The following is a 55324-nucleotide window of genomic DNA, read 5'->3' as shown; positions in this document are numbered from 1 at the left end:
CAGGCGCTGGGCAAGGCTGCGTGCGTTGCGCAGCCGGCGCCCTATGCTGACCGCGAAGACCGAGATGACGACGGCCGGCACGGTCACGCCGATGCCGGCCGCAATGGTCTCGGGCTCCAGATTGCCAAAGACCAGCATGCCGGCCAGAACGCCGAGCGAGAGGAGCGCGCCGGCGACGATGTAACCGGCATTGTGGTGGTAATAGCGGTTGCGATGTTCCTTCTCGATCGCCGAGCGAAAGGACAGGCCGGCCGCCTGCACCCTTTTTCCGTTTGCCTTGTTGACCGTCAGTTCGTCGCCCTCACGCGGCAGATGGCCCAGAATCGCGGCCTCGCCGACAGACACGTCCGCCGGTGCGCTTGTCTCCTTGCGGCGGATGGTCAGGTCTCCGTCCAGATCGTCCAGTTCCACCTGCCCCTTCACGGCGAGATTGATCATCGCGGCCGAGAACGCGTCCCAGCCCTGGCCGCGAAATCCGCGCCGGTCGATGTAGTTGACCAGGGCCGGCGAAACGCCGTCCGGCGGCGTCCAGCGCGGCACGACGACGCCGGCCGGCGGATCGCGGCCGACGCGGTTCCAGGCCCAGAAATAATAGGCCAGCACGAGGGCGAGACCGAAGGCACCGATGATGCGGCCGAGATTCTCCTGCAGCCAGAACATGCGTTTCTCGGCCTCGCTCGGCGGTGCGACGACGCCCTTTGGAAAGGCGACCGCAACGGTGAGCCCTTCTCGCCGGCCCAGGCGCCGGTCCGCCTCGACCACCACCCGGTTGCCGCCGTCGAGACGCCGTGCGCTTGCGGCGCGCTCCGTCGAACCGTAGGGACCGGTAAAATAGGTGACATCGGTCGCCTCAGCACCATCCGGCAAGCGGATTTCGGCCGTGGCGGCGAGGATTGGAAAGTCCCAGGCGTTGCCGGTCACGTTCCAGTAGAGTTCGTCATGATCGTCGAAAAAGCGGACCTGCCGCGTCGTGTCGTAGGTGATGACGTATCTGTGCGCGCCATGCGGCAGGAAGACGTCGGCGTCGCCGATCCTGATCCGCACAATACCGGAGCCGTGCTCCACAGTGTAAGGTTCGTCCCTGCCGTCGCGCGTCACCGAAACCACGTCGAGACCGACCTGGCGCATGCGTCCGTCGGCGTCGTCGTAGCGCAGCGGAATGTCGCGAAAGATGCCGCGCGAGATGCGGTTGCCCTCGACATTGACGGTGATTTCCTCGCTGACGCGCAGCGTGCCGTTCGCCTCGACATCGATGTCGGCGTGGAAGGACCGGATCTCTTCGGCGGCATTGACCCCGCCGGCCATACCGCAGGCCAGCAGACAAAGCAGCAGCACTCGTGCCAACAATCGCATCGAGAGCGCGCCGATCAGGAGAAGGAAACCTTGGGGACGGCGCGATCGGCCGCGTCTTCGATCTCGAAATAGTCCGCCTTGGTGAAGTTGAAGCTGTTGGCGACGAGGTTCGACGGAAAGCTCTCGACCCTGATGTTCAGGTCGCGCGCCGCGCCGTTGTAGTAGCGGCGCGACATCTGGATTTCGCCTTCCAGCGTCTCCAGCGTCGTCTGCATCTGCAGAAAGTTCTCGTTGGCCTTGAGATCCGGATAGGCCTCGGCGACGGCAAAAAGCCGCCCGAGCGCCTGGCCGAGCATGCCTTCCACCTGGGCGCGGCCAGCGACGTCGTCGCGCGGCAGGCTTTGCGCGCGGGTGCGAAGCTCGGTGACCTCCTCGAGCGTCTTGCGCTCGTGGCCGGCGTAGCCCTTCACGGTCTCGATCAGGTTCGGAATGAGGTCGGCGCGTCGCTTGAGCTGCACGTCGATGCCGGACCAGGCTTCGCTCACCATCTGCCGGGCACGCACGAGCGCGTTGTAGATAAAGATGGCATAGGCGGCGAGCGCCACGACAACGACGATGAGAATCGTTCCGATACCGAAATCCATACCGATTTCCCCCTATGGCGTTGCCCGGAACTCTATGCCGCGGGGTCCCTGAAGGAAAGTCTGATAATCAGACGCGCTGCTCATGGCCGAAGCCGCCGGCATCTGTCTTGAGGAAGGCCTCCCCGCAGGCCTTGGCGAGGTTGCGCACGCGCAGAATGTAGCTTTGGCGCTCCGTCACCGAGATGACGCCGCGCGCGTCGAGCAGATTGAAGACGTGGCTCGCCTTGATGCACTGGTCGTAGGCGGGAAACACCATGCGCTGCATCCCGCCGTCCTCTGCCGGGGCGCCGGCGGCAAGCAGCGCCTTGCATTCGGCTTCCGCGTCCTCGAAATGCCGAAAGAGCGCATCCGTGTTGGCGAACTCGAAATTGTAGCGCGAATATTCCTGTTCGGCCTGCAGGAAGACATCGCCATAGGTGACCTTCTCGTCACCCTCGCGCCCGTTGAAGTTCAAATCGTAGACATTGTCGACGTTCTGCACATACATGGCCAGGCGCTCCAGCCCGTAAGTGAGCTCGCCGGCCACCGGCGCGCATTCGATGCCGCAGACCTGCTGGAAATAGGTGAACTGCGACACCTCCATGCCGTCGCACCAGCATTCCCAGCCGAGCCCCCAGGCGCCGAGCGTCGGGCTTTCCCAGTCGTCCTCGACAAAGCGGATATCATGCAACAGGGGGTCGATGCCGATCGCCTTCAGAGAACCCAGATAGAGCTCCTGAAGATCGGGTGGATTGGGTTTCAGCATCACCTGATACTGGTAATAGTGCTGCAGCCGATTGGGATTTTCGCCGTAGCGGCCGTCCTTCGGCCGCCGCGAGGGCTGGACATAGGCCGCATTCCAGGCGCGCGGCCCGAGCGCCCGCAAGGTCGTGGCGGGATGGAACGTGCCCGCGCCGACCTCCATGTCATAGGGCTGGAGAACGACGCAGCCCTTGTCCGCCCAATAGTCGTGCAGCGTCAGGATCAACCCTTGAAAGGACCGGGTCGGGTGCATGTGCGGCGGCAGGCTTTGGGTCACGGTCGGCCTCGAGAGCGGAAGGATAATGGCGATGGTCCTAGCGCGCGTTCGCTTCAAACGGAACCCTTTGAAGCAAAGATATGCGCGCCAGATCAATATGCTGGAGCATGTACCTTTCGCTCAAACGTCACCGTTTGGGCGGGACATGCTCGGGCCAATCAATTCGTCGAGAGGCGGTTCTGACGGGTAGCCGCGCGCGATGCATTCGAGCTAATAAAGGGGCGGACCGATAAGCGCGGCGGGCAAATATCGTCCACGGCAAGGAAGAAGGAGGCGTCATGTCGATCAGATCCAGCGTTCGTGGGACGATCGGGCCGGTGCTTGCGGCAGCGGCACTCCTGGCGCTTGCCGGCACCGCGCAGGCCGACGTCCGGGTTGCGGACGGCCGCGGCGGCGGCCCCGATCCGCAGACCGGCCTGGTCTGCGTCACCAGCCTGTGCGACTGGGTGCGCCTGCCGCGCACACGCTGCATCTGCCAGAAGCTCAACCCGATGGAACTCAATCCCAGCAAGCTGCGGCTCAAATGCGTGACCAAGGAACAGGGACAGTGGATCGCCTGTCCCTACGACCGGGCGCCTCCACGACGATTTTGGTGGCAGTGACCGGATCGGGCCAGCCCCGGTTGCGAACGAAAAACGGTATCAGTCGCTCGGCGCGGGCAGCGTGATTGTCTGGCCCGGAGCGATGTTCTCGGGATTGCCGCGCAGCTTCGGATTGAGGTTGAGGATCTCGATATAGCGGTTGCCGTCGCCCAGAAGCTCGGCCGCGATCGACCACAGCGACTGGCCGGGCAGCACCGTGTGCCGCAGTGTCCCGGCCGCGGGCGCCTGTTGCGGCGATTGCGGCTTGTCGCTCCTTTGCGACACCGAGGCGGCGGGATCGATCGGCTGCACCAGTTCGGCTCTTTGCTCTTCCTCCGGCGGCAGGCCCCTGGACAGCTTCTTTTCGACCGAAGCCAGGAGATCGGGCTCCGGCTCCATGTCGCGCGCATGGGCCCACTGGAAGGTCGCCTCGCGCCTGCGTCCGACACGCCAATAGGCGTCGCCCAGATGGTCGTTTAGGATCGGATCGTCCGGCCTCAGCGAGACGGCACGCTCAAGTTCGCGCGCCGCTTCCTCGAAGCGCCCGAGCCGGTAATAGGCCCAGCCGAGCGAATCGACGATATAGCCGTCATTGGGCCGCAGATTGACCGCCTTGCGGATCAGTTCCAGCCCCTCGTCGAGGTTCATGTTCATGTCGACCCAGGAATAGCCGAGATAGTTCATGACCTGCGGCTGGTCGGGGTAGAGTTCAAGCGCCTTGCGGAAATTCGGCTCGGCCTTGGGCCATTCCTTGAGCCGTTCATAGGCAATGCCGCGCTGGTAGAAGATGTTCCAATCACCGCGCTCGGGCTGTGAAATCCGTTCTACCGCGTCGTCGTAGAGCGCAGCCGCCTCGCCATACTCTTCCTGCGAGGCGTAGACGCCGCCCAGCGCCAGATAGGCGCGCATGTCGTCCGGATCGTCGCTAAGCAGCTTCTTCAAATGCGTCTTGGCTTCCTCGTGGCGGTCGAGATCGGCCAGGTTCAACCCCATCTGAAGATCGGCAATGCGCTTCAGTGGCGAGGAGGACGGCACCCGCTCGTAATAGGAGATGGCCTCTTGCGAGTCCCGCTGTTGCTCGGCGACCTGGGCAAGGTTGACGAGTACGGCATCGGAATCGGGCCGCAGCGCCAGGGCGAGTTGCAGATAGATGCGAACGAAATCCTCGCCGCCGCCGCGGTTGAGCGCGCTGCCGATGTCGAGCAGCACTTCCGACGCGCCCGACTTGACATCGGCGACCAGCGGCGTGATCTGCGCGCCCGTCTCGATGTCCCGGCGCAGGGCGACGATCTCGGGCCGGCCGGCGGAAAAGGAGTCCGCCTCGTCGAGAACCTCGAGCGCCTTGTCCGTGTTTCCACTGCGGGCAAGCAATCCCGCATAGGCCCGCGCCGCCCGCATGTAGGTCTCTGGCGCGGCAGCACCTGCAGCCGCGTTGGCCAGCGTTTCCTCGTAGTATGACAGCGCTTCGCTGTCGCGCCCCGCGAGGTCGGCGATCAGCGCCTGGTGATAGGTCCTGAAGATGTCGAACCATTGCGGACCGTCGAGGTCGCGCATGTGGGCGAGCGCGTTTTGCGGATAGCCCGCGCCCAATTTCGCCCAGCCCGTCATCAGCCCGGTGATCAGCCTGTCGAGGTCGGACTCCATCGTCAGCTTGAGCAGGATTTCCGCATCCTGATTCTCGCCCTTGCGGAAGGCGTCTACCGCCAGTGCCAAGCGCGAGAAACGCTCGATCTCGGGCGTCTCCTTGAGCTTTTCGGCAAACGGCAGCGCATCGTCGAACGAGCCCTTGGTGACCAGGGCCAGCATGACGCTCTGCTGCAGGGCCGGATTGTCAGGATCGAATGCCAGAGCGCGCTTGTAATAGGCGATCGCACTGTCGAGGTCGTCATCCACCTCCGCCACCCGGGCGGCAAGGAACGCGCCCGAAAGCGAACCGATGCTGACCTTGTCCGCCGCAACCGGCTGCTCGTGGTTCTTCGCCGCAGCAGCAGGTGTTGCCGCCGCCAACGCCAACCCAAGCAGCGCAGCCGCCTTGAGGAGTTCAACACTCATTCGCCGCATTTCGTCCCTTCCTGCGAAAAGCGATAATCGATGCCATCAATGGTCCTTGAGAATGGCCTTTTTGCGGTCAATCATCAATGCACGAGGCACTCACGATAACGTGGCGCCCCTTCGACCGCCCGAAATTGTCAGGAAACCCGGCTGATGCAGAACTCGACCACCTCGAGCAGCGCCGCCTTTTGCGGCGTCTCCTTGAGCGGCGCCAGCGCATCCGTGGCGATCTCGCCGAACTGCCTGGCCCGGCCGATCGTGTCGGCAATCGCCCCATAGCGTGCCATCAGGCCAACGGCCCTCTCGAGCGCAGCATCGTCGCTCCGGTTTTCTTCGATCGCTTGCTTCCAGAACCGCCGCTCATCGGGCGTGCCGCGGCGATAGCTCAAAATGACCGGCAAGGTCACCTTTCCCTCGCGGAAGTCGTCGCCGACATTCTTGCCCAGATCCTTGGCGTCGCCACCATAGTCGAGTGCATCGTCGATGAGCTGGAAGGCAAGTCCGAGATTGGCGCCGTAGGAGCGCAGGGCCGCCTGTTCAGCCCGCGACGTATTCGCGATCACCGGCCCGACCTCGGCGGCGGCGGAGAACAAGGCGGCCGTCTTGGCCTTGATGACGGCCAGATACTCGTCCTCGGTGGTCTCCAGATTCTTCGCCGCGGAAAGCTGCATGACCTCACCTTCGGCAATGACCGAAGCGGCCGTCGAGAGAATGTCGAGCGCCTTGAGCGATCCGACGTCCACCATCATGCGGAAGGCCTGTCCCAGGAGATAGTCGCCGACCAGCACGCTTGCCTGGTTGCCCCAGATCATGCGGGCCGTCGCCTTGCCGCGGCGCAAACCGCTCTCGTCGACCACATCGTCATGCAGGAGCGTCGCCGTATGCATGAACTCAACGCTGGTGGCCAGCTTGACATGGCCGTCGCCATCATAGCCGAACATCTGTGCCGCCGCGAGTGTGATCATCGGCCTGAGCCGCTTGCCGCCCGAAGAAATAAGATGGTTGGCGATCTCCGGGATCAGTTCGACGTTGGATCCGGCCTTGGAAAGGATGAGCTCATTGACCCGCGACATGTCGTGCCGCGTCAGATCGACAAGCGGCATGATCGACGCCCTTTCCTTCTTCCCCTCCTCAAGCGATACGACTACGCCCACGCCAATCTCCGATCAAAAAACCCGATATCCGAATGTGCGGCGACTCTAGGGCGGGTGGGCAGGAAACGGCAAGGGGCGAATTGGCGCGCTCTCGACATCGTTTACATCGCGCACGCAAATTGCGAACCTGCGTCCATGATCGAGATCATGCGAACCAACGACGCGGTCGTCATTTCATTTGCCGAGGCGCTGATGCGCGACGCCGGCATTGCCGTCATGGTGGCCGACCAGAATATGAGCATCATGGAAGGTTCGCTCGGCGTCCTACCGCGACGCGTGCTTGTCGAACCCGACGACGAGGCACGGGCGCGCAAGCTGTTGCGCGACGCGGGCATCTCGGACGAACTCACCTAGGGTGCCCATGCAGGCCGAAACGCATCCGGGCGACGTCACCATCGACGCCTTTCACCGCGGCGACTTCTGGCTCGTCCAGCCGGCGCGCGGCGGCCACCGCGCCGGCATGGATGCCATGATGCTTGCCGCGGCAGTGCCGGACGGGTTTTCGGGGCGGCTCGCCGATCTCGGCGCCGGCGCCGGCGCGGCCGGCCTGGCCGTCGCCTCGCGCTGCCGCCAGGCGCATGTCGTGCTTGTCGAGCGCGAGGCCGCAATGGCCGATTGCGCCGCACAGGCCCTGGCCCTGGCGCAAAACAGCGCGATCGCGGCGCGGGCCGAGATTGTTCGCGCCGATGTCGGCCTGACAGGACGCAAGAGGGCGGCGGCGGGGCTGTCCGACAACAGCGTCGATTTCGTGATCATGAACCCGCCCTTCAATTCGGGCCGCGACCGGGCGACGCCGCAACCGCTGAAGCATTCCGCGCATGTGATGCAGGAGGGGCTTTTCGAGAGCTGGACGCGCACGGCGGCCGCCATCGTGCGGGCCCAGGGCGGGCTTGCGGTGATCGCGCGGCCGGAATCGCTGGCCGAGATCCTTGCCGCCATCCAGGGACGCTTCGGCGGGGCCGAGATCAAGGCGATCCATCCACGCAGCGACGCATCCGCGATCCGCGTCGTCGTGCGCGCGCGGCGCGGATCACGCAAGCGGCCCGTCATGGCCGCGCCGCTGTTCCTGCATGAGCGCGACAGCAACCGGTTGAGCGATGAAGCCGACGCCATCAGCAACGGCCGGGCCTCGCTGTTCGGCGATTAGACCACGGAACACCATTGCGCCGGCCGGCGAAATGCCTACATCGCTCACAACAAAAGTTGGAGAACGAACGTCCGTGAGACAGATCATTCAGCGTTTCCTGCCCAAGTCGATGCGCAGCGATGCCGTCACTATCCCCGTCATTCGCCTGCATGGCACCATCATGGCCAATGCCGGCCAGTTCCGCCCGACGCTGTCGCTGGCGGCGACCGCCGGGCTGATCGAAAAGGCGTTCTCCTGGAAGGACGCGCCGGCCGTTGCGATCTCGATCAACTCGCCGGGCGGTTCGCCCGTGCAGTCGCGTCTGATCTACAAGCGCATCCGCGACCTGGCGCAGGAAAAGCAAAAGAAGGTCTATGTCTTCGTCGAGGACGTCGCCGCCTCCGGCGGCTACATGATCGCGCTCGCCGGCGACGAGATCGTCGCCGACCCCTCCTCCATCGTCGGCTCGATCGGGGTCGTCTCTGCCTCCTTCGGCTTTCCCGATCTGCTGAAGAAGATCGGGGTCGAGCGGCGCATCTATACGGCCGGCGAGAACAAGGCCACGCTCGACCCGTTTTCGCCCGCAAGGAAGGAGGATATCGAGCGCTTGAAAGTGCTGCAGCTCGATGTGCATCAGACATTCATCGACATGGTCAAGGAACGCCGCGCCGACAAGCTTGCCGATGACGGGGACCTGTTTACCGGCCTGTTCTGGAGCGCCAAGCGCGGCCTGGCGTTGGGCCTGGTCGATCATCTGGGCGACATGCGCGAGTTCCTGAGGGCACGCTATGGCGAGAAGACCCGGCTGAAGCTCATCACGGCACCGCGCGGATTCCTGGGCCGCCGCATCGGCCTGCTCGGTTCCAGGCTGGGCGACAACACCTCGCAGATCACCGCCGCCGCGGCACAGGGGTTGGTCGAAGCGGCCGAGGAGCGCGCGCTGTGGAACCGCTATGGCCTTTGAGACAAGAGACAAAGGCTGTAATATTGGCGCGATCATCGCAACCCGACGCATTGCCCGGCCGGAACGAGAAGGAAGGATGACATGCCGCAACTGATCTTCTTCGTTGTCGCCGGCATCATTGCGTGGCTCGGCTACCGCGCTTTCCTGCGTGAGGCCAAACGGGTTTCCGAACGGGTGCGACGGACCGAGCGAGAGACGACGAACCGTTCTTCCGGCACGCTGGTCAAGGATCCCAAGACCGGCGAATACAGGCTGGCGAAGGACTGATCGCCCTCAATGCAGCCTGGACCGCGCCTGCGCCTACGGGCGCCCGCCAAGATCAATCTGGCGCTTCATGTGACCGGCCGGCGCGCCGACGGCTACCATCTGCTCGACACGCTCGTCGTGTTCGCCGACGCCTGCGACACAATCGAGGTCGAGGCCAGCGACCACGATTCCTTCGAGATATCCGGAGCCTATGCGGATGGCGTCCCGACGGGAGAGGACAATCTCGTCCTGCGGGCACGCGATCTTCTGCGGCATAATTTTCCGGCAGAAAGCGGAGCGGTGACGATCCGGCTCGAGAAGAACCTGCCACCGGCATCGGGCATTGGCGGCGGGTCGAGCGACGCGGCGGCGGCGCTGAAGGCGCTCACGCGGCTTTGGCGGCTCGACCCGGCGGCCGGCGAACTCGCGCGCCTCGCCGCGCCTTTGGGCGCCGATCTGCCCATGTGCGTGCACGCCTGTCCGCTCGTGGCGCGCGGCACGGGCGATGAGATCGCGCCAATGAAGGAATGGCCGGCGCTCCATCTCGTACTCGCCAATCCCGGCATGGCCGTGGCCACGGCCGGGATCTTTCGCCGGCTGACATCGAAGGCGAATCCCCCATTGCCGCCCTTGCCGGTGCGGCACGATACCTCCGCCATCGCGGCATGGCTGGGGCAATGCCGCAATGACCTCGAAGCCCCGGCCATCGAAATCGCGCCGCCGATCGCCGAGGCGCTGGACTTGCTGAACCAATCCGGCGCAATCTTGTCGCGCATGTCGGGTTCGGGCGCGACGTGCTTCGGGCTGTTCGACACGGCACAAGAAGCAGGGCAATCCGCCGGCAAACTGCGGCGCGCCCGGCCCGGCTGGTTCATCGAGGCGGCGCGCAGCGCCGGCACGGGAGAGCATCCATGGGACGGATAGACGAAACGCGGCCCTTCGTTGCGGTCGGCATCGCCGTGTTGACCGTTTCCGACACGCGCAGCCTGGCCGAGGACCGCTCGGGCAAGGCGCTTGCCGAACGGATCGCCGAGGCCGGCCACCGGCTGGCGGCGCGCGAGATCGTGACCGACGATGTCGAGGCGATCCGAGCGACGGTCGGCGGCTGGACGAAGGATCCCGCCATCGACGCCGTCATCACCACCGGCGGCACGGGCTTCACCGGGCGCGATGTGACGCCGGAGGCGCTGGAACCGCTATTCGAAAAGCGCATGGACGGCTTTTCGCAGGTCTTCCACCGCATCTCCTACGACAAGATCGGCACCTCGACGATCCAGTCGCGCGCCACCGCCGGACTGATCGGCCAGACCTTCGTCTTCGTCCTGCCGGGCTCGCCGGGCGCCTGCCGCGACGCATGGGACATGATCCTCAAGGATCAGTTCGACTATCGGCACATGCCCTGCAACTTCGTCGAGATCATGCCGCGGCTCGACGAGCACCTGAAGCGCGGCGCCGGAAAGGCGGTATAGTCAACCACGCCATTCGCCGCCAACCGCGGTGATCGCCGCCGGCAACCGTCGGACCGAAAGGCCGCTGACCAGGCCGGCAAGATCGCCGGCGTTCGGGCAGCGTGCGACAGCCTCGCTCTTGCGCATCAGGAACCCGTCGGCAAGCGGATCGGACCTGGAAAACAGGCGTGACAGGCGGCTAAGCCCGGAGCGGCCGGACCGGCTGAAACGCGCCGGACCGTCCTGGCTGTTGACGTGGAACACCACCGCCTCGATCCAGTTCGGCTCGAGGCGCGCGCCTGGCCGCAGCATCAAAAGCCACTCGCCCCTGGCGCGGCGGATCGCAGCCGCCAGTTCGCCGTCATCAACGAATGTGCATCCCGCATGGTCGGCGACCATCTGCGTCTGGTCCGTCGATCCGCGATCGTGAACGACAACATCGCGCACCACCCCCTCGACGGCGCCGGAAACCAGGGTGGCGAGCGTGCGGGCCAGCGCGTCCTCGTCGTTGCGGGTCTCGATCAGGACCGAAAGCATGGGTCTCGATAGCTCAAACGCCGTCACAATTCCAGTGTTGCACCGCACAGGCAAAAGTTCTTGCTTTGTTCTCTTTTCTGGAATAGGAATTATTTCATCGGCAGGACGCCGATTCTGACTGGCCCGACGATGGAGCGTGGAGATGGACCAGATCATCAATGCCGACATCGCCGCCTTCACCCAAGGCGGCGCCGACATCGCCAACGCCATGGTCGATGAAAGCGGCATTCGCATCGCGAACGACAGGCGGCGCGGGCGTGCGGCCGGCATCAACCCGTCGGGGCGCTACGAGGCCCTGCAACGCGACGTTTTCGACGATGGCTGGAGCACGATCGAGGAATTGCCGCCCTTTGCGACGCACGTGCAGGTGGAGCGGCCGCGCACCATCATCACGCGTAATGCATCCCCCGACATCTCCTTCGACCGCTCGGTCAATCCCTATCGCGGCTGCGAGCATGGCTGCGTCTACTGCTTCGCCCGCCCCACCCACAGCTATATGGGTCTGTCGGCCGGACTCGATTTCGAATCGAAGCTGTTTGCCAAGCCCGATGCCGCGAGGCTTCTGGAGCGCGAGATTGCCAAGGAGGGCTATCAACCGCGCACCATCGCCATCGGCACCAACACCGACCCCTACCAGCCGATCGAGAAGAAGTGGCGCATCATGCGCGACATTCTCGAAGTGCTGGAAGCGGCCAATCATCCCGTCGGCATCGTCACCAAGTCGGCGCTGGTCACCCGCGACATCGACATCTTGTCGCGCATGGCCGAGAAGGGACTGGCCAAGGTCGCCCTGTCGGTGACGACGCTCGATAGGAAGCTGGCGCGCACGATGGAACCGCGCGCGGCCACGCCGTCCCTGCGCCTGGAAACCATGCAGAAGCTCGCGCAAGCCGGCATTCCGGTTTCAGTCATGGCGGCGCCCGTTGTTCCCGGGCTGACCGACCACGAGATCGAGCGCATTCTGGATTCAGGCCATGCGATGGGCGCGTGCGAAGCCGGCTACATCATCCTGCGGCTGCCGCTCGAGGTGAGCCCGGTCTTCAAGGAATGGCTTCTGCGGCACTATCCCGACCGCTATCGCCACGTCCTGTCGCTGATCCGCTCGATGCGCGACGGCAAGGATTACGATTCGACATGGGGCAGCCGGATGAAGGGCGTCGGTCCCTATGCCTGGCAGATCGGGCGGCGTTTCGAGATCGCCGCCAAGCGTCTCGGGCTCAACCGAAACAAGCACGTGCTGAGAACGGATCTGTTCAAGCCGCCAACCCCGCACGGAGAGCAATTGCAGCTCCTTTAACGCGCGTTCGCTTCAAACGGAAACGTTTGAAGCAAAGATATGCGCGCCAGATCAATATGTTGGAGCATGTACAAGTGCAAGGTTGCGGGCCGCTCTGCCGGCCCGCCAACGGGTCCGTCCGGCTTTCTCCCCGCATGAGCCGACGGCCTCTTCCCGGCCTGCCGCCCTACAGGCCGGGAAGCTCTTGCGGAGAATCGGAGCCGGTGCGAGCATCGCCGCATCATGACTCGCCCGGCTTCCGATTCTCCGCCCCTGTTCGATCTCGACACCAAGCCCGATTTCTCCATCGAGCGCAAACGGCTCGCCGCCGGCGAAGGGCCGATCTGCGGCCTCGACGAGGCCGGGCGCGGGCCGCTTGCCGGTCCGGTCGTCGCGGCGGCCGTCATCCTCGACGAAGGATCGATCCCCGAGGGCCTGGACGATTCCAAGAAACTGACGGCGAAACGCCGAGAGGCACTCTACGATGTCATCATGAAACAGGCGCACGCGATCGCGATCGCCTCCGTGGCGGCCGCGGGCATCGATGACCACAACATTCTGCGTGCCAGCCTGGAGGCGATGCGACGCGCCGCATCGCTGCTCTCGGTCACGCCGGGCCACGCCCTTGTCGATGGGCGCGACGTGCCGCCCGGTCTCGCCTGCCCGGCAACGGCTTTGGTCAAGGGCGACAGCCGCTCGGTGTCGATCGCCGCGGCCTCCATCGTCGCCAAGGTAACGCGCGACCGCATGATGAGCCGGTGTTGCACGGTGCATCCGAACTACGGCTTCGGCGCACATATGGGCTATGGGACGCGACGCCACCTCGAGGCCATCGAAAGCGGCGGCGCGGTGGCGCGCATTCACCGCATGTCTTTTGCGCCATTGAAGGCCTGATCCGCTCCACCCGCTCGGCACAACCCGGCATCGCCACCGAATACCGCCCAACGAAAAATGCCGCCCTGAGGCGGCATCTTCGAATACGCCATCGAAGTGACGATCAGTTCAGCTTCGACTTCACGTCCTGCAGCGACGTCTTGAACAAGGTGCCGGCCGTGCCCGAATCGACCTTGGAGGCCAGCAGGCTGCGGGCGGCCTCGACGGCGATGTCGACGGCGCTGCCGCGCACCTCGTTAACGGCCTCGCGTTCGGCCTGGGCGATCTTCTGCTCGGCCAGCGCCGTGCGGCGGGCGACATATTCCTCGGTCTTCTCCTTGGCTTCCGACTTGAGAAGCTCGGCCTCGCGCTTGGCAGCGGCGACGATCTCCTGCGCCTCCTGCTCGGCTTCCTTGCGCTTGCGCTGATATTCGGCAAGCACCTGCTGGGCTTCCTCGCGCAGCTTGCGCGCCTCTTCCAGCTCGTTGCGGATACGATCGGCCCGCGCGTCCAGCGACTTGGCGATCATGCCCGGCACCTTGAGGTAGACGATCAGGCCCAGGAACAGGAACAGGGAGACCGTCGCCCAGAGCGTGGCGAGTGATGTTGCGTCCATTACCGCCTCCTCACTGCGACACGGATTTGACCGCGGCGGCGATGTCCGCCTTGGTCGCCTTGCCGACGAGTTGTTCAACGATGGCCGCTGCCGTGTCCTCGGCGATCGTGCCGACGTCCTTCATGGCCTCGGCCTTGATGGCACCGATCCTGGCCTCGGACTTGGCGAGCTGCTCATCGAGCTTGCCCTCCACCTCGGCACGTTCGGCGTCGGCTTCGGCCTTGGCGGCATCGCGCGCCTCCTGTCCGATGCCGCCGGCCTTGTTGCGGGCCTGCGCCAATTCCTGCTCGTAGGCTGCAATGGCCTCGTCCGCCTCTTCCTTCATGCGCGCGGCCTGGTCCAGATCCTGGGCCACGCGGTCACGCCGGATTTCCAGCGTTCCGCTGATCCGCGGCAGCGCCACCCGCTTCATGAAGAGATAGAAGAGCCCAAAGGTGACCGCCAGCCAGAGGATCTGGGAGGGATAGGTCGCGGGATCAAAGGGCGGGAAGGTGGCTTCATGGCCGCCCTCATGCGGCACACCGGTCTCGGTGTGCGTCACGCCTTCCGCCGCCGACTCGCCGTCGGCATGATTGCTTTCCTGCGCGAAAGCATATGTCACGAACATTGGCTAACCCCGATATTGCAGCCGGCCGCCTGGAAGCGGCCGGCGACTGCCTCGTTCTGCCGGATCAGCCGAACAGGGCGAGCAGGGCGATGAGCAGCGAGAAGATGCCCAGAGCCTCGGTCACCGCGAAGCCGAAGATCAGGCGGCCGAACTGGCCGTCAGCGGCAGACGGATTGCGCAGCGCGCCGGAAAGATAGTTGCCGAAGATGGTGCCCAGGCCGATGCCCGCGCCACCCATGCCGAGGCACGCGATACCGGCGCCGATGTACTTTGCTGCTTCCGCTTCCATATTGATGCTCCTTCTTGGATCTGAATTTGATGCGGTCGGGTTACTGGCGGGAATCCGCCGGCGACAATTTTCCTAGTGGCCCGGATGGATCGCGTCGTTGAGGTACATGCAGGTCAGCACCGCAAAGACGTATGCCTGGAGGAAAGCCACGAGGAATTCGAGAGCCGTGATCGCCACGGCCATGAGCAGCGGCAGGACGGCGCCGGCAACGCCGGTCAGCCCCAGGGCGCTCAGGGAAACGACGAAGCCGGCAAACACCTTCAGGGTGATGTGGCCGGCGAGCATGTTGGCGAACAGTCGCACCGACAGGCTGACCGGGCGCGAGAGAAACGAGATGACCTCGATCGCAACCACCAAGGGCATCAGCACGACGGGCACGCCAGAGGGCACGAAGAGCTTAAGGAAGCCCAGACCGTGCTTCATGAAGCCATAGATGACGACCGTGCCGATGACGAGCATCGCCAGCGCGAAGGTGACGATGATGTGCGAGGTAACGGTGAAGAAATAGGGGAACATGCCGAGCAGATTGGCCACCAGCACGAACATGAAGATCGAGAAGACGAACGGGAAGAAGCGCATGCCTTGCGTGCCGGCCGCGTCGCGCAGCATCGAGGCCACGAACTCGTAGGACATCTCCGAGACCGACTGCAGGCGCGAGGGAATCAGGCCGCGGCTCGACGTGGTCAGAACCAGGAAGGCGGAGGCGACGATCACCGTGGCCACCATGAACAGGGCGGAATTGGTGAACGACAAGTCAAAGCCGCCGATCTCGATCGGAATCAGCTTGTTGATATGAAACTGGTGGATCGGATCGACCTTGTCAGCAGCCACTGCCTAACCCCGTTCTTGCCGGGCGAACCGGCGATCTGTTGTTGCGCTGCGCCGAGAGCCCGGCGCCTATTCTTCTTCATCATCACGCCTGGCGGCGCCTACATCATCACGCCTGGGGGCGCCCTGCCCGAACTCGGCCACCTGGCCTGTCGAACGCAATATATTGAGCACGCCGGCGCCGAAACCGAGCAGCAGCAGCACGATCAGCCCCCAGGGCGACGTGCCGGCCAAACGATCAACGACCCATCCCAAGCCCGCTCCGACCACTACACCCGCGATGAACTCGCTCGAGAGCTTCAGTGCCTGGCCGTAGCCGGACTTGTCGCCTTTGCCGTTACCTGCTTCCCTCTCCGCGTCGCATTCGCGCCTGGCCGCCAAGGCGGCATCAAGCTTGTGCAAGCGATCTTCGAGACCGTGCCGGGCATCGCGCTGCCGCGTGCCGCCCGGGTCTTTCGGTCCGCTCTCGCCCTGATCCTTCGCCATGGCTCACGCGTACTCCTGCCCGGACGGTCGGAAACGCTCCGCCCGCCTCAAAGTCGCGCGCACCATAGTGAGGCCGCCCCCCCCAGTCAAGCCAGAGAATGCGCCCTCGAATGCCAGCATTTATGATTGAAATTCAACACCTTATCGCGGTGCGACACTACGTCCGCAAAGCCGCTTCGCCGCGCAGCGGCGAATCCCCGCCGCCGCGGCGCTGCAATGCGGTCAACTCCAGCCCCCACCATAGGTGCGATAGAAGACATGCAATCCGATCTTCTTCATCTTCTCCATCGTGCGAGCCCAGCGCGGCCGCACGTAGACGGCGTGGTAATGGGTGGAGGAGCCGACATCATCGATGAAGATCTTGCCGGCCGTGACGGCCATGGCGATCTCCTGGGCGACCTTCCAGTGGCGCGGGCTGGCTATGCGGTCGCGGATGCCGTCGCAGGCGAAGGAGAACTGGCAGCGATTGCGCCAGTCGTCGTTCTGGTAGACCACCTTGCAGATCGTGTTGGGATAGGCGGGATTGCGCACGCGGTTCAGCACCACCTGGGCAACCGCGGCCTGGCCCTTCAGATGCTCGCTGCGGGCCTCGAAATAGACCGCCGCGGCGAGGCATTTCTGCTCCGGCTTGGAAAACACCACCGGCGGCAGGGGCTGCGCCATCCAGTCGTGATCGCCCTTACCGACCGGAGGCACGAAGCGGCCGGCATTGGCGTCCTCCTCGCCCTTCAAAAGGGAGGCGAAAGGCGAAGCCTTGGCGTAATCCGGCTTGGCCGGCGCATAGGCGGTGGCCAGAATGTCGGCCTTGTCATTGGTCACCAGGCTGGCCAGCATCGTCGGCACGCCCGGATCCTTGCGGTCCTCGCGCATATGAAAGGCGGAGGCGATCTGCACCTCCTTGCCCTCGATCGCCGGCTTGTCGAAGGCCATCACGATCCCGTCTTCATTGTCGAGGAGCGGATGGCGCAGCAGGCTGCTGCGCTGGAAAACCGAGCCGGCATTGAAGGATTTGGGCGGCGCGGCCGGCGCGACATTGACGACGCGGCCGCGCTTTTCCTCGCGGTTGATGCGCTCCTCGTCCGGCACGTCTGGAACGACGGCCTTGTTGCCCTCGAAGGCGACCGCGCCGAGCCCGCCGGCTCGCACGCCGGAGCCGGAAATGGAGCCCGTCGCGGTGGAATCGAGGAACTTCATCTCGGCCTTGTGGACCGATCCGGCGACGGATTTCTCGACGACGGCATTCCAGCGCGCCGGACCGTTCGCCTCCATGCCCGAAACGAAGCTGACCATATCCTGATAGGCAGAAACCGTCGGGAAGCCGATCCAGAGCCCCAATCCGATCACCAGGGGCGGCAAGGATTCGCGCTTGCAAACCGAGGCGGCCAGCCGCCGCAGCACTAAGCTGAAATGCACCGGGAACTCTCCAGAACGCCACTCAAGACAACTGGAAAGTGACAGTGGTGCATTAACCTTGCTGGAGCGTTAACGATACGGAAATCGGGCCCGGCCGGCACCGATGGCCGCCTACTTCTTCTTGCGTGCGCGGCCGGCATAGGGATTGTCGGGCGCGCGCAGCATGATGCGGATCGGCACGCCGGGCATGTCGAAGCTCTCGCGCAGGCCGTTGATCAGGTAGCGCACATAGGATTGCGGCATGGCATCGGGGCGCGAGCAGGAAACGACGAAACCGGGCGGGCGCGCCTTGACCTGGGTGAGATATTTGATCTTCAGCCGCCGCCCCGCCACCGCCGGCGGCGGATGATGCGCCAGCACGCCTTCGAGCCAGCGATTGAGACGGCCGGTCGAGACGCGCCGGTTCCAGACTTCATGGATGGCGACCACCTCTTCCATCAGCTTGTCGAGGCCACGGCCGGTCTCGGCCGACACCGGCACGGCACGCAGGCCGCGCACCTGCGGCAGGAGCCGCTGGGTCTTTTCGTGCAATTCGGCGAGCTGCTCCTGCGGATTGTCGACCAAATCCCACTTGTTGAAGGCGATGACCGGCGCCCTGCCCTCGCGGATGATCAGGTCGGCGATCTGCAGGTCCTGCTTTTCGAACGGGATCGTCGCATCGAGCACGATGATCACGACCTCGGCGAAGCGGATGGCCCGCAACCCATCGGCCACCGACAGCTTTTCCAGCTTCTCCTGCACCCTGGCCTTGCGGCGCATGCCGGCGGTGTCGAACAGCTTGAACTGGCGCTCACGCCATGTCCAGTCGACCGAGATCGAATCGCGAGTGATGCCGGCTTCGGGACCCGTCAAAAGGCGCTCCTCGCCGACAAGCGTGTTGATCAATGTCGACTTGCCGGCATTCGGACGCCCGACGACGGCGATGCGCAGCGGCTTGGTGGGGTCGTAGGCCGGCGCTTCGGCATCCGGATCGGCAACGTCCTCGCCGACCAGCGCCGTGCTTGCGGCGTCTTCGGCCGCCTCCTCATCAGCGAGCACGCGCTCCTCGCCGAGCGCCGCGATGATTGCCTCGCGCAGGTCCGGCAAGCCCTGGCCGTGCTCGGCGGAGATCGGGATCGGCTCGCCCAGCCCGAGTTCCCAGGCTTCCAGCATGCCGCTCTCGGCGCCACGCGCCTCGGCCTTGTTGGCAACCACGACGACAGGCTTGCCGGTGCGCCGCACGATGTCGGCGAAAGCGCGGTCGTTCGGCGTCAGGCCGCTCTTGGCATCGACAAGAAACAGGACCAGATCGGCTTCGTCGATCGCCTGCTCGGTCTGGATCCGCATGCGGCCCTGAAGCGTCGCCGCGGCGGCGTCCTCGAAGCCGGCCGTGTCGATGATGTCGAAACGCAGATCGTAGAGCCTGGCGTCATGCCTGCGGCGGTCGCGCGTCACGCCCGGCGTGTCGTCGATCAGCGCCAGGCGGCGTCCGGCCAGCCGGTTGAAAAGGGTCGACTTGCCGACATTGGGGCGGCCGACGATGGCAACGGTGAAGCTCATCGCGGTCCATCACGACGCATCGCCCGAACCGCGAATCAGTTCGGACATGAGAGTGGCGCGCTGGCGCAGATTGGCCGGCGACTGCGGATCGTCTGCGATTTCCTGGAAAAGCTCGAGAGCCTCGGCGGACCGGCTCTCCTTCCAGGCCGACAGGCCAAGCGCCTCGCGCGCCGAATGGCGCAGCGGATTGGTGTCGGCGGCCAGCGTCTCCACGCGCGCCGACACCTCGTCATAGCTGCCGTGGTCGACAAGCAGGAGACCGGCGCGCAGACGCGCCATGTCGCGGATCGCCTGCGCCACGGATGTGTCGGCGGCGACCTCGTCGAACGCGGTGATGGCGGCATCGGCCTCGCCCTTTGCGGCCTGAAGCGTGGCCGCGCGCATGCGGGCCAGAACCGGATAGGCGCCATAGCCCCCGGCCTCCAACTCTTCCAGGGCGGCCAGCGCCTCGTCGTTCTTGCCTTGGCCGGCCAGCGTCAAGGCCTGCGAATAGGCGTCTCCGGCCTTGTTGGCGCGGCTGCGGTCCCAGTAGTCCCAGCCCACATAGCCGGCGGTCGCGAGAACCACCGCAACGGCGATGACGATGGCGATCGGGCCATAGCGGCGCCACAGCGCCTTGGCCTGGTCCTGGCGCAGCTCTTCATTGACCTCGCGGATAAAACTATCGTCCGACATCACCCAACCCGTATTGGCGCCGGAGGCATGACCGGCATTTTGGGAGCCTTTTATCGGAATTTGCGGCTGATGGAAGGGGACCGCGCGAAAATGCCCCTATCCGGCGCCTGCCCGCGTCAGGCCACCGGCAGCGGCACCGCGCCGAAAAGCCACAAATGCAGGCGCCAGACGAACAGCCCGTAAAGCACGAGTGCGGCGGCAACGGCGATGAGGTCGTTGCGCACCGGGCCTGCTGCCGCGATCGCCGCACCGCGCCGCTTGACCGAAATGCGGTCGAGCACCGCCCAGACCAGAAAGCTGCCGAACAGCAGGATCGAAGCGAGATCGCCATTGGCAAGCAGGTGGGCCACCGCCCAGATCTTCACCGCCACCAGCATCGGATGCTTGAGCATCGGCTTCAGACGGCCAGCCGGAACGGTATAGACCATGATGGCGATGAAGGCGAACAGCATCAGCAATGCCGTCAGGTGCTTCATCCATACGGGCGGCTCGTAGATCACCGGTGCGACCGGCCAGGCGAGCGAGTAACCCCAGATGATCAGCACCAGGCCGATGGCCGAGACAAGCGAATATGTGCCCTTCCAGGGCCCCTCGCCCATGGATTTTTCACGCGCGCCGGCCCATTCGGGCGCGAAGATGCGCACCGAATGAATGCCGAGAAACAGGATCAGTCCGAGGATGAGAACGAGCATGATTTGCCTTCCGGTCAGGTGGGTGGCGCGAGCTTATCTTTAAGCGCTGATGTTGGGAACAGGCAGTCCGCCATCAATCTTGAGCAGGACCTAATCAAAGAGCTGCCATAATCGGCGGGCAGTCAGATGCGCTTTGCGAGAGGGACCCTTCTTTCATGCCGATATGCTTGCGCGGCCTGCTGCTGCCACTCTGCCTCTTCGCCCTTGCGGGCCACGCCAATGCCCAAACCGAAGCGCAAAGGCCGCAATATGTGGTCATCTCTTTCGACGGCGCGCACGACATCGCGCAGTGGCGCCGCAGCCGCGCACTGGCGCAGGAAACCGGCGCCCATTTCACCTATTTCCTCTCCTGCGTCTTTTTGCTGACGCGCGATAACAGGGACCTCTACCACCCGCCGCGCAAGTCGGCCGGCCGGTCCAATGTCGGCTTCGCCTCTTCCCGCGAGGAAATCGCCGCACGGCTCGAGCAAATCCTGGGTGCTCATGGAGAAGGCCACGAGATCGCCAGCCATGGCTGCGGCCATTTCGACGGCAAGGACTGGTCGGCGAAGGACTGGGAGCAGGAGTTCGACCAGTTCAGCGCGATCGTCGCCGGCGCCTATGCCAACAACGGCATCGAAGCGGAACCGGAAGGCTGGCAATCGCTCGCAGCCGGCATGTCGAAGGGCTTTCGCGCGCCCTATCTGTCGACCAGCCCGCAACTCTACGAGGCGCTTGCCGCAAGGGGCTTTGCCTATGACGCCAGCACCGTTTCGCGTGGGCCTGACACGCCGCGCCGCAAGGCGGGCGTATGGCATTTTGCCTTGCCACTCATTGCAGAGGGCCCGGCCCGGCGGCGCATCATCGCCATGGACTACAATCTGTTCGTACGTCATTCGGGCGGTGTCGAACGCAGCGATAGCGATGGTGCGTTCGAGGAGCGCGCCTACCGGGCCTTCCGCGCCGCGTTCGAAAAGCAGTATTCGGGCAAGCGCCGGCCGCTGCAGGTCGGCTTCCATTTCACGCTGATGAATGGCGGCGCCTATTGGCGCGCACTGGAGCGCTTTGCCACGGACGTCTGCACGAAGGCGGACGTCGAATGCGTTTCCTATAGCGGACTGGTCGAAGCACTCGAAGCCGAACCCGCCGCCCACGTCGGCGGGTAACCCGTCAGGCCGGCTGGTCGCCGGGCCGCGCGTCAACCTCCGGATTGGCGAGATATTCCGTGTCGATATCGGGCAGCTTGCCGCCATGGAGCGTCGCTTCGAACGCCTGCAGGCGCTTGTAGATCGACAGCAGTTCCACGATCGTCGGCCAGGCATTGACCAGATATTGAAACGACGAGCTGACCTGGGTGAAGGCCGTCAGGATCTGCTGCAGGATGCCGAAGGTGATGCGACCGGCCGCGACTGTCGGTATCAGGATGAAATAGGCGAAGATATTGTCGGCCTGAATGTAGAAAGACCGGGCGACGTTGAAATACATGTAGTGAAAATACAGGCGGAAATAGTTTCTCCGCACATTGCCGAAGAGTTCCCTGACCGTCAGCGGCCGGGCGCGATCCGCGTGATCCTCACCATAAACGAGTTCCTTGCGGAACGCCGCCTCCACCCTCTGGTTTCTGAATTCCAGACCCGGCAGACGAACGCCGACGATGGCCAGCAGGACCGTGCCGAAGAGCGACCAGAAGATGGCCGCGCTCATCAGCGGCGCGGGCACCTCGCCGATGATCGGCAGATGCGTCACATGCGTCGACAGCGCATAGAGGATGGGCAGGAAGGCAATCAGCGTCATGACGGAATCGACCATGCTGACGCCGAGGCCCTCGACGGTCGAGGCAAAACGCATGGTGTCTTCCTGGATACGCTGGGATGCACCCTCCACCTGACGCAGCCGCTGCCAGTGCGACAGATAGTAGTCGTTCATCGCCGTTCGCCAACGGAAGATGTAGTGGCTGACGAAGAAGCGTGTCGCGACGTAGACGAGAATCCATAGAAAGGCGATCTGGGCGAACACCAGAAGCAGAGCATACAGATCGGATGCGGCGACCTTGTCCGGTTCGGTCAGGGCATTCTGCACCAGATCGAAGAAAGGGCGGCGCCAGTTGTTGATGGCGACGCTGACCTGCACCGAGAAATAGGTGGAGAACAGGATCGCCGCCGATCCGAGGATGGACCACATGGCCCAGGGATGGGGCAAGGCCACGAACCAGAACCCGGCGAAGATGGCGGTCACGACAGCGAAATAGATGTAGAACCACAGAAATTGGGGGGTCCAGAAGTAATGCACGCCGACAATCGGCAAAGCCTCGGGATCGGCGGGCGGCATTGCGAACCAGGCGCCCATGTCGCGGCCCAGTAGATACCAGAAGGCAACCGCAAAGGCCGACCAGGCGACAAATGACAGGAAGAACAGCTTCGGTCTCGGGAAGAAGGATACGAACACGGGGGGTGATTCCCTGAAATGGCAGGCAGGAGAGCAAGGGCGCGCCCCGCCCGTTACACGGTATGATCGGGGCAAATCGTATGGAGCAATGGCGGCGGCAACAAGCCGCGCGAGCATGAAATTTCGGTAAGGCTGTTCACCTTGTCGGCGTTGAAAATCAACACCCTGCGAGCCACAACGTGCGCTACGATTGTCGCAGCGCCGAGCGCGCCGACCAGCCGATCAGGCCCGAGGCGACGAGGGCGAGCGCGGCGCCGATCGAGGGAACGAAGAAGCTGCCCGTCCAGTCGGCCGCATAGCCGGCCGCGATCGGCCCGAGGATCTGGCCGATGCCGAAGGCCGCCGTCATCAGCGCCAGGGCGCGGCGCGGGGCAGACGGCGCGAGCAGCCGGCCGGCCTGCAGGCCGAGCGCGGTGACGGCGATGAACGTGCCGCCAAGCAGCACCCCGCCGACGATCGGACCGGCCGGCGCCGGCATGGCCACGCTGGCCACGACGCCGAGCGCCTCGACGAGGCAGCCGACGGCGAAGGCCGCCGCCAGGCCGCTGCGTCGTGCCAGCTTGCCCCACAGCCAGACCGAGGGCGCGCCGGCAATGCCGGTGACGAGCCATACGCCGGATTCGAACAGGCGCCCGCCGTCGCCCTGGCGCACGATCGCGACGAGAAAGGTGGCGGTGACGATATAGCCGGCGCCGAAAATGCCGTAGGCGAGGATGATCCTGAAGAGCGCCGGACTGCGCGGCAGTGCCGGCTCCGGCCGGTGGCCGGCCTCGGCATGCAGCGGCCCGCCTGGCGCGAGACGCCAAACCAGCAGGAACACGAGCGCGCCGACAGCACCCGAAAGGAGCCAGGAGGTGCGCCAGTCCGCACCGGCGAGCGCGACGCCGCCGGTGATCAGGGCTGAAACGCACATGCCCACGCCGACGCCGCCGAAATGCAACGCCTGCAGACCAGGCCGCCCGGCGGCAAAAAGCCGCGACGAGACGATCGACGTCAGGAAGATCATCAGAAAGGCACTCGCCACGCCGGCCAGGAACCGGATTGCCAGAAAGCTGTCGAGCGCATCCGCTACCCCCATCCAGGCAAGCAGCAGCGCATTGGCCCCGAGGCCGGTCAGCGTGACGGCACGCTCGCGCCCATGCGCCCATGCACCAGCCGCCATGATCGCGCCGACGAGATAGCCCAGATAGTTGGCGGAGGCGACGAGGCCGGCCTGCGAGGCCGACAGGCCGAGCCCGTCCATCATGCCGGGCAGTATCGGGGTATAGACGAAACGCCCGATGCCCATGGCCGCCGCCATGGCGGCCATGCCGGCAAATGCGTAGCGAAACGGGTGGAGAGCGGCGGGCTGCATTGCCCCCGATTAGACGCAGTCGGCCGATGCTGCAATGCACAGTGCCGGATAAGGACAGGGCCACGACGGCGTCGCGGCCCTGTCGGAAAGTCTCACACGGTCCAGCCCGCGGCCGGGCGGCCTACGCCGCCTGCGCCACGGCGCGCTCCGATCGCAGGCCCTTCCAGGTGGCGTACATCATCACCATCAACAGAAGCGCGAAGGGGAAACCCGTCGCCACGGCGCCCGCTTGAAGAGCCGCCAACCCGCCGCCGAGCAGCAGAACGATCGCCACCAGGCCCTCGAAGATGGCCCAGAAAACCCGCTGTGCGACCGGGGCATCGATCTTGCCGCCGGCGGTGATCGTGTCGATGACGAGCGAGCCGGAATCCGAAGAAGTGACGAAGAAGACGATCACCAGAACGATGCCGATGAGCGAGGTGAGACCGGCCAGCGGCAGCGGCTCCAGCATGCGGAAGAGCGACAGCTCGGGCACATAGTCGACGACCGTCTGCTGCACGCCGGTGTAGCCCTCGGCGAGGAACTGGTTGAGCGCCGTGCCGCCGAAGGTGGTCATCCACAGAATGGAGACGACGGTCGGAATGATCAGAACGCAGGTGATGAATTCGCGCACTGTGCGGCCACGCGAAACACGCGCGATGAACATGCCGACGAAGGGCGACCAGGATATCCACCACGCCCAGTAGAACGTTGTCCAGCCATGCATGAATGCGTCGTCCTCGCGGCCGACCCAGTTGGCAAGCGTGGGCAGGTCCTTCACATAATACCAGCAGTTCATGAAGAAGCCGGTGATGATGCCGAGCGTCGGTCCGACGGCGATGACGAAGAGCAGCAGAACGACCGCCAGAAGCATGTTGAGCTCGGACAGCCGCTTCACCCCCGCATCGAGCCCCGCGACGACCGAACCAAGGGCGGCGCAGGTGATGAGGGCGATAAGGACGACCTTCATCGTGTCTGTGTTGGGAACGTCGTAGAGGTAGTTGAGGCCGGCCAGCGCCTGCGAAGCGCCGAAGCCCAACGACGTGGCGAGGCCGAACAGCGTCGCAAATACCGCCATGATATCGATGACGTGGCCGATCCAACCGCGCACCCGCTCGCCGAATATCGGATAGAAGACGGAGCGCATGGAAAGCGGCAGTCCCTTGTTGTACGCGGCAAGCGACAGCGACAGCGCCACGATGGCATAGATCGCCCAGGGGTGCAGGCCCCAATGGAAGATCGTCGCCGCCATGCCCATTTCGCGCGCCGTCGCAACGGCCACGGGATCGTCGATGAGTTGGCCGTCGACCACCGGTGGCGCAACGCCGAGCGGCGGATTGTTGAAATGGTACATCGGCTCGAGCACGCCGAAAAACATCAGCCCGATGCCCATGCCGGCCGCAAACAGCATGGCGAACCAGCCGGAATAGGAATAGTCGGGCGTGGCGTCCTCACCGCCCAGGCGCACCTTGCCGAGCGGCGAGGCGATCAGCACGAGGCAGAACAGCACGAACAGATTGGCCGCCAACATGAACACCCAGTCGAAGGTCGAGGTCAGCCAGACCCGCAGGCCGCCAAGCGCCGCGCCCGCCGTCTCCCTGAACAGCAGGGAGAAGACGACGAAGGCGATGATGACGATCGCCGAGACGAAGAAAACGGGATTGTGGAGGTCAAGGCCAAGCACTGTGACATTGTCCTGACCGGGCTCGAGTCCGTGGTCCTCGACCCTATCCGCTTGGGTATTCGCCATGAATGCCTCCCTCTCTCCTTATTCGCCGGGAGCGCTACACGCCGCGGCGCTTTGTTGCCCCGTTTGCCGGAGAGCAGAGAGACACGATCAAGAACAGGCGATCCGTCCGAACACAATCCGGGCCAGGATTCGTCACACTTTAGGCCAAAAAAGGGTCCGATTTCAAAGCCGGAGGCGACTTCCTATTGTCCGGTCACGACAGCCGGCCCGCCCTCGCAGGCTCACGGGGCGACGATCGGCGTTGCTTCGAGGTCCGGCTCGCAAACTCCGACTCCCGCGAATTCGCTGCCTTCCTCGAACCACGAGCGCGGCGCCGGGGCGCCCCACAAGGTCTGGCGCTGCGGGTCTTTCAGGTCCCAGCGGATCGGCTCGTGATCGGGATCCACCGTAAGATAATCCGAACAGTAGATCTCGACGCGATGGCCGTCTGGATCGCGCACATAGAGAAAGAAGGCGTTGGAAATGCCGTGACGGCCGGGGCCCCGCTCGATGTTGGAGACATAGCCGGTCGTCGCCATGAGATCGAGCAGATCGATGATGTTGAGCGGGGTCGGCACCCAGAATGCGACGTGATGCAGGCGCGGCCCGCGACCGTTGGTGAAGGCCATGTCATGGACGCCGCCCTTGCGGTGCATCCAGGCCGCCCACAGCCGGCCGCTCGCCTCGTCCTCCGTATATTCGGTGACCCGGAATCCGATCTCGTTGTAGAAGGCGACGGACTCGTCGACATTGGTCGAAAAGCAATTGAAATGGTCGATGCGCAGCGGTTTCACGCCGCGATACAGCGCATATTTCTGGTGGATCGGCGGCAGGCGATCCATGCGCACGAAGAACTCGAGCGGAATGCCGTGCGGGTCGCGGGTGCGCATGGTGCGCGACTGATTGGGCCGTTCGACCCACTCGACCGGCAGTCCCTTGCCGCGAAAGTAATGTTCCGCGCGCTCCAGATCGCCGTCGTCGTAAAGCCGGAAGCCCAGATGATGCGCTACCGGCTCGTCGCCGCGCTTGAGGATGATGCAATGATGACAGCGCTCCTCCATGGCGCGCAGGGTGATCATCTCGCTGTCTTCATAGGTCACCTGCAGACCGAGCGTATCGACATAGAAGGCCCGGCTGGCGGCAAGGTCGCGCACGATCAGTTCGACATGGCTGAGACGCACGACGTTGAACGGCGGATAGAGATTGGGGGCCGGGACCGGCATAGCTTCTTCCTCCCTTGTGGAGCGCTCAGCCGCCGAGCTTGGCGATCGGGTGTGCGGCAGTGGCAAAGGCGATGTTCTTTGTTTCCATGTAGAAGTCGAAGGACCAGTCGCCACCGTCACGCCCGATGCCGGAGTTCTTCACGCCGCCGAACGGCGTCGGCAGGTGGCGCACATTCTCCGAGTTCACCCAGATCATTCCGGCCTCGAGGTGTTCGGTGAAGCGGAAGGCGCGGGTGACGTCGGATGTCCAGAGATAGGCGGTCAACCCGTAGGCAACGTCGTTGGCGAGCGCCAACGCCTCCGCCTCGTCCTTGAACGGGATGGCGGTCAGGACCGGACCGAAGATTTCCTCCCGGGCGATGCGCATGTCGTTGCGCGCACCGGTGAAGAATGTCGGCTTTACGAAACAGCCACCGCGCAATTCGCCATCGGCGCCCTCGGCCTTCTCGCCGCCCACGGCGATGGTCGCACCCTCCTGCCGGGCAAGCTCGAAATAGGACAGGACCTTCTTTTCGTGCTCGGGATGGATGAGCGGGCCGACGACCGTCTCGGGATCGAGCGGGTGGCCGACCTTGATGCGCGCCGCCTTTTCGGCAACGCGGGCGACGAATTCGTCGTGAATGCTTTCCTCGACCAGAAGACGCGAGGAGGAGGTGCAGCGCTCGCCGTTGAGCGAGTAGATCATGAAGACGGCCGCGTCGGCGGCACGGTCGAGATCGGCGTCGGCGAAGACGATGACGGGGTTCTTGCCGCCGAGCTCGAAATGGACGCGCTTCAGCGTGTCGGCGCCCTGCTTCATGATGAGCGAGCCCGTGCGGCTTTCGCCCACGAAGCCGATCGCCTTGATGTCGGGATGCTCCGTCAGCGCCTTGCCGGCATCCTCGCCGAAACCGTTGACCAGGTTCCACACGCCCCTGGGCAGGCCGGCCTCCTCGGCGATCTCGACCAGCAGCCTGGCGGTGAGCGGCGAGAACTCGGCCGGCTTGTGGACGACCGTGCAGCCGGCGGCGAGCGCCGGCGCGATCTTCCAGGTCGACAGCATGAAGGGTGTGTTCCATGGCGTGATGACGCCGACGGGACCAACGGGCACCCGCATCGTCATGTTGACCTGGCCCGGCGCGCGCAACGCCTGGCCGTCGCGCGCCTGCGGCGCGCGGTCGGCGAAGAAGCGGAAATTCTCCGCCCCGCGCAGCGCCGCCTTGGACATGAAGCGCAGCGCCTGGCCGGTGTCCATGCACTCGACGAAGGCGATCTCCTCGGCCCGTGCGACAATCGCGTCGGCAATCTTGTGCAGGAGCTTCTTGCGCTCGGCGCCGGGCATGGCCGCCCAGTTGCGAAAGGCGGCTTTGGCAGCGCGCGCCGCCCGGTCGATGTCCTCCGCTCCGCCATGGGCGACCCGCGCCAGCGGCTTCAGGTCGACCGGCGAAATCGTCTCAAATGTGCGGCCCGAAGCAGCCGGCACGGCTTGCCCGCCGACCTGGTTCAAGACGCCGTCCTTGCGGAAGCGCTCCAGATAGGTTTCGGCCTTGGCCAGATTGTCGTTCATTGTCGGCATCGTTGCTACTCCCGGCCCTTTCGCAAGCGCGGATGGATGGCGTTTTTCCGCCAGCTCAGCTCCGGATCGATTTCCCGGATCTCGAAGGAGAACGCGAAATGCGGCGTCTCGAACAGCGGCGCACAGAATGCGCAGACGGCATCGGAGATGGACTGTCCCGCCGCTTTCTTCACCTCCAGCGTCCGGCCGGTGCCGATGCGCAGCGACAAGTCGAGGAAAGCATTCTCGGCCAGCCCGTCGGCAATCGCATAGGCATCGGCGCGCAGCGCCCTCACCCGGACCGCACCGGTCTCGAAAACGCCGGTCTCAAGAGCGGCGCGCAAGGTCTCCGCGCACAGCGCCTGCATGTCGAGGCGATCCTCCAGATTGGCCGAATATTCAAAGGTCAGATGAGGCACCGTCTCCTCCCGCGGCTCGTTCGTGCGCTTGCAAAGTTCTTGTTAACATGTTAATTATATTGTTCCGGCTGTCAAGTCGCAGAACGTGCATGTCATCACTTGAGCGAGGATCCCGCATTGCTTTCACTCGACAAGGATTTCCTAAAAGGCTCCATCCCTCCACTGGTGACGCCGTTTCGCGACGGCGCCGTCGATTATGACGCCTATGCGGGACTGGTCGAGTTCCAGATCCGCGAGGGCTCGCACGGCATCCTGGTCAATGGCACGACATCGGAACCCTCCTCGCTCACCGTCGAGGAGCGCAACCACATCGTCGATGTGGCGGTCGAGGCGGCGGCCGGCCGGACCACCATCGTCGTGGCGACCGGGTCGCAAAGCTTCGCCGAAACGGAGGCGCTGACCCGCCACGCCGCGGCCAAGAATGCGATCGACGCGCTGCTGATCGTCACGCCCTATTATGCGCGTCCGCCGCAGCGCGGGCTCGTCGAATATTACCGTCAACTCAACACGCTGCACGACAAGCCCTGGATGATCTACCACATTCCCGGCCGTGCGGCGGTCGACGTCAAGATCGAGACGGCCCGCGAGATCGACGCGGCCTGCCCGACCTTCGTCGGCATGAAGCACGCCTCGCTCGATCTCGGCTATGTGTCCGAATTGTTCGAGCAGGTCGACGAGGACCTGCGCGTCTTCGTCGGGCTTGAGGAGCTTTCCTTCCCGATGATGGCGGTGGGCGCCTGCGGATTGATGAACGCGGTCGGCAATCTCAGACCCAGACCGCTTGCCGAAATGTGCGAGGCGGTGTGGGCGGGCGACCTGTTCGCCGCACGTGCGCTGCATCGCCGGCTCTTCGAGATCAACAAGGCCGTCTTCTACGACATCAATCCGATCCCGATGAAATACATGATGAAGCGGCTCGGCATCATGCCGGAAAACGAGCATCGCCTGCCGCTCGTGCCGGCTACGGCCGAGCTCGAGCGCAAGCTTGACACTGTGCTGGAAAAGATGGGGCTGGTGTGATGCGACTGTTGAGCTTTCTCGATGGGGAAATGCAGAAGCCCGGCGCGGTCAAGGGAGACGGCGTCGTCGACCTTTCGGCGCGGCTCGGTGTTTCAGGGGTCAAGGAGATCCTTCAACGCGGGCTGCTGGCAAAGGCGGCCGAAACCGTCGCGGCAAACGACGCCGATTTCGCCCTCGATTCGATCATGCTCGGCCTGCCGGTTCCCGATCCCGGCCGCATCTTCTGCGTCGGGGTCAATTACCTGAACCGCAACGAGGAGTATCGCGACGGCCAGGCCGCTCCCGCCTATCCCTCGCTCTTCATGCGCGGCCCCCTCTCCTTCTCCGCCCATGGCGAGGACATTCTCATCCCGCGCGAGTCGAGCCAGCTCGACTATGAGGGCGAGATCGTCCTGGTCATCGGCAGAAAGGGCCGGCGCATTTCCCAGGCCGCGGCCATGGATCACGTCGCCGGCCTGACCGTCATGAACGAAGGCTCGGTGCGCGACTGGCTCCGCCACGGCAAGTTCAACGTCACGCAGGGCAAGAATTTCGATCGCTCCGGCGGGCTCGGCCCATGGATCGAGACGGATTTGAACAAGCTCGACGTTACCAACCTGACGCTGGAGACGCGCGTCAACGGCGAGGTGCGCCAGAAGGACACGACACGGTCGATGGCTTTTCCATTTGCGCGCATCGTGGAATACATTTCCACCTTCACGACGCTGGAGCCGGGCGACCTGATCGCCACCGGCACGCCGACGGGCGCCGGCGCACGTTTCGACCCGCCGCGCTGGCTCAAGCCCGGCGACGTGGTCGAGGTCGAAGTGGAGGGTGTGGGAACATTGCGCAACCGGATCGGGCGGGAACAGTGAGCACCAATTCCGAGATGACGGCGCCGGACCGCTTGCCTGAAGACCGGCTGCTGCCGCGCGATACGCGCCGCTCGCTCCCCATCGCGCTCTTGCGGGCCCGCGAGGCTGTGATGTCGCGCTTCCGCCCGCTGCTTGCCAAGCATGAGGTGACCGAGCAGCAATGGCGCGTCATCCGCACCCTCGGCGAAGTCGGGTCGCTGGAGGCCAACGAACTGGCCGAACGCGCCTGCGTCCTGGCGCCCAGTCTCACCCGCATCATCAAGTCGCTCGAAGACCGCGGGCTGATTGCCCGCACGCGCCACGAGAGCGACGGCCGGCGCGTGCTCCTGACGATCACGCCGACCGGGCTTGCGCTGATCCGGGCCGTCGCGCCTGAAAGCGCCAAGATATTCGCCGAACTCGAGGCCCGCTACGGACGCGAGCGGATCGACGCCCTGCTCGACCAGCTCGAGGAATTGACTGCCGCGCTGTCCGAGGACAGTGCCTGACGCGATGTCGTGAAGGACTTTACCCCCACCCCTACCCCCTCTCCTGAGCTTGCCGAAGGGGGACGGGTCAGGGTGGGGCTATGCCGACTGCCAATCCGCCATGCATCTCAAGATGCAATGTGAGGCTCAAATCATCAGACAGCCGGGCAAGGCATCGCATGATGGCCGCGCTTGCGCGGCGTTGCTTCCCGTTTCACAGCCGCAAAGAAGGCCGTCGACTCGGCCTGGACAACCGCTGCAGGCAGGTTCCGCGGCAAGGGCAGGTCGGCAAGCTGACGCTCGTCCATCCGCGCCAGATCCGGGTGCGACAGCGGATCGGCCAGCCAACGCTCTTCGCCGCAATGATGCGCCTGATGGCGGTCCACCGGCCTCGCCAGACGATCGAAAAGGATTGAGAATAACTTCATAACATTACACTCCTTGTTGGAGCAAACTCCTCTTCGATTGCAAAATTAGGCGTATGACGCGACAATCGCTATCGCGAAAATCGCGATACCTGTTTAGAAAAACTTCATGAGATCACTGAACCGGATTCATCTCAACGGATTGCGCGCGGTCGAGGCCGTCTGCCGTCTGGGCAGCCTGCAGGCGGCCGCCGAGGAACTGGGCGTGTCCGTCAGCGCGGTGAGCCAGCAGATCAACCGCAGCGAACGTCAGCTCGGGCGCACGCTGTTCGACCGCACGCCGAAAGGCCTTGTCGCGACGGCCTTCGGCGCGCAATTTTCAGCGCGGCTGACAGACGGTTTTCGCCACATCGCGCATGCCGTCCGGCTGGCCGAAACTGACAGCGACGACACGCTCGTCGTCTCCGTCGCGCCGGCCTTCGCCTCGAAATGGCTGATGCCGCGCCTTGGCCGCATGTTCGCCCGCCACCCCGACATCATCATCCGCTTCGACGCCAGCACGCGGGTCATCGATCTCGATCGTTCGGATGTCGATCTCGCGATCCGAATGGGCGACGGCATGTGGCCGGGCGTCGATGCGGAACTCCTGTGGGATCAGGAAATCTTCCCCGTCTGCGCACCATCGCTGGCGACCGAATTGAAGGACATCGCGGATCTCTCCCGGATCGCGGCGATCACCGACGAGAACTCGATGATCCGCTGGGAGGACTGGTTCGAGGCCGCCGGCGTGGCGCCGGTCGAACTCAGGCGCGGCGCCAGTTTCACCGACCCGATGCTCGCGCTCGATGCGGTCCTCGACGGGCATGGGGTCATGCTGGCCTCCGAACTGCTGGCGGCAGACGGCCTTTCCGCCGGACGCCTCGTCGCCCCCTTCGGCATCCGCGCCATGAGCGGGCTCGGCTACTATCTGTGCCGTCCGGCCGGAGCGCCACGCCCGCGCAAGGTGCGCGCCTTTACCGATTGGCTGCGCGAGGAAATGGCGGCGACCATCCGCGATTTCGCCCTGTCCGGCTGACCACCATCGCAACGGCCGGCCGGAACAGGCCCAGACCAGGCCCGGCGCCGGCGAGAATCCGCCGGCGCCGCGCAGGCGGTGTCAGAAATCCATGCCGCCGGGCATCTGCGGCGCGGACGCCGCGTCCTTCTTCGGCATTTCGGCCACCATGGCTTCGGTCGTCACCAGCAGCCCGGCGATCGAAGCGGCATCCTGGAGCGCGGTGCGCACCACCTTGGCCGGATCGATCACGCCCTGCTTGTACAGGTCGGCGAACTCGCCGGTCTGGGCATTCCATCCATGGCCGAAATCCGCGGTCTCGCGCAGCTTGCCGACAATGATGGAGCCTTCGGCGCCCGCGTTCTGGGCGATCTGACGCACCGGCGCCTCGAGCGCGCGGCGCACGATGGTGATACCGACCTTCTGGTCGTCATTGTCGACTTCGACGGCATCCAGCACCGTTTGCGCCCGGAGCAACGCCACGCCGCCGCCGGGCAGTACACCTTCCTCGACTGCGGCGCGGGTCGCATGAAGCGCGTCGTCGACGCGGTCCTTCTTCTCCTTCACCTCGACCTCGGTCAAGCCGCCGACGCGGATCACGGCAACGCCACCGGCAAGCTTGGCCAGGCGCTCCTCCAGTTTTTCGCGATCATAGTCCGAGGTCGTCTCCTCGATCTGTGCCTTGATCTGGGCGACACGCGCCCCGATTTCCCCTTTCGTGCCGGCGCCGTCGATGATCGTGGTGTTTTCCTTGTCGACCACCACTTTCTTGGCCCGGCCGAGCATGTCGAGCGTGACATTCTCGAGCTTGATGCCGAGATCCTCGGAGATCACCTGACCGCCAGTCAGAACGGCGATGTCCTCGAGCATGGCCTTGCGGCGGTCGCCGAAGCCCGGAGCCTTGACGGCGGCAATCTTCAGACCGCCACGCAGCTTGTTGACGACGAGGGTCGCCAGAGCCTCACCCTCGACGTCCTCGGCGATGATGAGGAGCGGCTTGGACGACTGGACGACCGATTCCAGAACCGGCAACAGCGCCTGCAGGTTGGACAACTTCTTCTCGTGAATCAGCACGTAGGGCTCTTCGAGCTCGACGCGCATCTTGTCCTGGTTGGTGATGAAATAGGGCGAGAGATAGCCGCGGTCGAACTGCATGCCCTCGACGACCTCGAGCTCGGTCTCGGCCGTCTTGGCCTCCTCGACGGTGATGACGCCGTCATTGCCGACCTTCTGCATCGCCTCGGCCAGGAAGCGGCCGATCTCTGGATCGCCATTGGCCGAGATCGTGCCGACCTGGGCGATTTCGTCATTGCTGGTCACCTTGCGCGCCTTGGCCTTCAGCTCGGCCACAACGGCCTCGACGGCCTTGTCGATGCCGCGCTTCAGGTCCATCGGGTTCATGCCGGCGGCAACCGCCTTGGCGCCTTCCTTGACGATGGCCTGGGCGAGAACCGTGGCCGTCGTGGTGCCGTCGCCGGCGATGTCGCTGGTCCTGGAGGCGACCTCGCGCAGCATCTGGGCGCCCATGTTCTCGAACTTGTCCTCGAGTTCGATCTCCTTGGCGACCGTCACGCCATCCTTGGTGATGCGCGGGGCGCCGAAGGACTTGTCGATGACGACGTTGCGGCCTTTCGGGCCCAGCGTCACCTTGACCGCGTCAGCGAGGATGCTGACGCCCCTGAGCATGCGCTCGCGCGCATCACCGTGAAATCTGACTTCCTTGGCACTCATTGTCATATTCCTTCAAAGAGAAGCGTTTTGATGTTCACAAGCGCAGCGTGTCAGGCGGCCTGTCTGGTCGACGCCGCGCCCTCGATCACGCCCATGACGTCGGCTTCCTTCAGGATGAGAAGATCCTCACCCTCCAGCCTGATCTCGGTTCCCGACCACTTGCCGAACAGGATGCGGTCGCCGGCCTTCACGTCGAGCGGCAGCAACTGGCCGCTCTCGTTGCGCGCGCCCGGCCCCACGGCGAGAACCTCGCCCTCCTGCGGCTTTTCCTTCGCGGTATCGGGGACGATGATGCCGCCGGCCGTCTTCTCCTCGGCCTCGAGGCGGCGGACCAGAATGCGGTCATGCAAGGGACGAAAATTCATCTTACTCTCCTCCTTCAGTCTATATGCCGGTTGCCTCACCGGACCCGAACCGGGTCGCTGATACGGGGCGCCTCCCGGCTGTTGCGCGGCCATGATCTGGTCGCGAATAATGCCTGTTTCAAGAAAGTCTGACGCAACATTTAGCACTCTTCAAGCGAGAGTGCCAATCTTCTGCTTTCACCCCTGCGTACCTCGTGCGCCGGAACGCGCCGACTGCGCGCGCAGCCGGGCGAAGCACATGGAGATATGCGAGCGGCGGGTCAGACCGGCGGCCTCCAGGTCGCCGATCTCGACGGCCGCCAGAATGTCGGCGATCTCGCGCGAAAAGATGGCGATTTCCTCGGCCAGATCCAGGCGCGGGATGGATTTCAGCCATATGCGCGACGTTTGCAGATAAAGCCGCTCGGAGATTTCGCGCAAAGGCTCGTTCGCAGTCAGGCGCAGCAGGGCGTAGAAGAAGTCCAAATTGAGCTCGGCGAATGCACGGGGGTCCGGCGTCACGGCGAGGGTCCGGCTGCGCGCCTGCAGGGCGCGAAAGAGTGCCAGGGTTTCCGCGTCTGGTTCGACCGGCGACAGCTTGCCGATGAGTTCGGCCAGCTCCATGCGCATCTGGTAAACCTGGGTGAGCGCAACAATGTCGACGTCGGTGACGATGGTGCCCACGCCCTGCACGGACCTGACCAGACCCTGCGCCTCCAGCCAGCCCAGCACCCGCCGCAACGGCGTGCGGCTGACGCCGAATTCCTCGGCCAGCGCCTCTTCCCGCAGCCGGGCACCCGGCGGGTAATCGAGCAGGCAGATGCGGTCGCGCAGCGTCCGATAGAGGCGATCAAACCGTTCACGCGCGGCACTGATCCGGTCACCGCCTGTGTCGGCCCGCGGCTCGACGCTCATTCGGCCTCCGGAACCGCAAGCCGGCCTGCAAGTCCGTCGAGCATGTCCAGACAGGACTGCAATTGAGCCAGGCTGACGAATTCGTCGGCCTTGTGCGCCTGGGCGATCGAGCCCGGCCCGCACACCACGACCGACATACCAAGACCCTGGAAAAGCCCCGCTTCCGTGCCGAAGGCGACCACGTCGGCATCCTGCGCGCCGGTCAGCGCCGAGACGATCGCCCGCGCCTCGTTACCGGCGACCGGCTCCAGCCCGTGCACTTCGCCGACAATCGTCGTGGCAATGGCGCAATCGGGCGACACGCGGCGCATGGCGGGCAGCAACTCCTCCTCACAATAGGCGCGCATCGCGGCCTTGACGTGATCGGCGTCGGCGGGGCTCGACGGCCGCATCTCCCATTCGACCGAACATTGCCCGGCGATGACGTTGCGCGCCGTGCCACCGTCGATCCGGCCGACCTGCAGCGTCGTCCAGGGTGGCCGGAAAGGCGAACCGGCCGGCGCGCGCCGCCTGAGTTCGGCGCCGATCTCCAAAAGCCGGGCTATGTAGCGCACGGCATATTCGACCGCATTGACGCCCTTGTCGGGATCGGATCCGTGCCCTTCGAGCCCGCTGAACTGGGTGGTATATTCAAAGCAGCCCTTGTGCCCCTCGATGACGCGCATGCCCGTCGGCTCGCCGATGATCGCAGCGCTCGGGCGCACCTCTGCGTGGCCCAGTTCCTCGACCAGCTGGCGTGCGCCGAGGCAGCCCACTTCCTCGTCATAGGTCAGGGCGAAATGGACGGGACGCACCAGATCGAGGGCGGCGTAGCGCGGTGCGACGGCAAGCGCGGCGGCGATGAAACCTTTCATGTCGCAGGCGCCGCGGCCATAGATGAGCCCGCCCTCCTCGTGCATCTCGAAGGGATCGGACAACCATTCCGCAGGCTCGGCGGGAACCACGTCGGTGTGGCCCGAGAGCACGATGCCGCCGTCGATCTCGGGGCCGATCGTGGCAAAAAGATTTGCCTTCTGACCGCTCTCGTCGCGGTGAATGCCGATGCGGGCGCCGCAATTGCCCAGCATCTCGGCGGCATAGGTGATCAGATCGAGATTGCTTTCGCTCGACACCGTCGGAAAGGCGATGAGGTCGGCCAGTATGGCCCTGGTGTCGTCAATCAATGCCATCGTGCCGCCTCCCGTCGGCCATCTGCCGCCGAATGCCCCTCCGCTATTTGCATTCCGAAATAACGGGATCGATGCAAATCACGTTCCAACATCGGGCAGCGCCATGAACCTTTCCGGCCGACATTGCATTGACTTATGTCATAGCGGCGTGATGTTGTACACAACTGCCTCAACGACAAAAATAACCAAGGCACACAATCAGATGGGAGACCACGAACCATGAGACTCGCACTGCTCAAATCCATGGTTGCAGCGGGCGTTGCCGCATTGGCGCTGGGCACGCTGACGGCCAATGCCGGCCCGCTGATGGACCGCATCGAAAGCGGCGAACCGATCCGGCTCGGCTTTGCCAACGAGGTGCCCTGGGCCTATCCGGGCGAAGGCAACAAGCCGCTCGGCTTCGTCAACGCCTACACTGTGGGCCTGCTCAACGAGATGGGCTACGACAATATCGAGCCGGTGGTGACCGAATGGGGCGGCCTCATTCCGGGCCTCAAGGCCAACCGCTTCGACATCATCACGGGCGGCATGTACATCCTGAAAAGCCGCTGCGAAAACATCACCTTCTCCGAGCCGATGGGCAAGTTCGGCGACGCCTTCGTCGTGCCCAAGGGGAACCCCGAAGGCATCACCAACTATCAGGACATCAAGGAAAAGGACGCCACCTTCGTGACCGGCGCCGGATACAACACGGTCGAGGCGGCGAAGAAGGAAGGCGTGCCGGAGGCCAACATCATGCAGGTTCCCGGGCCCACGGAGATATTGGCGGCAGTGAAGGCGGGGCGCGCCGATGCCGGCGGCGTGACCTACTTCACGGCGCTCAACCTGGCCAAGGAATCGCCCGACGACGTCGAGGTTACCGATCCCTCCGCCCTGCCGGACTGGACGCTCAACTGGGTCGGCATCGGCTTCAGGGAAGCCGATCAGGACTTCATCGACGCGTTCAACGAGGCGCAGAAGGCCTATATCGGCTCCGAAGCCATGCTGAGCGCGGTCGAGGAATATGGCTACACGGACGCTCAGCTTCCCGGCGACGTGACGACCGAATGGGTGTGCAGCAACCGCTGATTTCGGCTCGATGCCGGCTTGAAGGCGCGAGGGGCCGGCCTGCCGGCCCCTCTTGCGCCCGCAATCGCAGCGCTCCGGAAAACGCGCATGTCATATTTCGAGTTCCTGTCCGTAAACAGCACGCGCTTCATCGACGGAACGCTCATCACGGCCATGCAGACCGTGCTGGCGGCCACGCTTGCGATCGCCCTGGCGCTGACCACGGGGCTCATGCGCCTGGCGCCCAACGCCCTCATACGCGGCATTGCAACCGTCTATATCGAGATCTTCCGCGGCACCTCGCTGCTCGTCCAGCTCTACTGGATCTTCTTCGTCCTGCCGCTGTTCGGCATCACGCTGGAAAAATTCACCGCCGGCTTCGTCGCCGTCGGCATGAATCTCGGCGCCTACGGCGCGGAACTGGTGCGCGGCGCGATCCTGTCGGTGCCGCGCGGCCAGTGGGAAGCTGCGCTCGCTCTCAACATGTCGCCGGCCAAGCGCATGTGGCGCATCATCCTCCCGCAATCGCTCGTCATCATGCTGCCGCCCTGGGGCAACCTCCTGATCGAGCTTTTGAAGGGAACGGCCCTCGTCTCGCTGATCTCGGTCGCCGACCTGATGTTCGAGGCCAAGCAGATCAACGCCACGACCTTCCTGTCGGCCCAGGCCTTCGGCACGGCGCTGGTCGTCTACTACGTGATGGCGCGCTTCATCATCACGCCCTTCATGCGCTGGCTCGAACGGGCCACGGCGCGCAAGCTGGGAAAGGCGTGAGCGATGTTCGACTGGCGATGGGACTTCACCGCCGAGATCCTGCCGCGGCTCATCATTGCCACCGGCAATACGCTCCTGGCGGCAGGGCTCGGCTATGCCATCGCCATCGTGCTCGGCCTCATCCTGGCGCTCGCCCAGCGCACGCCTTACCGCGCCCTGACGATGACGGTGCGCGAGGCGGTCGAGTTCATCCGCTCCACGCCGCTGGTGCTGCAGATCTTCTTCGTCTTTTATGTCGGGCCGCAATTCGGCGTCCGCCTGTCGCCCTGGGTGGCGGGCATGATCGCCATCGGACTTCACTATGCAGCCTATCTGTCGGAGGTCTATCGCGGCGGACTGGAGAGCGTGCCGAAAGGCCAGTGGGAAGCGGCGACCTCGCTCAACCTGTCGACCGCGCGCACCTATTTCCGCATCGTCATTCCCCAGGCGCTGCCGCCATCGCTTGCCGGCATGGGCAACTATCTCGTCGGCATATTCAAGGATACGCCGATGCTGTCGGTGATCGGGGTCGCCGAGCTGATGCACACCGCCAATGCGATCGGCTCGGAAAGCTATCGTTTCCTGGAGCCCTATACGCTTGTCGGCGTCATATTCCTGATGATCTCCTTGCCCTCGGCGGCCCTCATACGGACCTTCGAAGCCTGGGTGAGACGCAAACTCGGAATGAGCTGATGACGGAAGAGCTGTCGAAATATCCACTTGAGTTGACCGGAGGCGACGTGCCGATGGTGCGCTTCAAGAACGTCACCAAGCAATATGGCGACCTGGTCGTCCTGGATTCGCTCAATCTCGACGTGGCAGAGGGCGAGATGGTGGCGATCATCGGGCCGTCGGGTTCCGGCAAGACGACGGTCCTGCGCATGCTTATGACGCTGGAGACGATCAATGGCGGCGTCATCTATGTCGACGGCCAGCCGCTCACCCACATGCACCACCATGGCAGGCTGGTGCGGGCCAGCAACCGCTATCTGCGCCAGATGCGCTCCAACATCGGCATGTGCTTCCAGCACTTCAATCTGTTCCCGCACATGACGGCGCTGGAAAACTGCATGGAGGGTCCGGTTCACGTCCTGGGACTGAGCAAGGCCGAGGCGCGCGAACGCGCCGAAAATCTCCTCGACCTGGTCGGCATGTCCGACAAGCGCGACCAGCATCCCTCGCGTCTTTCCGGCGGCCAGCAGCAGCGCGTGGCGATCGCCCGCGCCATGGCCATGCGCCCGAAGGTGATGCTGTTCGACGAGGTGACCTCGGCGCTCGACCCGGAGGTGATCGGCGAAGTCACCAATGTCATCCGCAAACTGGTGAGCGAGCACAACTTGACCATGCTCATGGTCACCCACCAGATGGGCTTTGCCAAGGATATCTCCGACCGCGTGTGCTTCTTCTTCGACGGCAAGATCGAGGAACAGGGAGCGCCGGACGAACTGTTCGGCAATCCGAAGAAGGAGCGGACGCAACAATTTCTGAGCGCCGTGAAGGAGGCCGTATGACACTCACACTTGCCGACATTTTCGCCGCCCGGGCCAGGATAGACGGGGTGGCGGCGCGCACGCCGCTCGTCCCCTCCCCGCATGCCACGGCCCTTCATGGTGACGATGTCCTGCTGAAGCTGGAAATTGCGCAGCCGATCGGCGCCTTCAAGCTGCGCGGCGCCGTCAACGCCGTCTTTGCGCTCGGCGACGACGTGGCCGGGGTGACCTGCTGCTCGACCGGCAATCACGGCCGCGGCGTCGCCTATGCCGCCCGTGCCCGCGGCATCAGGGCCGTCATCTGCATGTCGTCGCGGGTGCCGCAGGTCAAGATCGACGGCATCAAGGCACTGGGCGCGGAGGTGCGCATCGGCGGAAAAAGCCAGGACGAGGCGCTGGCCGCAAGCCGGAAACTGGCCGAAAAGGAAGGCTTCGCCGAGATCTCGCCCTTCGACGACCCGCTGGTCGTCGCCGGCCAGGGAACGATCGGACTGGAAATGCTCGAGGACCGGCCCGATCTGGCGGCGATCCTGGTGCCGCTGTCGGGCGGCGGACTGGCCGGCGGCGTCGCGCTGGCGGCCAAGGCGATCAAGCCCGACATCAAGGTGATCGGCATCTCGATGGACCGCGGCGCGGCGATGAAGGCGTCCGTTGATGCGGGTCATCCGGTGGAAGTCGAAGAGGTCGCCAGCCTGGCCGACTCGCTCGGCGGCGGCATCGGTCTCGACAACCGTGTCTCGTTCGCGCTTTGCCGCGACCTGCTCGACGATATCGTGCTCGTCAGCGAGGACGAGATATACCGCGCCATGCAGGCGCTCTATTACGAGGACAGGCTCGTCGCAGAAGGCGCCAGCGCGGTGGGCATCGCCGCCCTTGCAAGCGGCCGGCTGGGCGATCTCGGCGGTCCCGTCGCGACGATTATCAGCGGACGCAATGTCGACATGGCCGTCTTCACCGACATCATGTGCGGCAAGGACGTCCGGCTCGGCGACCTGACCGTGACGGGGCGACTCTACGAGGGTTCTACCAAATAAGCGCGGCAACGAGGTTCGAGGCCATGTTCGCCAATCCGTTCGACGACGAGGAACTGGCGCGGCGCCTGGAGCGTGTACGCGCCGACATGGAGGGACGCCAGCTCGATCTGATACTCCTGTCGACGCCGGAAAACATCTTCTACCTGACCGGGCTCGACCACTGGGGCTATTTTGCGCCGCATGTGCTGATCGTCCCGGCGGTCGGCGAAATGACCCTCGTCACCCGCACCATGGAGCGCGTCTCGGTCACCAGGCAGGTGCGCAATGCGCTGTTTGCCGGGCATGGCGATTCCGAGACGGCGGCCGACCTGACGGTGCGGCTTCTGGAGCGGCGCGAGCGCTCGCGCTCGGCCGGCGAGGAGCTTCTGGGCGAGGTGGAGGAACTGATCGAAGGATCGCTCGGCCGGGCCGTGCGTTTCGGGGTCGAGACCTGGTCGTCGGGTCATTCCTACGGCTTCGGCCGCGCCCTGCGCGAGCGCATCGACGATGTCGAATGGGTCGACGTCACCGGCCTCGTCGACACACTTCGCCTCGTCAAGTCGCCGGCCGAGCAGGCGCTGATGCGGCAGGCCGCAAAGATCACCGACCTGGGCGCAGGGGCGGCGATCGCCGCGATCGGCGACGGCGCGCGTGAAAGCGATGTCGCGGCCGAGTGCATAGCGGCCATGGTGCGCGCCGGTGGTGCTGCGCCGGGCTTCGGCCCCTTCATCCGCCCCGGCGGGCGGCTCGACGAGGAACATGCGACCTGGGGCGACAGCGTCTATCAGCATGGCCAGCCCGTCTTTGTCGAACTGTCGGGATGCGTCTCGCGCTATCACGCGCCGCTCGGCCGCCTCGTCCATATCGGCGCGATCCGCAAGGAGGATGCGCGCATGGCCGAAACCGCCGGCCGGGCGTTCGACGCGGTGCTCGGCGCGCTGCGCCCGGGCGTTGCCGCGCGCGAGGTCTATGCGGCATGGCAAGAGGTCGTCGACGACGCGGGCCTGTCGCATTACCGGCGCCACCATTGCGGCTATTGCGTCGGGATCGGCTTTCCGCCGTCATGGACGGGCGGCAATTCCGTCACCGGGCTGAGGGCGGATTCCGACCTGGAAATCCGCGAAGGCATGAGCTTTCACATCCTGTCCTGGCTGATGGGAACCGGCCAGGGAGACTATTTCCTCTCCAACACCGTCCTGTTGGGACAGCACGGTGCCGAGGTCGTCACCCAGACGCCGGGCGGGCCGCTGGTGAAGTAGCTCTCCCATCTCAGGAACGCCTGAAGCGCAGCAGCAGGAACAAGGGGGATCGTGCAGGTCAATGTCCCCCGTTTCGCGTTGCCGTGGCGCTGGTCCGCGGTTCCAATTTGTGCGCATCAGGAAAATCCTTGTACACTTGTCTAAAAGATATGGACATTTGAAAACGCCGTCGCTAGAACTCCGGCAACAGTGGAGGAAACTGCCGCCATGCCGAGGCCCTCAGGCGCCATCGATCCGAGAACGGCCATTCTCGAAGCCGGCGAAAAGCGCTTCTCCGAAAGCGGATTCGGAGCGGTCGCACTGCGCGAGATCGCGCGCGAGGCCAAGGTCAATGTCGGCAGCATCACCTACCATTTCGGCAACAAGCTCGGCCTTCTGGAAGCCATCTACGAGCGCCACACGCGGCCGATGAACGCCCGCCGACTGGAACTCATCGGCGAGGCGACACGCATCGAGGATCCGGCGAAGCGCCTGAAAGCCATCCTGCGGGCCTATCTGCTGCCCGCCTTCACATCCTCCGACGATCTGGCCGGCGGCGGCGCCCGCTTCACGCGCATGCGCGCCATGCTGTCGGCCGAAGGCAACCCCCAGGCCCGCGAGATCATCGCCAGGGCCTTCGACGCGACCACGCGCGCCTTCATCGACGCGATCGCCGCCTGCCTGCCGGGCGCCCGGCGCGAGGACATCGTCTGGCGCAGCCAGTTCCTGCTCGGCTCGCTATACTACACGCTGATGAATCCGCAGCGTATCGACCGTCTGTCAGACGGGACAGCCGACGGGAGCGACCAGGAAACGGCGATCGAGCAGATCGTGGAAGCAAGTTTCGCAAGCCTCAGGGCCCTTGCCCGGCCCGACGCCGAACCCGCGCCGGAACCGGCGCAATCGTCTCTTTGAACCAACGGGAGGAAGAAATGACATATCGAACCGGCATGAAGGTCCTGGCGCTGGCGGTCGCCCTGGTTGCGGCGCCAGCGGCAGCCGAGCAACGCCTTTCCATCGGCACCGGCGGGACGGGCGGACTGTTTTACGTCATCGGCGCCGGCATCGCCGACGTGCTCAACAAGCATATGAGCGACACGACGGCGCGCGCCGAGGTGACCGGCGCTTCGGTGGAAAACATCCGCCGTGTCGCCGCCGACCAGATGAACTTCGGCTTCTCCTCCTCATCGACGCTCTACGAGGCGAAGAACGGCGAAGGCCCGTTCGAGGACGACGCCCAGCCGGTGGCGGCGATGGCCTATCTCTATCCGGCCGTGCTGCAGCTTGCCACGACCGCCGACACCGGCATCGCCAGCATCGAGGATCTCGCCGGCAAGCGGGTCAATCTCGGACCGCCCGGCAGCAACGCGGCGGTTCTGGCCCAGCGTCTGCTGGAGTCCTACGGCGTCTTCGATCCCTCCAATGTGCAGTTCCTCTCCTATACCGAAGGAACCAACGCGCTGATGAACGGCACGGTGGACGCCACCACGGTGCTGGCCGGCGCGCCGACCGCGGCGCTGATCGACCTCGACGCGCAGCGCGACATGGTTCTCCTGTCGCTCGACGAGGAGAAGGTGGCGGATCTTTTCGAGCAGTATCCCTACTACCAGCCCTATGACATCAAGCCCGGCACCTATCCCGACCAGACCGAGCCGGTGACGGTGATCAACGATCCGGCAACGCTGTTCACCAAGGCCGACGCCGATGAGGCACTGATCAACACGATCTCCGGCACGATCTTCGAACACCTCGACGAGTTGGGCGAGGTTCATCCGCAGGCCAAGGCGATCTCGCTGGAGACGGCGACCAAAACGCCGATCGACCTGCATCCCGGCGCCAAGGCCTATTTCGATTCCGTCAAGTAAAGGAGAGGCGCGGCCATCATGACCGCATTTCTCGATCAGTTGCGGCTCGACCGCGCCGCACATCGCAACGACAGGGAAGCGGCCATCGTGTCGCTTCTCTTTGCCGCCCTCGCCGTCGCCGTGACGGCACTGGTGATCTATGGCGCCTATTTCGGCCTGATCACGGCGCTCATCCTGCGCTCGCTGTTCTTTTCCATGGTTGCCTGCGGCGGCCTGCTCTTCGTCGGCCTGAACGCACGCAACACCATGGTCCGCTTCATGTGCTACGCGCTGGCGATCATCGTGCTGGTCCCCGGCTACCACCTGCAGGCGACCTATCTCGAGATCATCATGCGCGGCGCCATGGCCACGCCGCCCGATCTGTGGATCTTCGTCGGCCTCATGGCGGCGCTTCTCGTCCTGGTGCGCATGGCGCTCGGCTGGGCCCTTGTGGTGCTCGTCTGCGTCGCGCTTGCCTATGCCTGGTTCGGCTATCTCATTCCCGGCCAGTACGGTCACGGCGGCTATGACCTCAGGCGCCTTGCCTCGACGCTGATGCTGTCGACCGAGGGCGTCTACGGCCTGCCGATGGGCGTGGCGGTCGAATATATCTTTCTCTTCTCGCTGCTTGGCGGGCTGTTGATGAAGATCGGCACCGGCGAAGTCTTCGTCGATATCGCGCGCGGGCTGACGGGGCGCATGCGCGGCGGGCCCGGCCTGTCGGCGGCCCTTTCGAGCGCCATGCTCGGAACGATCAACGGCAGCGCGGTCGCCAATGTGGTGACCACCGGCACCTTCACCATCCCGCTGATGAAGCGCGTCGGCTATTCGGCCAATCTCGCCGGCGCCATCGAGGCCGCCGCCTCCTCGGCCGGACAGATCCTGCCGCCGGTGATGGGCGCGGCCGCCTTCCTGATGGCGGAGATCATCGGCGTCCCCTATTCGCAGATCGCGCTGGCCGCGCTCGTGCCCGGTCTCCTCTATGTCGTCGCGCTGATGGTGGCGGTCAGGCTCGAAGCCGGCCGGCTGGGCCTCGAGCGCGATACCGAGGCGGGGCTCGCCCTGCTGCGCGAAACGCTGGTGCGCCGCGGCTATCTTCTTCTGCCGCTCGTCGGTCTCGTCGCATTCCTGGTCATGGGCTATACGCCGACCCGCGCCGCCGTCATGTGCCTCGTCCTCGCGCTGGCCATCTCGCCATGGCGCAGCGCGACGCGCGTCGGCCCGATGGGTCTGGTCATGGTCTGCCGCGACACGCTTCTGGCAACAATGCCGATCGTCGCGGCGGTCGCCGCCGCCGGCGTGGTCATCGGCGTGCTCAACTTGACCGGCATGGGCCTGATGCTGTCCGGCCTGATCGTCGAACTCGGCGGGCAGAGCATCCTGACCATCCTCGTGCTCACCGCCCTTGTCTCCTTCGTTCTCGGCATGGGCCTGCCGACCTCGGCCGCCTATCTGCTGCTTGCCGTTCTCGTCGCCCCGGCGCTCACCAAACTCGGCGTGCCGGCGATCGTCGCCCATATGTTCATCTTCTATTACGGGCTCGTCTCGGCGATCACCCCGCCCGTCGCGCTGGCGGCTTACGCCGCGGCCAGCATCTCGGGCGGCGACGCCAACAAGACGGCGTTCGAATCGGTGCGGCTCGGCTTCGTCAAGCTGCTGGTTCCGTTCCTGTTCGCCAGCATGCCGGGGCTGCTGATGATCGGCAGCGGCATCCAGATCACCCTTTCGATCGTTCTGGCGACGATCGGCGTCGTGGGGCTAACCATCGCCTTTGCCGGATGGCTCGGCCGCACACAGACGAGCCCCGAGCGCAGCGCCATGGCGGTATGCTCACTCCTGGTGCTGTGGCCGACGCCGGTCGACTCGACCGATCCGGCGACGCTTGCCGCACGGCTCGTCGGGCTCGCCGGCCTGGCATTTCTTTTCTGGCGCGCAACGACCGCAGGAGCACCCTCGCCAGCGGCACATGACAAGGTCTAGCGATGACAGCTCAAAACCTGCCCTTCCACCCCGCACCGAGCAAGCCGAGGACGGCTCTGCCCGCCGGCGCCTGCGACGCGCATTGTCATGTCTTCGGGCCGGCGGCGCGCTTTGCCTTCGCGCCGGAGCGCACCTACACCCCGGTCGACGCGCCGAAGGAAACGCTGTTTGCGCTTCACAGGCTTCTGGGCATCGAGCGCTCGGTGCTGGTCCAGGCGAGTTGCCACGGCACCGACAACGCCGCCATGCTCGATGCGATCGCCGCATCCGATGGCCGCTATCGCGGCGTCGCCATGGTCAAGGAAGATGTGACGCAGGACGAGCTGAAGCGCCTGCATGAAGGCGGCGTGCGCGGCGTACGCTTCAATTTCGTCACGCATCTCGGCAAGGATGCCGACATGGATGCCGTACGCCGGATCGCCGACAGGATCGCACCGCTCGGCTGGCACGCGGTGGTGCATTTCGACGCCAACAGGCTGGAGACGCTGGCGCCGCAGCTCAAAGCGTTGCCGCTGACCTTGGTCATCGATCATATGGGCCGGGTGGACGCCAGCCAGGGAACCGACCAGCCGGCCTTCCAGATGCTGCTCGAACTGATGGAAGACGCGCGCTTCTGGGTCAAGGTCTGCGGCGCCGAGCGCATTTCGCGCGCCGGCCCGCCCTTCGCCGATGCCGTTCCGTTCGCCAAGATGCTGGTCGAGCGGTTTTCCGACCGCGTCCTGTGGGGCACCGACTGGCCGCATCCCAACATCAAGAAGAACATGCCCGACGATGGGGCTCTGGTCGATCTGTTGCCCGAGATCGCGCCCGACGCGGCAAACCTGAAACGTCTGCTGGTCGACAATCCGACGCGGCTCTACTGGCCTGAGCAGATGGTCGAAGGGCAGCCGAAGGAACTGGCGAGGCAAGGATGAGCAATCACGAGCCCTGCTTCGACGTCGCTCATCTGGGCCATGTCGAGCTTCTGACCGACAAGCCGGAGGAGAGCCTGAACTTCTTCGTCAATGTCTACGGACTGACGGAGAGCGGGCGCGAGGGCAATTCGGTCTATCTGCGCGCCTTCGACGACTACGAGTTCCACACGCTCAAGCTGACGGCCTCAGACTCGACGGGCGTCGGCCATGTCGGCTACCGCACGACGTCTGAGGGCGCGCTCGAGCGCCGCGTGGCGGCGATCGAGGCCATGGGCTGCGGCATCGGCTGGGTCGACGGCGATATGGGCCACGGCCGCGCCTATCGCTTCAACGATCCCGACGGGCACATCTTCGAGCTCTATTACGACACCCGCGTCTACGAGGCGCCACTGGGCGAAAAGCCGGCGCTGAAGAACATCGCCCAGCGCTATCACGGGCGCGGCACCGGCGTGCGGCGCATCGACCATCTGAACCTGCTGGCAAGCGATGTCCGGGCGATCAAGGCCTTCATGACCGAGGCGTTCGGATCGCGGGCGACGGAGGAAATCCTGCTCGACAACGGGCGGCTCGGCGGTTGCTGGTTCACCGTCAACAACAAGAGCTACGACATCGCCTATACGGAGGATCACTCCGGCGCCCGGGGCCGTTTTCACCACGTCACCTATGCAGTCGACAGCCGCGAGGACGTGCTGAGGGCCGCCGACATCTTTCTGGAGAACGGCGTCTACATCGAGACCGGGCCGCACAAGCATGCCGTCCAGGGCACCTTCTTTCTCTATGTCTACGAGCCGGCCGGCAACCGCGTCGAGGTCGCCAATGCCGGTGCGCGGCTGATCCTCAGGCCCGACTGGCCGACCGTCGTGTGGACAGAGGCCGAGCGCAGGAAAGGCCAGGCCTGGGGCCTCAAGACGATCGAGAGCTTTCATACCCACGGCACGCCCCCGGTGGGCGAGGCCGCCAAATCCGACGGAGAGAAGAAATGAGTGGAAAGACAGCGCTGGTCGTCAGCGCGCATTCGGCCGATTTCGTCTGGCGCTGCGGCGGGGCCATCGCCCTGCACGCCAGGAAGGGATACGCCGTCACCGTCGTATGCCTGTCCTATGGCGAACGCGGCGAAAGCGCCAAGCTGTGGAAGCAGGAGGGCATGACGCTGGACATGGTCAAGGCCGGCCGGCGCAAGGAAGCCGAAAACGCCGCGTCTGCACTCGGCGTCGCCGACATCCAGTTCTTCGACCTCGGCGACTATCCGCTGGAACTGGACCGCGAGGCAAAGTTCCGCCTGGTCGACGTGATCCGCAAGGTGCAGCCGGACTTCATGCTCTCGCACTCGCTGGACGATCCCTACAACACCGACCACCCCTACGCCACGCGGGTGGCGCTGGAATGCCGCATGGTCGCCCAGGCCTGGGGCCACAATCCGGGCGAAAAGGTGCTCGGCGCCCCGCAGCTCTATCTCTTCGAGCCGCACCAGAGCGAGCAATGCGGCTGGAAGCCGGACACGATCCTCGACATCACACCGGCGTGGGAGAAGAAAAAGGCGGCGATCGAGTGCATGGAGGGCCAGCAGCACCTCTGGCACTATTACACCAATGTCGCCGAAAACCGCGCCAACCAGTTCCGGCGCAATTCCGGCGGCCAGTCCGGCGGGCGCGAGGCGCAATATGCCGAGGCCTTCCAGTCGATCTTTCCCAAAACCGTGGATGAGTTGTGATGAGCGTGGTGGTGCAGAATATCGAGCGTCCCGAGGCGGCAATAGTCGAAGGGCTCGCCGAATGCGGCGTGGCGACCGTGCACGAGGCCATGGGCCGCAAGGGGCTGATGCGTTCGCACATGCGGCCGATCTATGCCGGCGCGCGCCTCGCCGGCCCGGCGGTGACGGTGTCGATCGCGCCGGGCGACAACTGGATGATCCATGTCGCGGTCGAACAGTGCCGCGAGGGCGATATCCTCGTCGTCGCGCCGACCAGTCCCTGCGAGGACGGCTATTTCGGCGAACTGCTGGCCCGCTCGCTGATGCACAGGGGCGTGCGCGGTCTGATCATCGAGGCGGGCGTGCGCGACGTGCGTGACCTGGCCGAGATCGGTTTTCCCGTCTGGTCGAAAGCGGTCTTCGCCCAGGGCACGGTCAAGGAGACGATCGGCTCGGTCAACGTGCCGGTGGTGTGCGCCGAGGCGGCGGTACAGCCGGGCGACGTCATCGTGGCCGATGACGACGGCGTGTGCGTCGTGCCGCGCGCCGAGGCCAAGGCGACGCTCGACGCCTCGCATGCCCGCGAGGCCAAGGAGGCCGAGACGCGCAAGCGGCTGATGGCCGGCGAGCTCGGCCTCGACATCTACGGCATGCGCGAAAAGCTCGCCGCGAAGGGGCTGAGATATGTCTGACTTCAAGCCCCCTGTCGTCATCCCCGACGCTGAGGGTCCGCAATGGGTCCCGGCTCGCGCTCGCTTCGCTTCCTTGGCCGGGAGGACGGAGAGATGAGCAGCGTGCGGTGCATGTGGATGCGCGGCGGGACGTCCAAGGGCGGCTATTTCCTGGCCGAGGACCTCCCCGCCGACAGGGCCGCCCGCGACGCCTTTTTGCTGCGCGCGATGGGCTCGCCCGACAAGCGCCAGATCGACGGCATGGGCGGGGCCGATCCGCTCACTTCAAAGGTTGCCGTGGTGAAGAAATCGGTCCGTCCGGGCATCGACGTCGATTATCTGTTCCTGCAGGTCTTCGTCGACCAGCCGATCGTCACCGACGCCCAGAACTGCGGCAATATCCTGGCCGGTATCGGCCCCTTCGCCATCGAGCGCGGGCTGGTGGCGACAACCGGCGAGACGACGGATGTGCGCATCTTCATGGAAAACACCGGCCAGGTGGCGGTCGCCAGCGTGGCCACGCCAGACGGGCGCGTCAGCTATGCCGGTGACGCTCACATCGACGGCGTGCCAGGCACCGCCGCCCCCGTCCCTGTCCGGTTCGAGGACACGGCGGGAAGCTCCTGCGGCGCGCTCCTGCCCACTGGCAATGCGCGCGACGAGATCGACGGCGTCGCCGTCACCTTGATCGACAACGGCATGCCCTGCGTCGTCATGCGTGCCGCCGACATGGGCATTTCAGGCAACGAGACACCGGCCGAACTGGAGGCTAATGAAAACCTGCGCGGCCGGCTGGAGGCGATCCGGCTGAAGGCCGGGCCGATGATGAATCTGGGCGATGTGAGCGAAAAGTCGGTGCCGAAGATGACGATGGTATCGGCGCCGCGCCGGGGCGGGGCGATTTCGACCCGCACCTTCATCCCGCATCGCTGTCATTCCTCGATCGGTGTTCTCGGCGCGGTCTCCGTCGCCACCGCCTGTCTGCTGCCGAAAAGTCCGGCGGCCGAACTGGCCCAAACTGGCAGCGGGCGCGAACGCTCCCTGTCGATCGAGCATCCGACCGGCGAAATGACGGTCGTGGCCACGCTCGACGATGCGGGCGCAGTGGAACGCGCGGCGATCCTGCGCACCGCGCGCAAGCTCTTCGACGGTGCGGTCTTCGCTTAGCGCGCATATCTTTGCTTCAAACGGAAACGTTTGAAGCAAAGATATGCGCGCCAGATCAATATGTTGGAGCATGTACCTTTCGCTCAAACGATTCCGTTTGAGTGGGACATGCTCCAGTAATTTCAGGAGCCTCGGACCGCGCGGCAGCCGACCGAGACGTCCCCGGGATCAGGACGGCTTTCTTTGCGCCGGGAAGAGCTGGTAGACCCAGGTCTCGCTCAACGCGCGATCCTCATGGCGCAGGAACAGGCGCAAATCCACCGGCTCCTCTTCTTGCGCCGTCACATCGAACATGGCGCGCCAGCGCTTCGTGCCGACAACGGGATAAGTGGACACATTGTCGATCGCGCCCCGGCTCGTATCGATCACGGCTTCCACGCCGCTCGAACGGTCGAGGCCGTCGAGCGCCGAACCTTCGAAATCGATGGTGAATTTGGTGACACCCTCCGGCCGCGGCTGGCCGGGAACGCCGCCCAGTCCCGTTCTGGTGGCCACGACACGCGCTGCGTTTTCGTCGCGGTAGGGCGTGTCGGCGACCCAGTGCAGCCGGTATCTGAGATCGAACCGGTCGCCGGTGCTCGTCGCGCCGGCCGGCACCCAGAAGGCACCGATATTGTCGTGGATCTCGTCGTCCGTCGGTATCTCCATAAGCTGGACGGCGCCCTCGCCCCAGCCGTCCAGCGGCTCGACCCACAGGCTGGCCCGCTTCTCGTAGAACACCCCGTCATCCTGATAGTTCTCGAAATTGCGGTCGCGCTGCATCAGTCCGAAACCCTTGGGATCGCGGTCGACGAAGGTGTTGACCATGACGCGCGGCGGATTGTTGAGCGGCCGCCAGATACGCTCGCCCGCGCCGGTCCATATCTCCAGCCCGTCTGAATCGTGAATCTCGGGCCGCCAGTCCTTGGCGACCTCGCGATTGTTCTCCGCATACCAGAACATTGACGTGAGCGGCGCCAGTCCAAGACGCTCGACACCGTCGCGCAGGATAACGGCGGCCTCGATCTCCTGGCGGATGCCGTCATCCTGGAGGCTGGCGATCCGATAGGCTCCGGTCACGCTCGGACCGTCCATCAACGCATAGGTGATCAGCCCGCCCTCTCCGTCGCGCTCCAACCAGAAATGTGTGAAACGCGGGAATTCTTCCGGCTTTGCGGTTGCCGGATCGATAGCGATGCCGCGCGCCGACAGGCCGAACTGGTTGAATGGTCCCGATGTGCGGAAATAGGTGCCCCCCAGCAATGCCATCCAGTCGTTCTTCTGATCGGCGTTCATGACGCGGAAGCCGGCGAAGCCGGAGTTCGTCAGGCGATGGGCGGGATGACCGTCGGGCATGTCGAAATAGGATTCCGAGAACATGATCTCGCGCGCCTGGCCGTCCTCGACCACCGATATGGCCACCGGCTCCTTGAAATAGCGTCCCGGATGGAAGAAGCGAATCGCCGGCCCCGCCTCATCATCGCGCCACAGAGTGCGATCGGGCCGGTAGACGACCTTGTTGTGCAGGTCGTAGTCGATCTGCTCCAGAATATCCCGATCCGGAACGGCCGAGGGCGTGTACGGCTTTGCGGCGAGGTCCTCGGCCATGCGCTTGACGTCGTCGAACGAGAAGGCTTCTGCCGGTCCGAGATCGAGCGCGCCATCGTCGGCGGCGCGCGCCAGGTCGGGCAGAAGGGTAAAGGCGCCGGCCGCGAGGCCCGAAAACAATATGCCGCGCCGCGTCGGTCTAAAGGTCATAAACAATGCTCCCACAGTTCGCGGCGTCAAATTCGGCAGAGTTCATGGCACTTTTGAGGACAGCCCGTCCTTTGTTGCGGCAATGCTTGAAGAACGCTGCCTTTCCGCACGGACGCCCGGCTTGTTCTGGTTCAGGCCATTCACCTCCTCGGTCACCGCGCCATTGAGTATGGCCTCGAAGCGTTCGAGCGCCCGGGCCACATTGGCGCCGTCCATGACCCGGTGATCGTAGTGGATCCGCACGCTGACGCGGCCCTCCTTGTCGATCGGCCCGTAGTTGAACAGCGTCGTCAGAGGCGAAAGTGGATTGAACGATTCAGCCCCGAGACCGGAATAGACCGAAAGCTGGAAGGTGCCGAAGAAGTTCGCTCTTTGCCGGCCGATATTCAGCCCCAACCACATCAGGAAGTGGCGCAGCGGCGCGGGCAGTCGGGCGAATTTCAGCGCCCTGCGGAAATCCTTGACCTCACCGAGCGGACGCGACCGCGCCTCCACAATGGCGGCTTCGATCTCGGCAATGGCCAGGTTCTCGGGCGCCTTGATGCGCCCCAGCAAAACCGCCCGCTCGTCGCCGAATTCGCGCTCATAGGCCAGCGAAGCGACGCTCACCGGATATTCGTAAAGCCGAGGCGACGGCAGCTTGACATAAGCGCGCCGCAGATCCGGCACCTCCTGCGCAAGAAGCGCGTAGCCTTTCAGGAAAAGCACGGTCCAGGAGGGCCTTTTCGACGCCTGCGACCTGGCATGAAGGAGGCGGTCGATCTTCATGTTGCGCTGCACCGTGATCCGCGGCACGCCGACCGAAAACCGCATCAGGTCGCCGACCAGACGTCTGGGCAGGGAAAGCTTTATGGACCGGCCACGCATTCCAATTCCCTAATATATATATGGTATCAGCCGCTTCGTCCGCTCCATATAGGTGCGATATTCGGGGCCGAAATTCGACAGCATCATGCGTTCTTCCTTGTCGACGCGCAGGAAAAACAGCACCGCAAAGCCGACCAGCCCGACCGGTCCGGCGAACCAGTTGGGCAAAAGCAGGGCCTGGCCGAGCGCCATGAGAAGGAAGGACGTGTACATGGGATGGCGCACGAGCGCGTAGGGACCGGAAGCGACCAGCATGTGCTTTTCACGGATCTCGAGCGTGATCGACCAGTTGCGCCCGAGCTGCTTGTGCGAAATGCGAAAGACGGCGAGAGCGGCGGCAAAGGCAATGGCGCCGAGCGCAACGATCCACCCGCTTGGCGGGTAGTCGGCCTGGCGCGGAAATCCGGTTGCCACGTAAATGCCCGGCAGGACGGCCATGCCGACAAGCGCCGCGATGAGGCCGAGGCTGTCGGCAGCCGTGCGGCGTCCGCTGACCACGCGAACCCGCCGCGCACGCCGCTCGAACGGGTAGCGGATGACGTACCAGCCGACGACGCCCAGCACCCATAGGATCTTGCCTATCGTCGCCGCGGCGATGCTCACGTCAAATTACTCCCGGTTCGCCGGCGATACGGTGTGCGACAATTCAGGCCGCACCGAGGCGCCAGCATATCCGGCCGCTCGCGCGGCCCGGCACATGCGGAATTGATGCCCAGCCCCTCACCCCGACGATGAGGAAGCGGCAATGCCTGCAGCATTGGCGCCGGTATTCATCTCGCGAAGCTTGGTGATGAATTGCTGCGGACGCAACCATATTGCCGGCGTGCGCAGCCCCATCGACTTGGCGATGTCGCCGGTAAACGCATTGCAGTTGTAGAGCGCCGCGTGCCAGACGGGAGAGCTGTTTTGCAGCTTGCGGATATCGGCAACGACTTTCCTGTATTCGGGCTCGCTCAGCATGATGCGCCAACTCGCTGAGCGGTATTCTTCCTCAAGGTCGCCGTCGCTCCATCCCGTCTCCGCCGGAACAGGCACCATATGGCCGAGCACGTATGGCGCGGCCTCCTCCGACTTGGGATGCAATCCGGCCACTTCGGGATTGACCATTTTGCCGGCTTCGTTGAGGCGCCCGAAGACGACATAGGTATGGCCGTAGCTCAGCGCATAGCGCGAGCGAAATTCGATGAAATAGCGCTTGTCTTCGTTTTGCGAAAGATTCGGCCCCGACGTTGGATTGCCGGTAGCAGCCAACGGTAGAGCGGCTACGTCACTGCCGATGCCGTTTGAAACATATCTCGGCTGGGGAGCCTCGTCCTGCGTCTGACATGCGGTCAGAACAAGTACAACCAGGACAACGAGCCATCGACGGCTGCCTGCTATCGTCATTCCAATTCCCAAGTCCAGACCCGCCGCAAGCCCTGAAGACTCGCAGACGCTCTCACAATCCCGCATCTGCAAGATTGCACTCGTGTCAGTTTACACCGCCACGTCCAAATCGGCCGCCACCACAGCGACCGAACATTGCAAATCGGCGCAGCTGCGGGAAAAGGCCCCCCGGTCCTTCCCCGCAGTGCTGATAGCCGAACTTACTTGTATACCGGTGCCGGTTCGGGCGCCGGAGCAGGCTCGACGACCGGCGGCGGAGCTTTACCCTTGCCCTTGCCGATACCACCGGCACAGGAACTCAGGCTGGCCACGCCAAACGCGGCAATTACGGCTACTAGAATTCTGCTCATCAAGTAATCCTTTCCCCACTTGTGGAATAGATTCGAAGGCAACGAAACCATGAATAACGGCAAAAGGCACCCTCGCCTAGTGCAAGAAGGACACAGTCGGCATCCAGAATTCAGCAATCGGGACCAATCGGGGCATCATGCAAAACACCACAATGCTTGAAGGATTCGCCATGGCGCAGGCCGTCGCCGCGCACCCAGACCTCAGATGACCAGCACCGCGGTGCCTCTCGGGACACGCT

Annotated in this window: 60 protein-coding genes (2 of these 60 running past the window's edge); 29 read left to right on the top strand and 31 right to left on the bottom strand. The window is 64.6% G+C overall.

The window, feature by feature from the left end; genetic code table 11:
• The 3 genes from GM909_RS17750 to GM909_RS17740 form a co-directional block, all read right to left on the bottom strand.
• On the bottom strand, positions 1-1353 hold the 5' portion of the coding sequence (locus GM909_RS17750) for a DUF2207 domain-containing protein (protein ID WP_407941313.1). It extends 585 nt beyond the left edge of the window; the window shows 1353 of its 1938 coding nt (coding positions 1-1353); it begins with the start codon at positions 1351-1353; its stop codon lies off the left edge, out of view.
• Positions 1354-1367: 14 nt separating this feature from the next.
• Positions 1368-1937: a LemA family protein gene (locus GM909_RS17745; protein ID WP_157018247.1), complete on the bottom strand. Its 570-nt coding sequence runs from the start codon at positions 1935-1937 to the stop codon at positions 1368-1370.
• A 67-nt stretch (positions 1938-2004) separates the two neighbouring features.
• Complete coding sequence (locus GM909_RS17740) at positions 2005-2931, bottom strand: glycine--tRNA ligase subunit alpha (protein ID WP_407941316.1); 927 nt, start codon at positions 2929-2931, stop codon at positions 2005-2007.
• A gap of 302 nt (positions 2932-3233) precedes the next feature.
• Here GM909_RS17740 and GM909_RS17735 point away from each other — a divergent pair, with 302 nt between their 5' ends.
• Positions 3234-3557: a hypothetical protein gene (locus GM909_RS17735; RefSeq protein ID WP_157018243.1), complete on the top strand. Its 324-nt coding sequence runs from the start codon at positions 3234-3236 to the stop codon at positions 3555-3557.
• Positions 3558-3596: 39 nt separating this feature from the next.
• Here GM909_RS17735 and GM909_RS17730 read toward each other — a convergent pair whose 3' ends face one another.
• Together GM909_RS17730 and GM909_RS17725 are read right to left on the bottom strand one after the other, a co-directional pair.
• Positions 3597-5597, bottom strand: a complete 2001-nt coding sequence (locus GM909_RS17730) for a tetratricopeptide repeat protein (RefSeq protein WP_157018241.1) — start codon at positions 5595-5597, stop codon at positions 3597-3599.
• A gap of 128 nt (positions 5598-5725) precedes the next feature.
• Positions 5726-6742, bottom strand: coding sequence for a polyprenyl synthetase family protein (locus GM909_RS17725; RefSeq protein ID WP_157018239.1), 1017 nt, complete (start codon positions 6740-6742; stop codon positions 5726-5728).
• 135 nt (positions 6743-6877) lie between these two features.
• Here GM909_RS17725 and GM909_RS17720 point away from each other — a divergent pair, with 135 nt between their 5' ends.
• The 6 genes from GM909_RS17720 to moaB all read left to right on the top strand — a co-directional run bounded on the left by GM909_RS17720 (position 6878) and on the right by moaB (position 10547).
• The gene (locus tag GM909_RS17720) at positions 6878-7096 is read left to right on the top strand and encodes a putative signal transducing protein (protein ID WP_157018237.1); all 219 of its coding nucleotides are present in this window, start codon (positions 6878-6880) and stop codon (positions 7094-7096) included.
• 7 nt (positions 7097-7103) lie between these two features.
• Positions 7104-7889, top strand: a complete 786-nt coding sequence (locus tag GM909_RS17715) for a methyltransferase (RefSeq protein ID WP_157018235.1) — start codon at positions 7104-7106, stop codon at positions 7887-7889.
• A gap of 109 nt (positions 7890-7998) precedes the next feature.
• Positions 7999-8832, top strand: coding sequence for a S49 family peptidase (locus GM909_RS17710; RefSeq protein ID WP_407941315.1), 834 nt, complete (start codon positions 7999-8001; stop codon positions 8830-8832).
• An 81-nt stretch (positions 8833-8913) separates the two neighbouring features.
• Positions 8914-9099: a hypothetical protein gene (locus GM909_RS17705; protein WP_157018231.1), complete on the top strand. Its 186-nt coding sequence runs from the start codon at positions 8914-8916 to the stop codon at positions 9097-9099.
• Between the two features lie 9 nt (positions 9100-9108).
• Complete coding sequence (locus GM909_RS17700) at positions 9109-10002, top strand: 4-(cytidine 5'-diphospho)-2-C-methyl-D-erythritol kinase (RefSeq protein WP_157018229.1); 894 nt, start codon at positions 9109-9111, stop codon at positions 10000-10002.
• Positions 9990-10547 carry a molybdenum cofactor biosynthesis protein B gene (gene moaB, locus GM909_RS17695; protein ID WP_157018227.1) on the top strand — a complete coding sequence of 186 codons (558 nt, stop codon included), beginning with the start codon at positions 9990-9992 and terminating at the stop codon, positions 10545-10547. The genes GM909_RS17700 and moaB overlap by 13 nt, the downstream gene beginning before the upstream one ends.
• Here the strand turns inward: moaB and GM909_RS17690 are convergent, their stop codons facing one another.
• The gene (locus GM909_RS17690) at positions 10548-11063 is read right to left on the bottom strand and encodes a glycosyltransferase family protein (protein ID WP_157018225.1); all 516 of its coding nucleotides are present in this window, start codon (positions 11061-11063) and stop codon (positions 10548-10550) included. It lies immediately after the preceding gene.
• A gap of 142 nt (positions 11064-11205) precedes the next feature.
• Between GM909_RS17690 and GM909_RS17685 the strand changes: the two genes are divergently transcribed.
• Both GM909_RS17685 and GM909_RS17680 read left to right on the top strand, forming a co-directional pair.
• The gene (locus GM909_RS17685; protein WP_157018223.1) at positions 11206-12360 is read left to right on the top strand and encodes a PA0069 family radical SAM protein; all 1155 of its coding nucleotides are present in this window, start codon (positions 11206-11208) and stop codon (positions 12358-12360) included.
• Between the two features lie 222 nt (positions 12361-12582).
• Complete coding sequence (locus GM909_RS17680; protein WP_157018221.1) at positions 12583-13233, top strand: ribonuclease HII; 651 nt, start codon at positions 12583-12585, stop codon at positions 13231-13233.
• A 103-nt stretch (positions 13234-13336) separates the two neighbouring features.
• On the opposite strand, the gene GM909_RS17675 is transcribed toward GM909_RS17680, so the two are convergent.
• The 9 genes from GM909_RS17675 to GM909_RS17635 all read right to left on the bottom strand — a co-directional run bounded on the left by GM909_RS17675 (position 13337) and on the right by GM909_RS17635 (position 20357).
• Positions 13337-13828 carry a F0F1 ATP synthase subunit B gene (locus tag GM909_RS17675; protein WP_157018219.1) on the bottom strand — a complete coding sequence of 164 codons (492 nt, stop codon included), beginning with the start codon at positions 13826-13828 and terminating at the stop codon, positions 13337-13339.
• 10 nt (positions 13829-13838) lie between these two features.
• On the bottom strand, positions 13839-14435 hold the full coding sequence (locus tag GM909_RS17670; protein ID WP_157018217.1) for a F0F1 ATP synthase subunit B: 597 nt from the start codon (positions 14433-14435) through the stop codon (positions 13839-13841).
• 64 nt (positions 14436-14499) lie between these two features.
• Entirely contained in the window at positions 14500-14724 is a 225-nt protein-coding gene (locus GM909_RS17665; protein ID WP_157018215.1) for a F0F1 ATP synthase subunit C, read from the bottom strand.
• Positions 14725-14796: 72 nt separating this feature from the next.
• The gene (locus GM909_RS17660) at positions 14797-15555 is read right to left on the bottom strand and encodes a F0F1 ATP synthase subunit A (RefSeq protein ID WP_157018213.1); all 759 of its coding nucleotides are present in this window, start codon (positions 15553-15555) and stop codon (positions 14797-14799) included.
• Between the two features lie 66 nt (positions 15556-15621).
• The gene (locus GM909_RS17655) at positions 15622-16038 is read right to left on the bottom strand and encodes an AtpZ/AtpI family protein (protein WP_157018211.1); all 417 of its coding nucleotides are present in this window, start codon (positions 16036-16038) and stop codon (positions 15622-15624) included.
• 222 nt (positions 16039-16260) lie between these two features.
• Complete coding sequence (locus tag GM909_RS17650) at positions 16261-17451, bottom strand: cell wall hydrolase (RefSeq protein WP_157018209.1); 1191 nt, start codon at positions 17449-17451, stop codon at positions 16261-16263.
• 111 nt (positions 17452-17562) lie between these two features.
• Positions 17563-18990 (bottom strand): ribosome biogenesis GTPase Der, encoded by a 1428-nt coding sequence (gene der, locus GM909_RS17645; protein ID WP_157018207.1) that lies wholly within the window; start codon positions 18988-18990, stop codon positions 17563-17565.
• A 9-nt stretch (positions 18991-18999) separates the two neighbouring features.
• The gene (locus GM909_RS17640) at positions 19000-19665 is read right to left on the bottom strand and encodes a tetratricopeptide repeat protein (protein ID WP_157018206.1); all 666 of its coding nucleotides are present in this window, start codon (positions 19663-19665) and stop codon (positions 19000-19002) included.
• Positions 19666-19781: 116 nt separating this feature from the next.
• Positions 19782-20357 (bottom strand): NnrU family protein, encoded by a 576-nt coding sequence (locus GM909_RS17635; protein ID WP_157018204.1) that lies wholly within the window; start codon positions 20355-20357, stop codon positions 19782-19784.
• Positions 20358-20512: 155 nt separating this feature from the next.
• Here GM909_RS17635 and GM909_RS17630 point away from each other — a divergent pair, with 155 nt between their 5' ends.
• A complete protein-coding gene (locus GM909_RS17630; RefSeq protein WP_157018202.1) occupies positions 20513-21502 on the top strand; it encodes a polysaccharide deacetylase family protein in 990 nt (329 codons plus the stop codon).
• Positions 21503-21506: 4 nt separating this feature from the next.
• Here the strand turns inward: GM909_RS17630 and sbmA are convergent, their stop codons facing one another.
• From sbmA to GM909_RS17600, 6 genes are all read right to left on the bottom strand, one after another.
• Entirely contained in the window at positions 21507-22781 is a 1275-nt protein-coding gene (gene sbmA, locus GM909_RS17625; RefSeq protein WP_157018200.1) for a peptide antibiotic transporter SbmA, read from the bottom strand.
• 184 nt (positions 22782-22965) lie between these two features.
• Positions 22966-24135, bottom strand: coding sequence for a YbfB/YjiJ family MFS transporter (locus GM909_RS17620; protein ID WP_235911959.1), 1170 nt, complete (start codon positions 24133-24135; stop codon positions 22966-22968).
• A gap of 121 nt (positions 24136-24256) precedes the next feature.
• Positions 24257-25864, bottom strand: coding sequence for a BCCT family transporter (locus GM909_RS17615; RefSeq protein ID WP_157018198.1), 1608 nt, complete (start codon positions 25862-25864; stop codon positions 24257-24259).
• A gap of 221 nt (positions 25865-26085) precedes the next feature.
• Positions 26086-27066: a 3,4-dihydroxyphenylacetate 2,3-dioxygenase gene (gene hpaD / locus GM909_RS17610; protein ID WP_157018196.1), complete on the bottom strand. Its 981-nt coding sequence runs from the start codon at positions 27064-27066 to the stop codon at positions 26086-26088.
• A 25-nt stretch (positions 27067-27091) separates the two neighbouring features.
• The gene (hpaE, locus tag GM909_RS17605; protein WP_157018195.1) at positions 27092-28621 is read right to left on the bottom strand and encodes a 5-carboxymethyl-2-hydroxymuconate semialdehyde dehydrogenase; all 1530 of its coding nucleotides are present in this window, start codon (positions 28619-28621) and stop codon (positions 27092-27094) included.
• A gap of 5 nt (positions 28622-28626) precedes the next feature.
• On the bottom strand, positions 28627-29019 hold the full coding sequence (locus GM909_RS17600) for a 5-carboxymethyl-2-hydroxymuconate Delta-isomerase (protein ID WP_157018193.1): 393 nt from the start codon (positions 29017-29019) through the stop codon (positions 28627-28629).
• 117 nt (positions 29020-29136) lie between these two features.
• On the opposite strand from GM909_RS17600, the gene dapA reads away from it, so the two are divergent.
• The 5 genes from dapA (at position 29137) to GM909_RS17575 (ending at position 32800) form a co-directional block, all read left to right on the top strand.
• Complete coding sequence (dapA, locus tag GM909_RS17595; protein ID WP_157018191.1) at positions 29137-30039, top strand: 4-hydroxy-tetrahydrodipicolinate synthase; 903 nt, start codon at positions 29137-29139, stop codon at positions 30037-30039.
• Positions 30036-30893: a fumarylacetoacetate hydrolase family protein gene (locus tag GM909_RS17590; protein ID WP_407941312.1), complete on the top strand. Its 858-nt coding sequence runs from the start codon at positions 30036-30038 to the stop codon at positions 30891-30893. Before dapA ends, GM909_RS17590 begins: the two co-directional genes overlap by 4 nt.
• A 14-nt stretch (positions 30894-30907) precedes the next feature.
• Entirely contained in the window at positions 30908-31381 is a 474-nt protein-coding gene (hpaR, locus tag GM909_RS17585; RefSeq protein WP_157018328.1) for a homoprotocatechuate degradation operon regulator HpaR, read from the top strand.
• 158 nt (positions 31382-31539) lie between these two features.
• Positions 31540-31776, top strand: a complete 237-nt coding sequence (locus tag GM909_RS17580; RefSeq protein ID WP_157018187.1) for a hypothetical protein — start codon at positions 31540-31542, stop codon at positions 31774-31776.
• 118 nt (positions 31777-31894) lie between these two features.
• On the top strand, positions 31895-32800 hold the full coding sequence (locus GM909_RS17575) for a LysR substrate-binding domain-containing protein (RefSeq protein ID WP_157018185.1): 906 nt from the start codon (positions 31895-31897) through the stop codon (positions 32798-32800).
• Between the two features lie 81 nt (positions 32801-32881).
• On the opposite strand, the gene groL is transcribed toward GM909_RS17575, so the two are convergent.
• The 4 genes from groL to argE all read right to left on the bottom strand — a co-directional run bounded on the left by groL (position 32882) and on the right by argE (position 36938).
• Entirely contained in the window at positions 32882-34510 is a 1629-nt protein-coding gene (gene groL / locus GM909_RS17570) for a chaperonin GroEL (RefSeq protein ID WP_157018183.1), read from the bottom strand.
• Between the two features lie 50 nt (positions 34511-34560).
• The gene (gene groES / locus GM909_RS17565; RefSeq protein ID WP_157018182.1) at positions 34561-34875 is read right to left on the bottom strand and encodes a co-chaperone GroES; all 315 of its coding nucleotides are present in this window, start codon (positions 34873-34875) and stop codon (positions 34561-34563) included.
• A 177-nt stretch (positions 34876-35052) separates the two neighbouring features.
• A complete protein-coding gene (locus GM909_RS17560) occupies positions 35053-35769 on the bottom strand; it encodes a GntR family transcriptional regulator (RefSeq protein WP_157018180.1) in 717 nt (238 codons plus the stop codon).
• A complete protein-coding gene (argE, locus tag GM909_RS17555; protein ID WP_198174295.1) occupies positions 35766-36938 on the bottom strand; it encodes an acetylornithine deacetylase in 1173 nt (390 codons plus the stop codon). Before argE ends, GM909_RS17560 begins: the two co-directional genes overlap by 4 nt.
• Positions 36939-37157: 219 nt before the next feature.
• Here argE and GM909_RS17550 point away from each other — a divergent pair, with 219 nt between their 5' ends.
• From GM909_RS17550 to GM909_RS17485, 14 genes are all read left to right on the top strand, one after another.
• Positions 37158-38006 carry a transporter substrate-binding domain-containing protein gene (locus GM909_RS17550; RefSeq protein ID WP_157018178.1) on the top strand — a complete coding sequence of 283 codons (849 nt, stop codon included), beginning with the start codon at positions 37158-37160 and terminating at the stop codon, positions 38004-38006.
• A gap of 87 nt (positions 38007-38093) precedes the next feature.
• The gene (gene ehuC / locus GM909_RS17545) at positions 38094-38759 is read left to right on the top strand and encodes an ectoine/hydroxyectoine ABC transporter permease subunit EhuC (RefSeq protein ID WP_157018176.1); all 666 of its coding nucleotides are present in this window, start codon (positions 38094-38096) and stop codon (positions 38757-38759) included.
• 3 nt (positions 38760-38762) lie between these two features.
• Entirely contained in the window at positions 38763-39431 is a 669-nt protein-coding gene (ehuD, locus tag GM909_RS17540) for an ectoine/hydroxyectoine ABC transporter permease subunit EhuD (protein WP_157018174.1), read from the top strand.
• Complete coding sequence (gene ehuA, locus GM909_RS17535; RefSeq protein ID WP_157018172.1) at positions 39431-40249, top strand: ectoine/hydroxyectoine ABC transporter ATP-binding protein EhuA; 819 nt, start codon at positions 39431-39433, stop codon at positions 40247-40249. Before ehuD ends, ehuA begins: the two co-directional genes overlap by 1 nt.
• Positions 40246-41262, top strand: a complete 1017-nt coding sequence (eutB, locus tag GM909_RS17530) for a hydroxyectoine utilization dehydratase EutB (protein WP_157018170.1) — start codon at positions 40246-40248, stop codon at positions 41260-41262. Before ehuA ends, eutB begins: the two co-directional genes overlap by 4 nt.
• Positions 41263-41285: 23 nt before the next feature.
• Positions 41286-42500 (top strand): M24 family metallopeptidase, encoded by a 1215-nt coding sequence (locus GM909_RS17525; RefSeq protein ID WP_157018168.1) that lies wholly within the window; start codon positions 41286-41288, stop codon positions 42498-42500.
• 207 nt (positions 42501-42707) lie between these two features.
• Complete coding sequence (locus tag GM909_RS17520) at positions 42708-43394, top strand: TetR/AcrR family transcriptional regulator (RefSeq protein ID WP_157018166.1); 687 nt, start codon at positions 42708-42710, stop codon at positions 43392-43394.
• Positions 43395-43411: 17 nt separating this feature from the next.
• Entirely contained in the window at positions 43412-44344 is a 933-nt protein-coding gene (locus GM909_RS17515; RefSeq protein WP_198174294.1) for a TAXI family TRAP transporter solute-binding subunit, read from the top strand.
• An 18-nt stretch (positions 44345-44362) separates the two neighbouring features.
• Positions 44363-46303 carry a TRAP transporter permease gene (locus GM909_RS17510; RefSeq protein ID WP_157018164.1) on the top strand — a complete coding sequence of 647 codons (1941 nt, stop codon included), beginning with the start codon at positions 44363-44365 and terminating at the stop codon, positions 46301-46303.
• 2 nt (positions 46304-46305) lie between these two features.
• The gene (locus GM909_RS17505; protein WP_157018162.1) at positions 46306-47217 is read left to right on the top strand and encodes an amidohydrolase family protein; all 912 of its coding nucleotides are present in this window, start codon (positions 46306-46308) and stop codon (positions 47215-47217) included.
• A complete protein-coding gene (locus tag GM909_RS17500) occupies positions 47214-48200 on the top strand; it encodes a catechol 2,3-dioxygenase (RefSeq protein ID WP_157018161.1) in 987 nt (328 codons plus the stop codon). The genes GM909_RS17505 and GM909_RS17500 overlap by 4 nt, the downstream gene beginning before the upstream one ends.
• Complete coding sequence (locus tag GM909_RS17495) at positions 48197-48928, top strand: PIG-L deacetylase family protein (protein WP_157018159.1); 732 nt, start codon at positions 48197-48199, stop codon at positions 48926-48928. Before GM909_RS17500 ends, GM909_RS17495 begins: the two co-directional genes overlap by 4 nt.
• A complete protein-coding gene (locus GM909_RS17490) occupies positions 48928-49599 on the top strand; it encodes a 4-carboxy-4-hydroxy-2-oxoadipate aldolase/oxaloacetate decarboxylase (RefSeq protein ID WP_157018157.1) in 672 nt (223 codons plus the stop codon). Before GM909_RS17495 ends, GM909_RS17490 begins: the two co-directional genes overlap by 1 nt.
• Positions 49600-49692: 93 nt before the next feature.
• Positions 49693-50745 carry a 4-oxalomesaconate tautomerase gene (locus tag GM909_RS17485; protein ID WP_157018155.1) on the top strand — a complete coding sequence of 351 codons (1053 nt, stop codon included), beginning with the start codon at positions 49693-49695 and terminating at the stop codon, positions 50743-50745.
• A gap of 168 nt (positions 50746-50913) precedes the next feature.
• Here the strand turns inward: GM909_RS17485 and GM909_RS17480 are convergent, their stop codons facing one another.
• From GM909_RS17480 to GM909_RS17460, 6 genes are all read right to left on the bottom strand, one after another.
• Positions 50914-52482 carry a glucan biosynthesis protein gene (locus tag GM909_RS17480; protein ID WP_157018153.1) on the bottom strand — a complete coding sequence of 523 codons (1569 nt, stop codon included), beginning with the start codon at positions 52480-52482 and terminating at the stop codon, positions 50914-50916.
• 42 nt (positions 52483-52524) lie between these two features.
• Complete coding sequence (locus GM909_RS17475) at positions 52525-53349, bottom strand: 2-oxo acid dehydrogenase subunit E2 (protein ID WP_235911958.1); 825 nt, start codon at positions 53347-53349, stop codon at positions 52525-52527.
• A 9-nt stretch (positions 53350-53358) separates the two neighbouring features.
• The gene (locus GM909_RS17470; RefSeq protein WP_407941311.1) at positions 53359-53952 is read right to left on the bottom strand and encodes a protein-S-isoprenylcysteine O-methyltransferase; all 594 of its coding nucleotides are present in this window, start codon (positions 53950-53952) and stop codon (positions 53359-53361) included.
• 117 nt (positions 53953-54069) lie between these two features.
• Positions 54070-54735: a hypothetical protein gene (locus GM909_RS17465; protein ID WP_157018323.1), complete on the bottom strand. Its 666-nt coding sequence runs from the start codon at positions 54733-54735 to the stop codon at positions 54070-54072.
• Between the two features lie 200 nt (positions 54736-54935).
• Positions 54936-55085 carry an ABC transporter gene (locus tag GM909_RS26090; protein WP_235911957.1) on the bottom strand — a complete coding sequence of 50 codons (150 nt, stop codon included), beginning with the start codon at positions 55083-55085 and terminating at the stop codon, positions 54936-54938.
• A gap of 201 nt (positions 55086-55286) precedes the next feature.
• Positions 55287-55324, bottom strand: partial view of a L,D-transpeptidase gene (locus GM909_RS17460; RefSeq protein WP_157018152.1) — the 3' portion only. 571 nt of this gene lie beyond the right edge of the window; 38 of the gene's 609 nt are visible here — the last part of the coding sequence; the start codon falls outside the window, past its right edge; its stop codon occupies positions 55287-55289.

The organism is Mesorhizobium xinjiangense (assembly GCF_009749525.1).
Taxonomy (GTDB): Bacteria; Pseudomonadota; Alphaproteobacteria; order Rhizobiales; family Rhizobiaceae; genus Mangrovimarina; species Mangrovimarina xinjiangensis.
The sequence above is the reverse complement of the archived record's forward strand: the minus strand, read 5'-3'. Positions and strand labels throughout refer to the sequence as shown.

Bases quoted from the DNA above. Each gene is read 5' to 3' on its own strand.
- GM909_RS17685 (WP_157018223.1), top strand. From the start codon at position 11,206: ATGGACCAGATCATCAATGCCGACATCGCCGCCTTCACCCAAGGCGGC.
- GM909_RS17480 (WP_157018153.1), bottom strand. From the start codon at position 52,482: ATGACCTTTAGACCGACGCGGCGCGGCATATTGTTTTCGGGCCTCGCG.
- GM909_RS17730 (WP_157018241.1), bottom strand. From the start codon at position 5,597: ATGCGGCGAATGAGTGTTGAACTCCTCAAGGCGGCTGCGCTGCTTGGG.
- GM909_RS17700 (WP_157018229.1), top strand. From the start codon at position 9,109: ATGCAGCCTGGACCGCGCCTGCGCCTACGGGCGCCCGCCAAGATCAAT.
- GM909_RS17690 (WP_157018225.1), bottom strand. From the start codon at position 11,063: ATGCTTTCGGTCCTGATCGAGACCCGCAACGACGAGGACGCGCTGGCC.
- der (WP_157018207.1), bottom strand. From the start codon at position 18,990: ATGAGCTTCACCGTTGCCATCGTCGGCCGCCCCAATGTCGGCAAGTCG.
- GM909_RS17485 (WP_157018155.1), top strand. From the start codon at position 49,693: ATGAGCAGCGTGCGGTGCATGTGGATGCGCGGCGGGACGTCCAAGGGC.
- GM909_RS17525 (WP_157018168.1), top strand. From the start codon at position 41,286: ATGTTCGCCAATCCGTTCGACGACGAGGAACTGGCGCGGCGCCTGGAG.
- GM909_RS17550 (WP_157018178.1), top strand. From the start codon at position 37,158: ATGAGACTCGCACTGCTCAAATCCATGGTTGCAGCGGGCGTTGCCGCA.
- GM909_RS17520 (WP_157018166.1), top strand. From the start codon at position 42,708: ATGCCGAGGCCCTCAGGCGCCATCGATCCGAGAACGGCCATTCTCGAA.
- hpaD (WP_157018196.1), bottom strand. From the start codon at position 27,066: ATGCCGGTCCCGGCCCCCAATCTCTATCCGCCGTTCAACGTCGTGCGT.
- GM909_RS17615 (WP_157018198.1), bottom strand. From the start codon at position 25,864: ATGGCGAATACCCAAGCGGATAGGGTCGAGGACCACGGACTCGAGCCC.
- groES (WP_157018182.1), bottom strand. From the start codon at position 34,875: ATGAATTTTCGTCCCTTGCATGACCGCATTCTGGTCCGCCGCCTCGAG.
- GM909_RS17510 (WP_157018164.1), top strand. From the start codon at position 44,363: ATGACCGCATTTCTCGATCAGTTGCGGCTCGACCGCGCCGCACATCGC.
- argE (WP_198174295.1), bottom strand. From the start codon at position 36,938: ATGGCATTGATTGACGACACCAGGGCCATACTGGCCGACCTCATCGCC.
- GM909_RS17630 (WP_157018202.1), top strand. From the start codon at position 20,513: ATGCCGATATGCTTGCGCGGCCTGCTGCTGCCACTCTGCCTCTTCGCC.
- GM909_RS17620 (WP_235911959.1), bottom strand. From the start codon at position 24,135: ATGCAGCCCGCCGCTCTCCACCCGTTTCGCTACGCATTTGCCGGCATG.
- ehuD (WP_157018174.1), top strand. From the start codon at position 38,763: ATGTTCGACTGGCGATGGGACTTCACCGCCGAGATCCTGCCGCGGCTC.
- GM909_RS17680 (WP_157018221.1), top strand. From the start codon at position 12,583: ATGACTCGCCCGGCTTCCGATTCTCCGCCCCTGTTCGATCTCGACACC.
- GM909_RS17640 (WP_157018206.1), bottom strand. From the start codon at position 19,665: ATGTCGGACGATAGTTTTATCCGCGAGGTCAATGAAGAGCTGCGCCAG.
- GM909_RS17490 (WP_157018157.1), top strand. From the start codon at position 48,928: ATGAGCGTGGTGGTGCAGAATATCGAGCGTCCCGAGGCGGCAATAGTC.
- GM909_RS17670 (WP_157018217.1), bottom strand. From the start codon at position 14,435: ATGTTCGTGACATATGCTTTCGCGCAGGAAAGCAATCATGCCGACGGC.
- GM909_RS17575 (WP_157018185.1), top strand. From the start codon at position 31,895: ATGAGATCACTGAACCGGATTCATCTCAACGGATTGCGCGCGGTCGAG.
- GM909_RS17710 (WP_407941315.1), top strand. From the start codon at position 7,999: ATGCGCAGCGATGCCGTCACTATCCCCGTCATTCGCCTGCATGGCACC.
- GM909_RS17740 (WP_407941316.1), bottom strand. From the start codon at position 2,931: ATGCACCCGACCCGGTCCTTTCAAGGGTTGATCCTGACGCTGCACGAC.
- GM909_RS17580 (WP_157018187.1), top strand. From the start codon at position 31,540: ATGATGGCCGCGCTTGCGCGGCGTTGCTTCCCGTTTCACAGCCGCAAA.
- GM909_RS17735 (WP_157018243.1), top strand. From the start codon at position 3,234: ATGTCGATCAGATCCAGCGTTCGTGGGACGATCGGGCCGGTGCTTGCG.
- GM909_RS17655 (WP_157018211.1), bottom strand. From the start codon at position 16,038: ATGGCGAAGGATCAGGGCGAGAGCGGACCGAAAGACCCGGGCGGCACG.
- moaB (WP_157018227.1), top strand. From the start codon at position 9,990: ATGGGACGGATAGACGAAACGCGGCCCTTCGTTGCGGTCGGCATCGCC.
- GM909_RS26090 (WP_235911957.1), bottom strand. From the start codon at position 55,085: ATGAGCAGAATTCTAGTAGCCGTAATTGCCGCGTTTGGCGTGGCCAGC.
- GM909_RS17665 (WP_157018215.1), bottom strand. From the start codon at position 14,724: ATGGAAGCGGAAGCAGCAAAGTACATCGGCGCCGGTATCGCGTGCCTC.
- hpaR (WP_157018328.1), top strand. From the start codon at position 30,908: ATGACGGCGCCGGACCGCTTGCCTGAAGACCGGCTGCTGCCGCGCGAT.
- GM909_RS17715 (WP_157018235.1), top strand. From the start codon at position 7,104: ATGCAGGCCGAAACGCATCCGGGCGACGTCACCATCGACGCCTTTCAC.
- ehuC (WP_157018176.1), top strand. From the start codon at position 38,094: ATGTCATATTTCGAGTTCCTGTCCGTAAACAGCACGCGCTTCATCGAC.
- GM909_RS17465 (WP_157018323.1), bottom strand. From the start codon at position 54,735: ATGACGATAGCAGGCAGCCGTCGATGGCTCGTTGTCCTGGTTGTACTT.
- GM909_RS17705 (WP_157018231.1), top strand. From the start codon at position 8,914: ATGCCGCAACTGATCTTCTTCGTTGTCGCCGGCATCATTGCGTGGCTC.
- ehuA (WP_157018172.1), top strand. From the start codon at position 39,431: ATGACGGAAGAGCTGTCGAAATATCCACTTGAGTTGACCGGAGGCGAC.
- GM909_RS17560 (WP_157018180.1), bottom strand. From the start codon at position 35,769: ATGAGCGTCGAGCCGCGGGCCGACACAGGCGGTGACCGGATCAGTGCC.
- GM909_RS17720 (WP_157018237.1), top strand. From the start codon at position 6,878: ATGATCGAGATCATGCGAACCAACGACGCGGTCGTCATTTCATTTGCC.
- GM909_RS17495 (WP_157018159.1), top strand. From the start codon at position 48,197: ATGAGTGGAAAGACAGCGCTGGTCGTCAGCGCGCATTCGGCCGATTTC.
- eutB (WP_157018170.1), top strand. From the start codon at position 40,246: ATGACACTCACACTTGCCGACATTTTCGCCGCCCGGGCCAGGATAGAC.
- hpaE (WP_157018195.1), bottom strand. From the start codon at position 28,621: ATGCCGACAATGAACGACAATCTGGCCAAGGCCGAAACCTATCTGGAG.
- GM909_RS17505 (WP_157018162.1), top strand. From the start codon at position 46,306: ATGACAGCTCAAAACCTGCCCTTCCACCCCGCACCGAGCAAGCCGAGG.
- GM909_RS17745 (WP_157018247.1), bottom strand. From the start codon at position 1,937: ATGGATTTCGGTATCGGAACGATTCTCATCGTCGTTGTCGTGGCGCTC.
- groL (WP_157018183.1), bottom strand. From the start codon at position 34,510: ATGAGTGCCAAGGAAGTCAGATTTCACGGTGATGCGCGCGAGCGCATG.
- GM909_RS17675 (WP_157018219.1), bottom strand. From the start codon at position 13,828: ATGGACGCAACATCACTCGCCACGCTCTGGGCGACGGTCTCCCTGTTC.
- GM909_RS17475 (WP_235911958.1), bottom strand. From the start codon at position 53,349: ATGCGTGGCCGGTCCATAAAGCTTTCCCTGCCCAGACGTCTGGTCGGC.
- GM909_RS17500 (WP_157018161.1), top strand. From the start codon at position 47,214: ATGAGCAATCACGAGCCCTGCTTCGACGTCGCTCATCTGGGCCATGTC.
- GM909_RS17635 (WP_157018204.1), bottom strand. From the start codon at position 20,357: ATGCTCGTTCTCATCCTCGGACTGATCCTGTTTCTCGGCATTCATTCG.
- GM909_RS17515 (WP_198174294.1), top strand. From the start codon at position 43,412: ATGACATATCGAACCGGCATGAAGGTCCTGGCGCTGGCGGTCGCCCTG.